This window comes from Pseudobacteriovorax antillogorgiicola, assembly GCF_900177345.1.
Classification (GTDB): domain Bacteria; phylum Bdellovibrionota_B; class Oligoflexia; order Oligoflexales; family Oligoflexaceae; genus Pseudobacteriovorax; species Pseudobacteriovorax antillogorgiicola.
In genome coordinates, this window is sequence record NZ_FWZT01000005.1 from 115343 (window position 1) to 173013 (window position 57671).

Genomic DNA, 57671 nt, shown 5'->3' on the forward strand with positions numbered 1-57671 from the left:
TTTCCCCCCCTCCCACAACATAGATCTCTTCGCCCCATTGATCGGCAAGATCCCCACATTGGGCGAAAGCTTCTTCGAGAGAGCATGCCCGCTGCACTCCTTCGGCGGCGAAATCATCCTGCCGTGTCACCACGATATTAAAACGCTGGGGCAACGGTTTACCAATGGATTCAAAGGTTTTTCGGCCCATGATGATAACGTGCCCAGTGGTCACAGCCTTGAAAAACTTCAAATCTTCCGGCAAGTGCCAAGGAAGGGAGCCATCGCGACCAATTGTTCCATTTTCTGCGCATGCAACGATATGGTTGATCTTCATATGGCTACCTCAGCTTTGATATGGGGGTGAGGATCGTATCCTTCGAGCTTAAAGTCTTCAAACTTAAAGTCGAACACCGATCGAACTTCGGGATTCAGTAACATTTTGGGCAATGGCCTTGGCTCTCGTGACATCTGTTCCCGAGCCTGCTCTAGATGATTGTGGTAGAGATGCGCATCGCCAAGAGTATGAACGAAGTCGCCAGGCCTCAGATCCAGCTCCTGGGCCATGATCATGGTCAGAAGAGAATAACTGGCGATGTTGAAAGGCACACCCAAAAAGATGTCAGCACTACGCTGGTAAAGCTGACACGACAGAGCGCCATCAGCAACGTAAAATTGAAAAAATGCGTGACAAGGGGGTAGAGCCATTTTATCCAGTTCTCCTGGGTTATAAGCTACAACCAAATGGCGTCGCGAGTAAGGATTACGGCGAATATCGCTCAGTACCTGCTGAATTTGATCGATTGTCTGGCCGTCTGGAGTTTGCCAGGATCGCCACTGTGCGCCGTAGACTCTGCCAAGGTCTCCTTTATCATCGGCCCATTCATTCCAGATTCTGACTTTGTTTTCGGTAAGATATTTTATATTGGTATCACCGGAAAGAAACCAAAGTAATTCGTAGATTACAGACTTTATATGGATTTTTTTTGTGGTAACCAGGGGGAAACCATCAGCCAGATTAAAGCGCATCTGGTGACCAAAAATACTCTTGGTTCCAGTGCCAGTGCGATCCTCGCGATCGACTCCTTCATGAAGGACTTTTGACATCAGATCTAAATAGGCTTGCATATACCTCTCAGCACGTAGGAATGAAAAACGCTCAGTTTAATGACATTATAGGAAACCCTGGAGAAAAGAAACCACAAGAACAGCGTTGGCAGTCGGTGGGCGAGACGGAAAGCCGGTTTAGGGCCTCAACCAAAAGTCAGCTTAAACTTACGGGAAAGGCATTTTTATAGCGCCATAAAAACACAGCCAATAGTAATAACCTAAACCTTCCTTTTCGTATAGATAAAATAAACTGATCTTATTGAACAGATCAGAGTTTTTTCAAAATCGATATATTTTTTCTAAACAGAACACCATGCAAAAGCCCGTGGCCCAAGCCATTCGCTTTTTCCTTTAATTCCCCTTACTGTCAATTCACATCCCTTTAACAGAAATTCCAATTGCTAGCTGTAAGAATGCTCGCAATTCAGAACTTATGACATTTTTATGGAAAGGGATCATTATGAAAGCCTTACTATTAGCTACGGGCGTGACTTCAGTTCTTCTAGCATCTTGCGGTAGCCCACAAGTATCAGAGCCCAAAATTAATATTGATGTTCCAAAGGATGCTATCAGCTACGATTACGCCTCATCACTGACTGATGCCCTTGATGGCCTTCTAGTGCAAGGCAAAACTCAGTTCACTCTTGATGATTTGATTGCAACCTTACCTCTACCTGACGGGGTTTCTCCAGAAGATATCGAACCATATCTAGAGAAAAGAAATCAAGAGCTAGAGATTGAGTGCCAAGGCCGTAAGTGCAAACTCAGCAATGACGGGGAAGCTTTTGAGGTGAAGGTTGACTCTGCTACCATCCTCATTGGCAAAACTATCGAAGCTTCCATCAAGCTCTCAGAGGATAACAAAGAGCTAGAAATCTGCCGTATATCGGGTGTTCGCGCTCGGGTCGGCGTCACACAAAACGTTGACGGTGGAATTCTAAAACTAGGCAATGGCTCCATCGATACATTCAAAATTGATGTCGGCATATTTGGTAGCTACCCAAGCCGATCCTGTGATTTTTAGTAAAAAAAACGACTAGCAAAATGCTAGTCGTGCTTATGTTCTTCATCGTCCTCAAAAAAACCACTATTCCTGAACTTCCTTACCAAGAACCAGGCTTGCATCATGATCATCGGTGCCAGCCTTCTTCTTACCAAATGTCCAATAGAGGTTGCAGAAGTAATTAAAGACACTGGCTGGGATAATACCAGATGCCTGGTAGAGATACTGGTTACCATCAGGGAACATGGCGTTGAGACTTAGGAAGGTACCGTAGCTAACTAGTAAGGACATCAGAGACACCACATTAAACTTGAGCCCCCGAACGATAAATCGAGAGTCCCCTTTTGATTCGCTGAAAGTCCAAAGATTATTCAGCAGAAAGTTCCAGATGATGGACACTTCAATTGCTAGTGGTGACGCCAGATAAGGCTCGGCACCCCAAGTTTGGAACAACCAGAAGAAGAAGAGGTTTACAACCACCCCAGAAAGCCCAACTGCACCAAACTTGATGAAACGTTCCATTCCGCGGAGCCGGATCGCGAAGGCGTTTTGAATAAACTCAATAATGTCCTTGAGGCCCAGCTTCGATTCCCCATAGGCTCGATCGGTGAATATCACCGGCACTTCACGAACCCGAGCACCCAGCACATAGCACGCGTGTAGAAGGCTCACCTGAAAGCCATAGCCTTGGGTTTTTATAGAGTCAAAATCGACCTGAGATAGCATTGATGTCCGAATCGCCCGAAAACCGGCGGTGCAGTCACGGACTGGGTAGATACCTGCGACCATTCTTGCAACGATATTGCCGAAGAATGAATTCGCCTTCCGCCAGAGCTTCCATTCATCAGGAATTCTGCCCCCTGAAACGTAGCGGCTTCCGATTACGAAGTCAGCGCCACGCTCGATTTCATGGAGAAGGCGTGGAATATCTTCTGGATCGTGAGAAAAGTCACAATCCATCTCAAAGATGACATCGGCATGCATCGCCATGGCCTCAGACATCCCACGGATGTAGGCAGCGCCAAGGCCTTGTTTTTGCCCTGTCATCAAATGAATCCATGGCGAAGTTTCCATGGCAGCTTTCACAATACCTTGGGTCCCATCAGGGGAGTTGTCATCCACCACCAAAACCTGAAGCTCATGCTTGAGTTCGGCACGAACTTGCTCCAAGGCATGGAGCATCGGGCCAATATTTTCCCGCTCGTTATAGGTGGGAAGAACAATAATCACTTTCATTAGCTATAACACCGCCATTTCGAACTATTTCAAACCTAACCCGACTAGAGGCTAGCAGTCTCGCTGTACCGGGACAATGTGTGATATCAGCTGGACCAGTAAAAACAAGCCAATAATCACCTTCAGAAGATCTGTTGGCTTAGACTAGACCACCAGTAGCAATGCTTATTGCGCCGTTTAGACATAAAGATAAAGTTCTGAAATTAAGGAAATTTTTCGCCATCTATGAGGAAACTTCGCGAATTGACTATTTTTATCTATTGTTGAAATTCTGCGAAACCTTTAATCCCTTAGGCAAGACTACATCTAATTCTAAGAGGTTTTACTATGTTGCGTCGCCCGAGCAATTGCTTCGCATTGCTATGTTTTATGTCGTCCTTTTTGCCGCTGGTCAGCCAAGGAGCTGAGTCCCCTTTCCATCTAAGGGTCAATATGCTGCTTACCGAAGCCCCCAAAGGCAGCCTTGAAGCTCGATGGGGCACTGTAGATAACCGGGAAAAAGCCGAGACCGAGCAAATCCATTTGCTTGCGAAAGCCAAGTCGATGGCCGGCCGAAACAGCCACGTTCAGCTAGAAATCTATTTAGAAAACAAATCGGATGAGTATCTGGACCAGGTAAAGCTGCATATCCATAGGGCTAGCTCGGAAGATGATCTATTCGATATCACTGAAGATGCCTACACTGAAACTCCACTAACAGTTCCAGCTGTGATCGAAGTGAATCGGATGGCACCATTTGCTGTGCGCAAAGTCAGTCTTGCCGTAAGGAAGTCGTTGGCCCCGTTCATCCTAGGCAAGCTAACTTATCAGCCGTCACCTAGCCAACAGGCCCCCGTTTCTAGTAGCAACATCCTTGTCACAGATAAGGGGGACGAGCTATGGGCACTAGATTCCGAAAACCATCAGGTTGTTGTGTTCCGCCTCAGCGACTATCAAGAAGTAGCTCGCATTTCGGTTCCTGAAGGCCCATCAAGCATCGCTTACCATCGAGGTTTGAACCGTATGCTTGTAGCATCCAGATTGGCGAATCAAGTGTCGATCATCGAACCGATGAAGAAGACGATCCTCGCTACCATCGGCGCCCAGGATCAGCTGGGTCGCGAACTTCGCGAGATACTAGCCTCACCGGTGGATAACAAGGCCTATGTCAATAGCTACGTGGAAGGCACCATCACTGAAATTGAGCTTAACCCCGATGGCCAGCTACTCAGCTTTCAAAGCCTAGAAATCGGTCCACGACCAGCAAAAATGAGTATGACCCATGACGGCTCTGAAATCTATGTCGCCCACTTTCTGCCTCGTGGCCCCATTCGTAGCAATGAGTCCTGGCTCAGCAATATCGATCGCAAGTCATTCAAAAAACTCAAGGACAGTATCATTGAGGACCACTTCAACCCCGATCAAGAAAATCTCGCATGCCTCGCAGACTTTTACAGCAACTATCCCCCTGCCAAGCTTTTGTTCGATAAAGTCAAAGCACAGGATCTAAGCCTAGAAGGTGTTGCTAGCCAACTAGCTGGTGTATTCCTAAGCCCATCGGGGGAGCATGCTTGGATTCCAGGCACTCGAATCACGGGAGCCCTTGTGGTTTTGGAAAAAGGACCAGATGCCGACCCAAACCTACAACGATTCGGAGGGCTCCAATTGGCACAGTATGTTGCACCGATCATGTTCCCTATGCATGTTGGTAGCGACAAGCGGCTCCACGAAATTTACATCAACGACTTTGAGCTGGCGATTCCCACCCTCGGTAATATCATCCGATGTATGAATCACCCTTTAGAAATCGAGTTTATCGATCGTGAACTCAAGAAAAACGGTCGCGAACAGATCAACCCCTTTCTTGCCTACCCCGTTCCGCAGGGTGCTCTATCTGGATTCGGATTGGTCAAGCAGATCAGCTTCAGCGAAGGTGGTCGCTTGGCGTTCTTACTAAGCCACAGTTCTGATGAAATAGCAGTCTATGACAATGTTGAATTTCATCCTGCAAGCCAGGAACACTTTCAACTATCTGGCTCAAACCCCAAGGGCATGGCTATTTCCCCAGATTATAAGCAAGCCTTTGTCCTGTATGAAAACTCACCGCACATCTCAGTCTTAGATATCAGCGCCTACAGCCGCGCCGCTGGCGACCTTCGATTCCCAGAGCAGATTCCCTACTACTACGGGCCAAGCCTTCAAAACCCAATTCAGCTGGGAAGCTTACCGAGCTTTCCTTTAAATAGAAAGATCGACCAAGCTCCCTTAGAACCGAGGATCAAGGAACGAGCTCAACTTGCTCTTTGGAGCAAAGACCCTCTAAGCCCCGACTTGCGACGCGGTAAAATCCTGTTCTCGTCGGCCAATCCTGATAAGTACCCCGTATCTCAAAATCGATTGGGAGCTTGTGCTTCGTGCCACCCTGATGGTGGTAGCGATGGCTCCAGCTGGGTGACTATGGAAGGGTCGCGGCGAACCATGTCCTTACGTGGCGGCGTCAAAGATCGCGGCTGGCTTCACATCAGCGCGACACACAAGGATGCCCACGAGTTCGTCGAACTTGTTGTAAAAGAGCGCCTTGGAGGAAAGCTAAACAAGGACGATCTTAGAAACCTCAGCCTTTACCTTGACGAAGGCATCCCCAAGCTCCAAAACCCCAGAGTGAATCAAGAACTCGCGGCACAAGGCCAGTTGCTTTTCCAGCAAAAATGCCAATTCTGCCACCAAGGACCAGCCTATACCAGTGGCCACCTCACTATGGGCGAGGAGCCAGCCCTCTATAACCTAGGAACAGGCAACCTTGATCATGGCGTCGGCTCCGGGAAGTTTTTTAGTACACTGATCGGCATCAGCGACTCCGCATCTCAAGAAATCATGGAAGCATTGCTAGGCGATCGTCGCCTGGGACCTGGAGACCCTATCCAAGAGATCTTAGACTTCCGCCAACGTCCGGTTCGCGAAATCGGGCAGTTCAAGGCTCCCAGCCTCGTGAACACCTTTGACTATTCGATCTATCTGCATGATGGCTCAGCAGCTAGCTTGAAAGATGCTATCAAAGCCATTGCCGCAAAGCTAAATTACCAGCTCAAAGATGACGAAGTTGATGCTCTAGAGGCTTACCTAAAAACTCTTTAACCCTTCACCCCATGCCTAGGCATGGGGCTATCATTTACCCCACTGAATAATAGGCTTCTCAAGCTTTCGATCAAAGTGAGTGGTCCTGAAAAACTCTAGTATCTTTGACTCTATAATCTCTGGCATGGACGAACGAAAGTATTGCTTGGTTCGGTAATCCAAAGGCCAGATTGAGGCAAATTCGATAATCCGGGTCTTGGTTTTGCAGACGGTTCGTACATCAAGAGACATACGCGTTCGGTTCGTGTTTGTAGAGCACTCACCTTCAGGAAATCGCGACTTCATATCTTGAAGCTGTACCTGATGGATTCCTCGCAGGGATTTTTCACTAATTGAGGCCTTGGCGCCAAACTCTTCTTTCATACAACGCACCGTTGCAGGCGTCCCATTGGTCCAATTCATTTCACATAGAAACAAAAACTCATCACCGAAGGCGATGGAGCTAAACATCAAGAAGAGAAGGCCTGAGGCGATGCGATTCATAGCTTTCCTGCATAAAACAACCTATGAAACAATTATACCATCTAGTGAGCCCTTCTGCAGCCAGACTGCCGGATGCTACGGGGATGAGAGCTGCGAGTTTTTGCTACGATTCCACCCCAAAGTCGGGCTAAGCTTCAGCTCCCAACCTTCCCAGAACGACCAAGCTAGCTCCAAACCCTGGACGACCATGATATTGGTGGCGAGAAAGAATATAGCTTCCTCTAGTGGCAAGGTTCCAAACTTGATACCTGTGGTAAACGTGGGTGAAATGGTCCAAATTTCGAGACCAATGGCTAGGGCATCAGCCAGACAAAGGTAGAGTGTGCTGGTCGCAATCACAAAGCAAGACCGCTGTCTTGTTTGCCAAAGCCTGTGACCACCGAGAGAGAATTGCAAAAGCATCACCGGGCAAGCCCAACCCAAAATCAAGCCTAAGTAACGGAACGAATCCGTAAACAGCATGATCCAACCCAAAATGGACAGAAGCAGATAGACCATTGAGCCTGTAAGCCGTGGAACACTATAATCGGGCTGATGAGACTCAGGGCGGAACGGACGACGAACAATATACAGATAAAGTCCGGTGAGCACAGTTTGGAGTACAAAAAAAGCATATTCTTCGATCGGCACATAACCGATAACCCCCAATACCTTATCAGGGCCATACCACCAGATCTTATGCTTCACGAGGTAGTTATCCCAGGGCGTAGTATAAACTACTGCGACAAAACTAAGAAAACCAATGCCGGCAGCCATGACTCGACCTTGCCCTGGAAACTTTTTGCGAACATACCAAATTTCAAGAAGAATCAATGGCACCAAAAATATCAAAAGAAACTGCAGGTAAGTCATCACTTCTCCTTCTTTAGGCTGAAACCCCTGGCAAGCCTTGTAAATGGTGGTGGAGAGCTTTTTGGTGTCGGCCTTTCAACCAAAAGGTTGGGCGTAAGACTCCTAGTAGCGATCGAAACGTGACTAGTATTTTTTCCCAGCGATTGAGGTAGGTGCGTCCCTGCAAGACCTGAAAACCCTGCCGCCTGATTTTATGACCAATAGCCTGATAGACTTTACCTGCCACCATGATTGCCAATCGAGGCCTAAAGGGAATAAATCCGTAGCCCTGTTCGCCACTGGAATAATATTCATCAGCCAGATCAAGATAGTCTGAAACCAAGGCCTGTAACGCGTCGGGTGTCTGGCCTTGATGAGCCAATGCCTGTCGCTCGATCCCTCGAAGCCTTAACTCTTCCTGGGGCAGATAACATCGGCCGTTCTGTGCATCCTCAAGAATGTCTCGACAAATGTTGGTAAGCTGCATTCCGATGCCCAAGTCGAGGGCGAAAGAATTGGCTTTTTCCTGTTTGACTCCGATCACAGGACACATCATCAACCCAACAACCCCAGCAACCTTGTAGCAGTACACTAGGAGATCCTTTTGGCTTTCAATTTCCCCCTTATCTACATCAAACTGAGCACCACTGATCAATTCTTCCGCAAAGCGGTATTCAATTCCCAGCTGCCGAAAGCACTTATGTACTCTTTGCAGCAATTTATGATGAGGTGCGCGAAACTCACGCTTCAGAGCCTCTAAGGCTCCCTTCGCCTCGCTCGGATGGGTCTCATCAGCAGTGTCGTCCACATAGCGGCAGAAGGCATATAACAACGCCACATCCTGAAACCTCTCCTTAGAGAACAGGTGGCTAGCCCAATAGAACGACTTTCCGTGTTCCGCCATGATTTCCTTGGGCTCTTTATTCAGATAAGCATCTTCATCTAAACTCATGATAGGGCTCTCGATTCAGGAATAATCTTTTCCAAAACTTTCGCCGAGCATAGCACTCCCGGCACTCCCGCACCAGGATGTGTGTTAGCCCCTACAAAGTAAAGGTTCTCAAAGTCCTCAGACTGGTTATGGAACCGGAAGTAAGCTGATTGTCGAAAGCTTGGTTCGATGCCAAAAGCAGCTCCATGTTCGCTTTGCAAGTCTTGCTCGAAATAGTTCGGGTCTACATGAAAATCTACCGTTAGGTTCTCCGCTAGCCCAGGCAAAGCTCTCTCCTCTAAGAAGCGATAGATCTTTTCTTTGTAGCGTTCGCCTTCATACTGCCAATTGATGGAACTTTTGTTATTAGGAACTGGAGAAAGAACATAGAAAGCCTCGTGCCCCTCTGGAGCCATACCCGGATCCGTGCGGGTCGGTGCGTGAAGATAGAGGCTAAAATCGTCTGCCAAGACTTTACGGTCGAAGATATCACCTAGCAAGCCTTGGTAGCGAGGGCCTAGTAGGATGGTATGATGAGCCAGCTCTGGATATAGTTTCTTCGTCCCAAAGTAGGCCACAAACAAGCTCATAGAATGAGTTTTTCTGCTCAGGGCACCGTTGGAATGCTTGCGACGATGATGCTCTGGGAGCATATCGCGATAGACCCGCACAGGGTCGGCATTACTAACCACAACATCTGCCTCATAGCAGCGCCCCTCCCTGGTCCAGACTCGTTTCACCTTATCACCACGGGTTTCAATTCGTTCCACTGAAGCATTGGTCAGAACCTGGGCACCATGCCTTTTCAAAAGTTTATCGAATGCCTGCACCAAAGCGGTCGTTCCCCCCTTTACAAAGTGCACGCCCCACTTTCGTTCGAGCCAGTGAATCAAAAGATAGATTGATGTGATTTTAGTTGGGTTACCACCGACCAGAAGCGGCTCAAAGCTGAAAGCCTGTCGCAAGCGCGGGTCTTCGATATACTTTGAAACCAGTGAATAAACACTGCGATAGTTCTGGAGACGAATCATATCGGGAGCAGCCCGCAGCATCGAGACGAAGGTATCAAAAGGTTCGTCTGCCAGCTGGGTGTATCCCACATCGAAAATATCTCGTGCATGCTTGGCAAGCTTGCGATAACCATCCACATCTCTTGGTGATAAACGCTGGATATTATCAATCAAGCGCTCTTCATCACCAACGTAATCAAAGGTGCTGCCGTCGTAGAATTGAATTCGGTAAAACGGATCGATTGGCAGGAGAGTGAAAAACTCTTTCGGGTCTTCCCCTAGCATCTCGAATAACTCGTTTAATAAGTAAGGAGCAGTAATGACAGTCGGCCCAGCGTCAAATATGAAGCCTTGCTCCTTAAAAACCCCGGCACGCCCTCCGATTTGGTCCCTTGCTTCGAGCACCGTAACTTCGTAGCCCTTTCGAATCAAGCGCACAGCGCTCGCCAATCCACCAAAGCCTGAACCGATCACCACTGCCTTTTTCATTCATTACCCTCTCTTTCAAAAGACTCCAGGAAAGGAAGCCTACATGCACTCAACTGTGCGGGGAGTTTAATCGGATTTTTTTGCAAGGCCAAGGCCACCATCGTCGGCACCTTCACGAAAAACGAGCTTGCTGGTCTCGACGGTAGCCCCAGTAGGTAAGTACCCCAAACAATAGAGCATACCCTGCTAGCCAAATGACGTGGTTCAAGGCGAGATCCCGCTTTAAGACGCTAGCCCATACCAGTTCACCATAGTGTCTGGTGGGCAAATACTCCGATATGGTTTGTACAAACTCTGGTAGTATGGTCGGTGGTTTCCACAAACCGCCAGCAAACGTCAGGGGCAGGTAAATCAAATTACCAATGGGAAGGCAGGACTTCTCCCCTGCCCAGTAGCCTAACGCCAAACCCATGCAGCAAAACGATGCTCCTCCAATGAGAAGCACAGCCAAAAATTTAAGCCATTCTAAAAAACTGAGTTCAGCCGGTGTAAAAGCCAGACTTAATAGAATCACGGCCAAGGCGGCCAAGACAGAGAAAAAGAAGGCCGAAAGAAACCTTGCCCCTAAAAAAGCCATTCCGGGAAGAGGTAAGGTTCTCAGATAAAGATACCAGGAACGCGACCGTTCTTGAGCCACTCCAACACCAAGCTGCAAAAAAATTACGCCAAACACCGCGAAAGCTGAGAAGGAGCCGAGGAGCAGATTGGCCGCCAGTGTGTCCTTAGACTCCGGCACCGCAAAGATCATGTAGAAAAGTGATGGAAATGCTACAGTTGAAACCAGATAGGCTGGTTGACGAAGCAACTCCTTCACCATCCACTGAGTATGAATTAGAATCAGCTTCATGATGGGTTCCCTGTGAGGGTCATAAATATATCTTCCAACGATGGCTCTAAGACTCGAAGCCCCGATGCGTCGGGAACCTTCGCGATCACCTCGCGCAAAAGCCTGTCGCTATCAGTGCCATAAGCTCGCCATGAATGGTCTCGACACTTCAAATTACGAGCTTCAAAAAGCTGGATATCCTTCTGCCTGGATTCAAATAACACAGCACGCAAACCGTAGGTCTCCTTGATGTCCGCCACCGAGCCCTCAGTTACAATTTCGCCCTCGTGTATGACAATCACACGATCGGCAAGCTTATCCACCTCATCCATGTGATGAGTGGAAAACAAAACGGATCGTTCCTCTTTGCTGAAGTATTCTCGCAAGACGTCGAAAGTTTGATTCCGCATAGCGATATCCATACCACCTGTAGGCTCATCAAGAAGCGCCAATCGCGGCTCCCCAAGCAGAGAGCAGGCCAATGCCACCCGGCGATGCTGACCACCGCTCAAGCCGCCAATCTTCTTATCCATTAGGGAATGAATATCAAGCTGGTCTAGAACAGTTAAAAACGGTTTTGGAAAGTGAGAGGCAATGGTTTCTATTACCTCATGAACCTTCAAAAAAACAGGGTATTGCACTTCTTGGGCGAGGTACCCCAGTTGACGACGCTGTTTCCTTTGCTGAGGGGAGCCATCAAAGAGTTGAATTGTTCCCCTATCATGATGTCGCAATCCCGTGGCTAAGTTAACGAGTGTGCTTTTGCCTGCCCCATTAATGCCAAGCAGGGCTACGCGCTCCCCTGATTTGATCTTGAACGAGAAATTCCGCAGCGCTTGATGCCTGCCATAAGATTTAAAAACATTTGAAAAACAAAGATACGGCAGCCTGCCTGATTGATCCATATGTCCTACTTAGTACGAAGATGTCACTTGCTGCACTTGATCCTGACAGGGTGTTAATAAGTGCTCAATGGGCCTCACAATATCCGTTATAAGTCTCGTCACGAGTTTTCTCAAGCCCGGATAGCCCTCTAGAAGGGGATGAGCTGCTATGTGAACCATGCGCTCTTGGACATCTTCAATGGCAGCGTCAAGCGTACCATCCGATATAAACTGATCTCGCACCGCTAGAACCTGTTCTTCGCTGACCTGATCCCGATCAGTGTGAAGAAGCTGCTTCGTATCTTTTAGACGATCTGGAAACAACATCAATTGATAGACGATAAGAATCGATATCTTACCTTCACGAATATCACAGCCCACCTCCCGGCGCTGTTTATCCCCATAAAGATCGAGGATATCGTCTTGTAGTTGAAATAAAAGGCCAATGTCAAAAAACAATGTCTCTAGTTGGTTCAGAAAGTCAACATTTGCGGATGACAGAGTCGCTACACCACGGGCCAGCTTGGCGAAAAACGTCGCTGTTTTCCCACCAATACAGGAAAGATAGGATCGATAGAGGTCTTCGCAAGATCCCAGTTCGTTTAGAACAAACTCTTCACATTGACCACCAACCATCCGTGTGGACATCTTTATAAATTCTTTATGAAGCCTAGTTTTCACATCGCTTGGGAGAGGAGCCTCTAGTAAAGCCTGAGGGGCACATAGCAAAAGAAAATCTCCCAAGTTAATCGCCATATTTTCACCATAAACACTCCACATGGTAGGCTGACCACGGCGATAAAGATCTCCATCTTGCAAGTCATCGTGCACTAACGATGCGCAATGCAAAAGCTCGCAGGTAACGGCCCAAGCTCTGGCTTGCTTTAAATCGCAGGCTAGAACATTGGCTAAATGAAAAACAGCTTTTGGTCTGGTAAGCTTGCCTTGTACGGCAAAACAACGTTTGACCATAGGATGAAGTTTTCCAGAGGCGAGTTCATCGACAATCTGATCCATATCATCGAGGACCATGTTTAAAAACTGCTTCTCACTCATTCGATCTTTCAGGTCCGTCGTCATCTGTGAAACCCTGTCACGATTGGCATTTATCCGTAAACTATAGACTAACAAAAGATTAGCGTCTTGCTCTTTAGAAATTTTTTTCTGATAAAGACCTAAGAGCCTAAGCTTAAGTCCTTGTTGATTCCTATTGTTTTTTATTGATGATCTTATCGAAAAGCCACGGAATCAAGATGGATTATTGCAAAATCCTATTGATACAGCTATTTTTTTACCGCAACAATCTAAACCTAAGATGGGAAGGCCGTAAAAAGCCGCCACAAATAGAAACTTGCTCACCCTTGATAATAGCTTAGCTTAAAGATCGGCTCGCTGTTCCAGAGACCTTTGAAAGAAGTCCTTCATCATTGCAGCTGACTCTTTAGCCTGGTTTTGATCCGACGAGGACTGTAGCCAGTGGCTGCAAGTTTCCCAGATCCCCCAAGCCATTTGTAATATTAGATCAATGGGCAAGTCGCGCCTTACACCACCGACCAACTGTCCTGTGAGAATAAAGTCCTCAAGCCACTCGTCGATACTATCGATCCAGGGGCTGGCTGGTGAAGTGGCATGGCGGCTTTCAGACGTGAGTAAGTTCTGGATGAACCGGCCCAGGGTGGGCTTTTGAGAAAGGATGGCCATGAGTGTTTCAAGCTGGACTTCCACCTCGGTCCAAAATTCAGCACCACTGCTCATAGATGGCAGCTCTCGGTTGGCAAGAGCTTGGAAGTCTTTGCTAATCGCAATCAGCAGAGTCATAAAAAGATCCTGCTTGTTTTCGAAGTAGTAGTACATCGTGCCCTTACTCATCCCACAATTCTTGATAATGCGGTTGAATGAGGAGCGTTGATAGTCATGTTCAGCGAACTCTCGGAGAGCGATCGTCATAATCTGAGCAATACGCTCCGTGTCCAAGTTCTCAATCCTTGGGGTCGGCATAGTCTATCCTCAGCGTAAGATTTACCAGCTAATCTAGCATACCAGCCTGAACTCGCCAAAAACTAGAGTGATCCTCTACTTACCTAATATTATTAGGCTATCAATGCAAATTACAGAACGTAAGGGCAAACGCCGACGGGAAGTGAGGTAGGAGGCCACTATGGGTGAGCAAATTTACTTAGTTCTAATTCTTAGCGCGTGGGTTTTCCATGACTTCATGACTTGGGGCCCCTTGGCCAAGGTCAACCTTTCTTGGTTTCTAGGGGAACTGACAAAATCTCCGAACCAAGACCTAAACTTGCCGGCCTCGATTCACACCTCAAGCACCTGGGCCATTGACGAACGTGAAGGCGTCAACCAAATCAGCGGCCGAGAGCAGCACAGCCTGTCGCCATGGGACATGGCTGCTTAGCTTCCGGCCATCCCAGGCAACCTTCCCAATCTGACTCCCTATTTTTTCTGGCTAAACTCAAAACAGCTATTGACTTAGATTCTTCTTTCTTTTAACTTCCTTATCCACCAGGGCGCTACAGCACTGGCTTCCGGGTCTTACAGCCCACCATAAAGGTTTCTATATATTGCACCCTTAGCTCAGCTGGATAGAGCATCAGGCTTCGAACCTGAGGGTCGGGCGTTCGAATCGCTCAGGGTGCGCCACTACTTCCTTCTTACCTTTTTCAATTCCACTAAACTTCGATTCTAGACATGCCGAATCAACATTATGATTTTTTCAATCGAAAATATTCGTGATTATCTCAAAGATCGCCGCAAACGCTCTGTCATTCATAGCTTGGCTAAGGACTTGCCACGGGAGCTGGCCCTAGCCTACGGACAGCAGGAGTTTTACTCTGTTGATCAGCTCTACGAGACCATGGCAAAGAAGAACTATTCTCATCAGTTTGTGATCGAAGCTTTGTGCTTATTCTTGAAGCGAGACGATTTCGATGCTGAGGTCGCGAAGCTTGGAGAAGGCGTTGACTACACCACCAAATGCTATGAGCTAAAGAGATACGGTGTTGGTTTTGGAGTTCCTGAGCCTTCAACAAACATAATCAACGCTACTGGCTACAACCTTATCACTAAGACTTACAAAAGTTGGACTAGCCGTCATATCAATCTTAAATAATCTGGTTGGTCACGATCAATGCGCACTCTCATATGATGAATCAGACAAGGGTTATCCGAACAGTTTGAGGGCAACCTCAAACTTATGACGCTTTACGTTGTTCGTTCAATGGTTGAAGGAGTTTATCAATACTCAAAGGTTTTTCAATGATACCCTCTACACCAGCATTTTGAGCTTTAACTAAGTAGCTAGAGATGCTGGTGCCCGATAGAAAGTAGACCTTTGGAGGACAGAGGTTGAGACGACGGATTTCAGCTAGGACTTTGAGTCCATCCATAACGGGCATATGAATATCCAAATAGAGCAGGTCTACTGGCTGTTTAGTTAAAATTCCTAGGGCTTCGTCCAGAGTTCTCGCTACCTCTACATGACAAATATCTCCTATCATTTCCTGGGCTAAATCGAGGATATCGCTATCATCATCCATTATCATCAGCCTCTTAGATGGTTTTAACACTTGAGTGGCATCCCAGCGAGGGTCTTCAAGTGGAATGACAAGTCGAAAACAACTACCCTCCCCTAGAATGCTTGTTGCTGTTAAATTGCCTCCCATTTTTTGCGCTAGGCCCTTAGATAGCGATAGTCCAATTCCAGTTCCGGAATACTTATCTTGGCTCGCATCATGGACTTGGACAAACTTATCGAAGACTCGCCTCAAATCTTGTGGTGAAATTCCTTGACCTGAGTCACGAACAGAAAAAGAAACCGCTTCAGATCCAGACAATTTTATAGGCTCAATTTTAAGGATAATTAAGCCATTGTGTGTGTACTTAGCTGCATTGCTAAGCAAATTCAAGAGTATCTGTTTCAGGCGGGAGGCATCGGTGTAGAGAGGCTTGACCTGCTCGCTAACTTCGATAGAAAATTGGTTACTATTTGCTACCATCAATGGTGAAACTAGGATCTTTACTTGTTGAGCAAGGTCACTTGGCGATATGTGATTCGGTCTGAGAGTGAATTGCTCTGACTCAACCTTTGCCATATCAAGAATCTCATTTATCAAGCAAAGAAGGTGGCTGCCGGAGCTTTCGATACTCTTCAAATCTTTCTTAATGTCATCGCTTTCAACTTTTTCTGCACAATCAAGATCTTCGATGAGCATCTGGCTATAACCAATAATAGCATTGAGTGGTGTCCGTAGTTCATGGCTAATATTTGATAAGAAGTTTGATTTAGCACGTGATTCCTGGGAAAGACTCCTCACCTTATCAAGTAACTTGATAAAAGATCGCTCCAATTCCGAAATTTCGTCCTCACTATGAATCTGAGCTTGATAGTCGTGATGCTCTTGCTCGCTCAAAGAACCACAAAACTCGCTAATCTTCTTGAGAGGGTCTTTCACGAGCCGCCGAGCCCAGTAAACTATAATCAGCCCAAGAATAGCCGTTTTGACTAGCGAAAGCGCGATGATAAGAAAGGCACGATCAATCGCGTTGGCAAGTGCAAATTGACCATTATAATAAAAAGTCGCAGTTCCGACATCACTCTGTTCGACACCATCTCCTGAGTACATCACTGAAAATTTATAGGGTAGCAATTTATCTTGACTGACAGGACAATCTCTATCCACAACATCTGCTAATACGTCTCCGTTGAAGCTCTTCGGTGATCGAGCTACTGCCCGGCAAATAAGGGGCGCTTCAATCACTCCTTCCAAGCTCGAAGCAAGGGAGTCGCCATCAAAGTTCCAAAGCCCGGTTCCAAGAGCACTTATCGTCATGCCACGATAATCATCCAGTAGTTTGACAACCCGCTCCTCTTCATCGTAGAGCTGAACACCCAGGTGCACCATTGTAATTATAGCTGCAACTGCAAAGTAAGTTGTAAATACCTTGCGCACGAGAGTATTGGATATCTTTTTCACGCTTCCTCCCTCAGCAACTATCGGTGTAATAGTCTACAAATAGAGGCTTAACGTGAAATCTTGTAGTTCAAAAAGTGGTGATCCTGTGGCCAGACCTAGAGAATAACAAGCGAAAGTATCGAAATTTTTCATAAACACTTTCATTTTTAAGCCTATCAGGACTCACGACTTCCCCTACCGGCCATGCAGAATAGAGTTCTATTCCGATATATTCAAAGGCAAAGTTCGCAAGTAGGCAATCACAGCTAATTGCTGCTCAAGGCTTTCAAATTCCCAAGAATGGTCGACTGACAACTCATATCCTGTGCAAAACGAGTTGGGGTTCGTTTCATCAGGTGTGTATGCAGCAGCAGTTATTGCGCCAACGACCTCTATATCGGAACATGTTCCAATCAATAGAGGCCCATGGTCCACGCCTCCTACCTGCTGGTGGCAGCTAGCGCAAGAGGGTGATTCACCAAAGCCGTTATCATACCGCTCTTTACCAACGGCAATTTGCTCAGATGTATAGGTATAAATTTCTACATCAGAACTGATTGATCACCCAAGGAAATGCTAATCGTTGAGCTTCCGGATGCACTTGCATCGAATGTCATCACGTAAAAAAGTCCCGAGGCTGCATTATCCCAGAATTTATCTGTTATCACCAAGCCATCACCTGCTGATGCTGAAATGGAATCAAAATGAGCCTGAAGCCCTGTACTCTCGGTAAGACCCCGTAATAGCTCTACATATTTCACGCTATCTAAATCTATTAAGGTCTGTGCCAAGCTCTGTAAGATCATCTCATTGTCGAACTCACAAGACATAGACGCTAGAGCGTAGTTTGAAAAATTTGATGAAGCATCTTCAACAAACCCAAGAAAGTATTTAAAATCTCCCCCAAAAAGAGTGGTCGTCGCGATACAACTTTGGCCATAGGCTTCGTACTCCCTTTGAAACTGCACAGCTGCAGCATCGAATGCAGCACCCGCAGTCTCTGGGTTTTCACCGTCCCCTGGGATAGGTAAAGGCGCTGCATCCACTGATTCTGGTAGCTCCTCTTCCACCACCGAATCGGCCTCAACAACTTGTGTCTCTTCACTGTCAGAGCTAGAATCAGATGAACATGATACCAATTGCAATGCGGCAACTGCCGCAAGCATCTCCTTGCGAATGTGCATGGAAGTCCCCTTTGAAAATAGATGAGTAGCTCATCTATTCAAGAAGGACGCCAGGTATATGCTACTGTGATTATTAGTTATATACTATAATGACTTGTATAAGACCTTGGCAGTCTCAAGCTTCTAGGGCCTTATTAATCTTTTTTAACTATTACCCTAATAGGTCGGATAGGTTCAAACGACAGCTTTCCTCGGCTCTATTCTACCGAGAATTTTTGTCAGTTCGCTGCGCCTTAAGGGTTTAGCTAGAAAATCGTCCATCCCTGCTGCAAAACACGCTTCTCTTTCTGACTCCATGGCAGAGGCCGTTAAGGCGATAATTTTTGGTTGTACCACCAAATCTTTATTCGACCGTATTGCCCGGGTCGCTTCAATACCGTCCATTTCAGGCATATGGTAGTCCATGAAAATCACATCAAAGCAATTTTCTTTCATCAAGTCCAAGCACTCAATTCCTGTCGCCGCTACCATTGGATCGTATCCAATAGATCTGAGAATAAATGTCGCTATTTCTTGGTTGAGTAGGTTGTCTTCTACCAATAAGATGCGTAACCCCAAGTCGAGATCGTAGATCTCACGTTTGTTATTTGATAATTTCTTGCTAACCTTGCTAGTTTTTACAAGTGGAAATGATAGCTCGAAGTTCGTTCCTTTTCCTGGTGTACTTTCTACCTTGATCGTTCCCTTCATTGCCTCTATGAGTTCCTTTGAGATTGCTAAGCCAAGTCCCGTTCCTCCAAACCGCCTCGTTACTGAGTCATCAGCTTGGGAAAACGGCATAAATATCCTTGCTAGTTGATCATGATTCATTCCGATTCCGGAATCCGCTACTTTGATATGTAAAGCGCTAGTATCGCTATTCACGACTTCCTTAAAATCGAATTCAATGAAGCCACTCGATGTGAATTTTACCGCATTACCGATTAAATTGGTAAGAACTTGACCTAGTCGGAACTTATCACCCTCTACGATTTCGCTGTGACATTCGAAGTTCGAACTAACTTCAAGGCCCGACTTGTCTCCAGCAAGAGAATTAAGAAGTGTTAGTTGCTCCTCGTAAAGTTCAAAAAGTGAAAAGGGCTTCTTCTCTACCTCGATCGCAGTCGAATGCAGCTTCGAATATGATAGGATGTCATCGATAATTCTTAAAAGATTTTCACCGGAGCGAACCAAGACATCGAGCCACTTGGAAGCTAATTTCCGGTTGCCTAAGTTATCTCGGATAAGGTCTGCAACACCGATAATGCCATTCATTGGAGTTCGAATCTCGTGACTCATATTAGCTAAAAATAGCTTTGACGCTTTTTCAGCAGCTGTTGCTCGATCTCGTTCTGCTGCTAAAAGAATGTTTTTAGCTCCCAACTCTTGAGTTCGTTTCTCCACACTTTCTTCTAAGCGTTGGTTGGTCTTCTCAAGCAATACCTCTAAACTTTTCGCTTCGGTAATATTTCGTGATGTGATGACAACACAGTCGTCGAAATACTCCAAATCTAAATTGTAGTAGAGCGTTTCACCAGATTCTAAGGTAAATTCATTAACAAAGGAGCGCGGTTCCTTCGTTGCGAAACAGGCCTCTATTTCAGAGTAGACCTGTGCTTTCTCAATACCTGGAAATACATCACTCATCTTCTTACCAACCAGTTCTTCTTTCACCATCTTGATCTGGTTGAGAAGAACTTCGTTAAGGTATATATAGCGATATTCAGGCGATATGATCTGAAGGCCAAAAGAGCAGTTGCTAGTGACGAAATAAAAAACTCTCGATATCTCAGATCCTAGCTTTTGTTTCGCATCTTGACTCAATACAAATCCCTACTAAACTAATTCTTACCTTGTCTTCGGCATAAAAGCGTAAGGAATCTATACAAAATGAGGAGTAATTGACATTCAACTCACTCCCGCTACCTACTAATCATTAGAAATAGCGATATAGTTTAACTCGTACCTTCGCGGTGTGAGGACTACTTATCCAATTAGCCGAACCTGATGTCGAATACCTCTGTCCGGTGACGACTACTCGTATGGAATTTTCCGTTTTATCAACCCACTTAGCCCGATTAAATGATATAGAATTCAAGCCATAAGATCCTGTACTTGCATCAAAACCAAATTCTACATTGTGTGGGTTTCCACCGACCTCTTTCCATTCGATAAACACAGCGTAATCAAGGGTTCCCAAATTATGAGTAATCGTCTGATTATTATCCACCCAACCACTATCAAAGGTGGGAGTTGGGAATCCCGTTCGATCGGGGCAAAAGCTAATTCCTTCAGGAAATAACAGAGACCTGGGGTCTGAAAAGTCTACTTTAGTTTGCGTCAGTGGATCGACAACAATTGAGTCATCTGAAATCTTGTTGATGTCAGTGCCTTCTTCCACTCGGATAGCCCTTGCGATAAGCCCATCATTGCTAGGAGAACACTGAACCTTAACGGCCCACGATCCAAATACCCGCCCTTCGCTGGGAATGAACTCTTTGACGGAGCCTCCTAGAAATCGCTTTACTGCGACCCCACTGGCTGGGCAGGTCGTTGGTGTATAACTCTCTTTACACGAAACTGTTTTTAGTAGCATTCTTCGTATTGCTTCAAGGTCGCCTCTCATCTCAACTTTCTTCTGTGCTTTCAGCGACACATAAGTCATATCATTAAGGACTTTCGCTCCCATTCCCAGGATTCCCAGGGCAACAATAACATACATCATTGCACTGCCCTGCTCCGATCTCAAGTTCATCAATTGATTTTCCATAGCCGCACCTTGTAGTAAGCATTCTTTGTATTTGACTTGTATTCGGAAAAGCTTCCGCCGCTGAAGTACCGGCCTTCCGTTTCAATTGTTATCGAGTTTTCAGTTTTATCGAACCAAGTTGTTTGATTGAATCCTAAACCCAGTATGGCATTTGAATCGTAAGAGGTTGACGTTGAAAACTGGTAGAAATGAGATGGATCTGGGACTTTCTCTTTGTACTCGACATCAATCACGTAGTCCATAGTGCCGAGATGATGCGCAATTGTAGTACCCTTCTTAGTCCACGTAGACTCATAGTCAGGTTTCGGTAGAGAGGTGAATTTTTGATCGATAGAACAGACCTCGATACCTTCAGAAAAGAGAGCTTGCCACTGTTTGCCAGAATCAAGCTTGATTTCAACTTTCAGACCCCAGAGTGAGTCCGCACATAGTCCTCGAACTTGGTAATTTCCAACTTTCGACAAAGTCTCCCCAAACCGATCTCTAAAGGTGATCTGTTGCCCCTTAGATCCACACTGATTCACAGCGAGAGTCTGGTCACAGTCGACGGACTCTAACAAACGCATTTTAAGGTCACTTAAACCGCGACTGTCACTAATCTTGGCAAAACTCTTTTGAGTTTTAACGACGAGGCTTCCTACAGCAAGCGATGCTATGGATCCTAAAGCCAATGACATTGTTACAGTCACTAAATTAATACCATGTCTCCTGATTTTTAAAGGTGCTTTCTTCTATTTCGGAAAATCACCCAGAACTCGTGAGGACCATTCCAATACCCTATATTTTTCTATTAATAACTGCACCTTACACCATTTCTCCATACTAAATAAGATAGGTCTTGAAATATATGTGATCGACTGTTCTCGTAAACGAGAGGTAGGGCCAGTATAGACTTTCGAAGCTTTCGACTAAACACGAGCCATAGTGGAAATTGTTGAGTCTTACATGACAATCGTAATACCTAAAGTCATTTCAAAAATTTTCGATACAAAGCCAATGTAAGTATAGGGCTGGTGGCATTTGGAACAAACTTAGCTAGTCTGACTCGATGAAGACATGGCTCGAAGCGAGGAAGAGGCATATCGGGACTATGCTGACGACGGGCGACAACGTATCGCGTTTTTTAAGACATAGCAAAAACTTGTATTCCAAACGTCAACAGCCCCTATTCCCTTTGTGTTAAAGAGAATTGAAACATGACTTCAAAGGCTCTTTGGAGAATCTAATGAAAATTTTACACCTCATAGCTAGCGCCATATGCATGCTGAGTCTTGAGCTGAAAGCTGAAGAGCTTGAGGTCATCCACTGGTGGACATCGGGTGGTGAGGTAAAATCGGTCAATTCACTTAAAAAGATGTTTATATCTTCTGGCCACACCTGGAAAGATTCAAAAATCATAGGAGGAGGTGGGGAAAATGCCAACAAAGCGTTAATGCAACGCATTTCCAGTGGTGATTCTCCTGGGGTTGTCCAGCTGAAGTCGGCGTCGATCCCCCATTGGGGTTCCATGGGCGCATTACAAGAAGTGAATCGTACTGCTGTGAATCAGAAATGGGACAACATTCTCCCGACCGAGGTATCAAGAGGATTAAAGTATAAAGGATCATATGTTTCCGTCCCACTGAATGTCCATAGAATCAACTGGATTTGGATGAATGCTGCAGTGATGAACAAGATCAATGCAAAGGCGCCTTCTAGCTTCAAGGAGCTTTTTGAAACTCTAGAGGCAATCAAGTCTAAGACTAAAGTCCTGCCTATTGCCCATGGAGGTCAATCCTGGCAGGATGCGACGCTCTTTGAGCAGGTCCTTCTTGCTATCGCTGGCATCGATACTTATCGAGGGATGTTCATTGATCTAGATGCTACTGTGGCCAAATCTGCCAAGGTCCTCAAGGTATTTCGAGTCATTCGAAAACTAACGACTTTCATGGCTGATGATCGAAAAGGCTTAGACTGGGATAAAGCTACCAAACAAGTGATCGAAGGCCGCGCTGCGATGCAGTTCATGGGTGATTGGGCTAAGGGGGAATTTTTAAGTGCTGGTCTTCAACCAGGAAGAGACTTTATTTGCTGGGTGACTCCCGGCCTTGAAGGCTTTATCTACACTATCGATGCCTTTGCATTTTTCAAAACCAAAGAGAACAAATCCAAACAAGCTCAGAGCCAACTCGCACAATTGATAATGACAAAGGAATTTCAAAGAGAGTTTAATAAAAGAAAAGGCTCTATCCCCGCTAGAACAGATGTCTTACTCAACGGTTTTGATAATTGCGCCAAGCAGTCTGCCAAAGACTTTTCTAGAACTGCAAATAAGGGTTTGCTAGCTCCAAGCTTTGCTCATGGTAATGCTCAACCATCCGATATACAAGGAGCATTGATTGAAGTCATATCTTTATTCATGAGTAGTTCAATGCCACCTGAAATGGGTAGAGATCGACTCATTTCAGTTCTTGAAGAATTCGAATAGATTGGACAACCATGGGCGCCGAGGAAATGAATTTCCGAAGTATTTCGAAGAGTGTTTCTCTTTGGATCTTCACGAGCATCGTGGTTATCACAATTCTTTCTCTTCTAGTTGCTGGAGTCCTAATATCAGATCGATTTCATGAACGTTCTAGAAATTCATCTCTTCATGCTGCAAAAATCACCGAACTCTCTCTGAATCAATACCTTAGTAAGATCGTGAGCGGCATCGACGCGATCAACAACGATATAGAACTTTCAAGGGATACTCTACTTTCTTTAGCTAGTCCTAACCCGCGAAGGACCAACTTCTATCGATTTCTCTATCGAATTAACGAGTTTGGCAAGCAATATGGATTGCACCAGGTATCAGTTTACCTAAAGCCCGTGGAATCAGAGTATCAATTGTTCGGAGCAATGGATAACGATAGAGGCGCAGTTTTCTCCTACCCTAGCTCCGATGGGAAAGGATCAGTCAAGAAGCTCAAGAGAGATGAGTATGGCTATATTTCCGGCGACAACAACTTCTCGAAGGATTTTCGATTCAAATTTCCCATTGTACTTTCCAAATTTTCTCAAAACATTGAGGTGCAAGGTAGCAGAGGGCGTCTATATTTATCACTTGTATACCCATTGATCAATAAACACCATGGTGTTGAAGAAGATCGTGGACAATTTTTAGTTAAAGGCATGAAGTATGGATTTATAAAAGCGTTCATACCGATGCCGGAAACGTTTCTCTCGCAGCTCGAAGACCAGACTGGATTAAAAATCAGCTTTTTCGACTTCAACAACAAGCATCTAGCTGGAATCAATGAGACTTACTCTGAGAGCCCTCATTTTTCATCAACTGGAATAGATGGTATTGAATACTTACATTACTTCTCACCAATTCTCCTATTTGATAAAAAAATTGCGATCATATCAACATCACTCCCTAGAAGTACCCTCATTCAGGAAATCGTTGGTATGTTAGCTATTGTAGTCTTTAGCATTGCAGGAAATTCCATTGTTGTGCTTCACTTTCTAAGGCGTCAGCTGCGCAGAAGAATTGTTATGCCCATCAAAGATCTATCAAATACTGCAAATATGATAACCGATGGCCATCTCAGCGAGTGGCAAAACATCAATATAGATACAACATGCGGCTATTCAAATGAAATTGATCTGCTAAAAACCTCATTTCGGTCCATGACTCGTCGCCTAGAGACCTTAATCAATGAGAAGATAAAGAATATAGAATCAATTCTACAAAATATTGAGCAAGGAATATTCTCGATTAAGGAAGATGGCACCATTCACCACGAATACTCATGCTATCTTGAGACTATCTTTCCAGACTGCAAAATATCTGGACAACGATATGACGAGTTGCTTTTCGCGACCGCCACCATCACTCAAGAGAAGATCGCTGCTACCAAGAGCGCTGTAACAGCTTCTTTAGGAAACGATAGCCTTGCTTTTGAGATCAATCGTGAGCACTTAATTCACGAACTCAATATAAGTCGTGATGGTAAGAGACAGCTTTTGGAGCTAGAGTGGTCCCCCATCATCGAAGAAGACATCATTCAAAAAATCATGGTCACTGTGAGAGATGTCACAGAACTCATTGAGCTTCGCGAGGAAAGTAAGAGTCGCGCTGGAGAACTATCGAAGATCGAGCAATTGATTGTACTTGATCATCCCACCTACACTCAGGTGCATCTGCAATCCGCTCATCTTCTAGAAGAATGCACTGACATTCTCGCATCCACAAAGGTCGATCCTGAAGACCTTGATCAAGTATTTATGAATTTACATACCGCAAAGGGCCTCTTAAGGCTTTATGGACTACGAGACGCAAGTTCTGTCATTCACACCATAGAAGATCGTTTCAAATCTCATAGTGAGGATCAAAGTATTCTACCTACTTTGAAAGTAGAAAGACTTTCGAATAGCATTCAAGAAGTTATCGAAATCCTTAATCAGTATAAATATATCAATGATGTTCGGCTTAATCGAAGTAGCCAAGACTTCAACTTACCCAACAACAAGATTGAAGAAATCAGAAAATCAGTGAACCAGTATATCTCTGATACCAACAAGGTTGATACCCTAATAGAGCAGATCACGGAGTCCTTGATGGGTACGCAGATATCCCTCGAATCCCAGCTTATCGGGCTTATGGGCCAAATGGAGGCTATTGCGAGGGAGCTGGGTAAGGAAACTCCCGTACTCAAATACTCGGGGCTACATCTTTTCATAAAGAAAGAGCGAAAGGATCAACTAGACAATATATTTACTCATCTTCTTCGAAATACGATTGACCATGGTATCGAGGGAACCGAGGAACGCAAACAGGCTCGAAAGAGTGTCCAAGGTACGATTTTCGTCCGAGTCAGAGTCAAAGATGACTATATTAACTTAGAGTACTGTGACGATGGTCGCGGCATTTCGATTGAAGACGTTCGATTAAAAAAAGAGTCGAACAATAAACTTTCCAATCTAGATGTTGCAAACTCAATCTTCGAGAAGGACCTTAGCACGGCAAAAACTGTTACCGACATTTCTGGTCGTGGAGTTGGTCTAAGTGCTGTCAAAGCAGATATAGAATCCTTTGGAGGTAGAATATCTGTAGTGCTTGCGGGTACTGCTGCCTCTGGCTTTACCCCGTTTAAATTTGTTATTGAACTGCCAATTAAATGGCTTAGCCCAAAGTTAGAAACCAAAAACGAGCAGGTGGGGTAGAATGAAGTATTTTATGCTGATCTTGTTTCTCACTGTTCTGGATACCATCGCTGTATCTCAGATAAAGGTCGCCTTTGTTAGGCCTGGAAGGCAATCTAATATTTTCTGGGGAAAAGTTTCGAAAGTGTTTGAAAAGGCCGCTCAAGATCTAAGTGTAAGCTATAGAATTCATATTGCGGGGGACTATATTCCCGAGAAAATGGAAAATCTAATTGGCTACATGAAAGCCTTAGATGACGCCATTAACAGCCAACCGGATTACCTCATAACTTATGTTGTTCGGCAAGAAACCATTAGATTACTCGAAAGAACAAAGAGTACAAAAACTAAGGTTTTTTTGATCAATGCTGCAATACCCGAAGAAGAGTTGGTTCACGTTGGCCGACCCAGGGACAGATTTCCAAACTGGTTAGGCCATATGCATCCAGATGATGAAAAGGCGGGATATGACTTGGCAAAGAATCTTATCACAATTGCGCAGCAGGATTTCACTGGTTCCTTGGAAATGATCGCTCTTTCGGGTAGCAAAGAGTCGAGTCCGGGCTATCTAAGAGCAGAGGGCCTAAAACAAGCTGTCAAAGACCACCCCAATGTCAAACTTAAGGAACATAGATATATCTACGACTGGTCTCCAAAACGAGCTAAAAGAACAGCGGAGAAGTTATTGGATAACACTAGCGCACCTAAAATCGTCTGGACTGCAAGCGATGCAATGGCACTTGAAGTCGCTGAAATTGCCATAAAAAAGAGTTTAGAACCAAACAAAAACATATTTATCGGTGGTGTTGACTGGCTTGATGGTGCTTTGACTGGGATTGAGAATGGAAAGATTGCTGTGTCCATGGGAGGTCATTTGATGGAAGCTGCGTGGGCCCTTATCTTACTACACGACTACCACCACGGTATTGACTTTGCTGATTCTCTAGGAACTCAAATTCAGTCTAAGATGAGTCCCATTCACAAAGACAACATTTCACACCTTGCCAAATCATTTCGGTTTGAACAACTTAAAACGATCGACTTCAGGAATCTTTCCAAAGTATATAACAAAGGCCTGAAGGTTCATATCACAAATCTGGAAGATACGATTAAGCAGTCTGAGTAATCATTTTTCTGGTCAAGTCTATTTGCCAATTCTAACAATACCACCTAGAGTACCTTGAAAAAAGGTTCCATTGTCAACGAAATCACCTGCCATCTGCAGAGTATTGCCAAAGATTCCAGACTTAACTCTCTTCCTTTTCATTAACGCCCCTGTTTCGAAGTCAATCGCTGCAAAGTCGTATCGGTTGAAAATCTTAAATGGTGAAATAGATGATTGATGGAGTACTGTTGTATATATTAGCCCATCAGCAAGAGACAGTTTTGGAACTGCTGCAGACGCGATTTCATTATTCCAAACCAAGTGACAACCTCTGTTGTCCTCAGCAATATCAACTCTAGCCATGCCTCCTAGAAAATATGCTCCTTGATTTTTATGAAGCTGCTTCTGATTAGAGTCTACTGGATATTGATAACCATAAGTGGAAGAAACAACAATGTTTCTATCAAAGCCAATCGCCGAATTTTCTGTTCCCGAGTTCCCTTCATGAAACAGTCTTAACTTACAGACAAGGGGGTGCCGTTTACCGTGTGGTTCAGCTCTAAACACCAAAAGTGACATTCGTGGACTGTCATTATCAGTAATCATGACGAATTCTTCGTTTTCTGGTCCGAAAAAGGTCGGTGTCGCCCCGCTACCATAGCTAAGCTGGCCCGGCTTGATACCATCCCCTCTCTGGTATGTCTCGCTCCAATCGATCTGTACGCTGCTATTTTCTCGTCGAGACAAAACGTACAAGGCCTTGTTCGTTACAACTGCGACTTTTCCATTTCTCGACGACGATATTGAGTTTGCTATAGTTTCATCATCAGCTATCTGCAACATAGAAACTTCCTGTGATACAGGATCAAGGTACCCCACTAGAGAGCGCTCAGAAGCAAACCATATCTTTCCATCGCTGCTAGGATTCACACTCGCAATTGCACCGCACTCGATATCTTGGCAAAAATTATTAATGTCCGGCGCTAGATCGAATTGTGTCGTGATAAGGAGTTGCCAGTTGCCATTCGTATTTCTTGCTTCAATATAGAGAATCTTGTAGTCACCATCCATCACCACAAGATGATTTTCGTCATTCAGGAAACCATAGATATTACCCAAAAGACTTCCTCCCGAAAATTCAAGGTCCGCCAAGGGCTTCAGAGAGTTCTGATCAAAAAGGTATATTACAGGCTGTCTTCTAAAGAGCTTAGTACAGATGGCAAAGACCATTTGATTCGCAGTTGCTAACACAGTCGGACAGGCAGCACTTAGGTGTTTGTAGTCAGCCTTTGCCGTAGCAAAGGTTGGGCCCGATTTCAGACTGGTGTCACTAGCAAAGAGATCCCCGTGCATTGTCTTGTATTTATAAAAACTAGAACCTGAACTCGGTAAGGCAGTTATAATTCCTAGAGATATAATCATGAATCGAACTCTATGTGACAGCCAGCTCTTCATACTTAACCCCGCTCATATGTAAAATACGGATTTTATCTCTAAAAAAGCGCTGATCAATTCAGATATGATAAATTGTGAAGCAGGGACTGTTAACGTTTCAAAGACACGCAGCTAGTCTGACTTCATATCGGATGCTTGTGAACATCCACAGCACCTAGTAGGTATGTTACTTCATTGGATCGCTTGCAACTTATAAAGTTCGCGTTTAGCAGTGAATTTAAACCGTCCTTACAGAGCGCTCCAATTGCTTAGTCAAGTTGAATTCTCGGCTAGGCGGCAAGGAGCGATCGAGGAGACAGGGCGTGCTGGGTACGGTGACGAGCGAGTGACGAAGTCAGCAACGCCGAAGCTTCAAATCGACTAGGCACTAGCAATGAAAATATCCTATTATTTGCTAGCTAAGAAGCTCAGCTTTTTCGACTTTTGAAGGACTCTGTCAAGATCTTCTAGCCCTAGGTATAAGCATGGAACGATCACCAGTATAATTGCCGTTGCAAACAAGATCCCGAACCCAAGGGAGATTGCCATAGGAATGAGGTGTCTGGCTTGACTCGACGTTTCAAGAATTATCGGAGTTAAACCTGCAAACGTTGTGATAGTAGTAAGAAAGATAGGGCGAAAACGTCGCAATCCAGACTCACTGATGGCTCGATCGGCAGGTAGTGAGTCTCGCTTTTGATTGGCATAGGAAATCATAATCAAGGCATCGTTAACCACAACCCCAGACAATGCAATTAGCCCCATCAGACTAACCAAAGACAAATCATATCCCACCCTGCTATTGCACGGGCGGCTTTCAGGCATTCTTGAGCTGCCTTAAGACCTAAGTTTCCAGCCATCCCTTGTGCCATCAAACCCTTAAGTTGGTCGTCTTCAAATACACCCCACCAAGGTCCCTGTGTTGTAACAGAACCGCTTTGTGAAAACTGCATGGGAATGGCAACGGGAGTCTTTAGCTGCTCCTTCCACTGACTGCTACAAGCCTGGGCTAGGAGGGTCACAGCAGCCAAGTTAGTTCGCAAGCTATGGAAGCTACGCAGTTGCAACAAAGGCTGGCTCCGAAACGTCTTAGAGAATATGTTTGGCCAGATCGTAGCGTATATTCCATAATGTCCCTAGGGTACTGCTGTAATAATATGATGCACCTTTGCCCAGCTAGAAGCACTTACATAAACTCTGTCATAGGCAGATAATTTAGTCCCGCAAACTTATCTAGTCCTTATTAACTTCCGATCGAAGATCCAGACACTGGTTTTACGTGAGGAAGTATGGAAGCATCAAAAATTATCCAAAAGACAGCGTCCGAGAATGATTTGCTTGAGGATCGGGAAAGACACGATAATCATCTCATTCGCCTATTTACTGAAGAGAATGAAAATTTAAGAGCAGGCCTTTCAACCATACAGAAGAACATCGCTGAAGCAGTCAGCTCCAACAACGAGACCATTGAATCCAACCAAGACACACGAGAAAAGTTTGATAGTATCTTATCAGAGGTCAATGCGCTCGCTCGCGAGTCTGTGCGACTTTCTGAACTTTTGGTGAATGTCGAACAAAAAGTTGCAAAGCTGAGTGAATCCATATCAGATATTCAAGGTTTCTCGAAGTCAATACAAGGAATTGCTGACCAAACAAACCTTCTTGCTCTAAATGCGACCATTGAATCGGCACGGGCAGGAGAAAGTGGAAGGGGCTTCGCAGTTGTTGCCAATGAAGTAAAGGAGTTGTCCAACCAAACATCTGCCCTTACAGATAACATTAATCATTCGGTAAGCTCAATTGTCGAGGAAAGCAAAGACATAAGTATCGCTGTTGCGGATGCTAGCGCAAGCAGTACCTCAAGCACGGAAAAAATGTCTACTTTTCTAGATGATATTAGCGATGTCATACAGAAGAACAACAATTCCAGTCGGCGGGTTTCCAAAGTTAATGATCACATATTCATCACTCTCGCCAAGCTTGATCACGTCATCTGGAAGGTCAATACATATCTTTCAGTCGCTAGGCAGAAGGAAGAATTTCAATTTGTTGACTACCATAATTGCAGACTTGGCAAATGGTATTACGAAGGTGATGGAAAGAAAAGCTTCTCCCACCTCCCAAGCTACTCCCAGCTTGAGCTACCACACTCAAAGGTACATCTTGGCACTAAAGCAGTCTTTGAACTTCTGCATGATATCGATTCTAACTTTGAGAAGCTGAAAAAGTCCCTCCAAGACATGGAGGAGGGCAGTCAAGGGGTTTTCGAGATACTAGACCTCATTCTTCACGAAAAACAGACTTAGAGTTTTCATTACCCTAGTTCAGGATTCTATCTGCCTCTCATATATTCCACAAGCTGATCGAAGCAAGTCCCCCAGCCATCAAGGAATCCCATTTCATAGTGTTTCTTCCAAGCATCTTCTGAGGCATGCCTAGCTATGGCAGTATACTTGGCACCTTTTTCGGTTGGCTCGATTGTTATTATTCCAGTCCAAGGAAAATCACCCTCGCCAAATGCAGGAACGGGCCGAAAGCCAGGCTCCATACAGTTGGTCCAACTCAAGCGCAGGCCTTCAACAATCTCTAAGTAGCAACCAACTCCCGGAAACTCCTCGCCCTCGGGCGAACACATCACGGTTCTAAAAATGCCTCCAGGACGAAGGTCGATTTCGCAGTCGCTAAGCTGCCACGGTTTCGGAACAAACCAATGTTTGAGATGTTCAGGTTTGGTCCAAGCCTCCCAGATGAGTTTCGAAGGGATATCCACGTCACGCTCGATCACGAGATCAAGTTTTGGATCGATAACAACCATGCCTACTACTCCTATTCCTTAGATTGAAGATCATTGAGATACTCTTCGAGCCGATCAAGTCTGGCTTCCCACATTCTTCGAACACCATCCAAGTAATCAGTCATTTCATTAAGCCCCTTAGGGTTTATCGAGTAAAGCCTTCGTTGGGCGTCTTTTTTGACTTCAACAAGGCTATGTTCTCTTAATACCTTAAGATGCTGCGAGATTGCAGGAGCCGATACCTTAAATCGCTTGACGATGTCTGATGCTGTCATCTCGCCCTGCTCCGCAAGCAGGCTTACAATCTCTTGTCTTCGAGGTTCTGCTAAAGCAGCAAATGCGTTCATTCTTGACCTCCTCACATTATTAAGTATCGGCTTATTTAAGTAAATAGTTAATTTAAAATTTCATCTAAGTCAAAGTGAAATCGTTTCTCATTCATGCCAGACTTACGGATCAATACTTCTAGAGAGCTACCATTCTCGCTTACTCTGGCTGCACTTATATAAACAACCAATATAACAGAAAAACTCTTCATAGATCCCGAAACATCCTAAAGCTTTCTCAGGGATGTCCGATAGTGATAATTATTATCAACTTCATTTTTCTTCATTTTTAAATTGCATTGTGATAGTAAGAATCGATTTTATTTTGAACGCCTTTAAAGAGCCTGGGGGAAACATACATGGCCCTGAATCTTCATTCAAAAAAACTCATTTTTATTCTCGGTGGTTTACTTCTCTCCTGTTCGTCAGACGACTCTGATGATTCTGGCAGTTCCAACACTATTGCCAACTATGAAAGCGCTTCAGATGTGATCACTAGCCTCACAGGTGATGTGAAGTCATCCTATGATGCCGCACCGGAGACCTATACGTTCACGAGGGACAACGCCTCTACCGTCAGTTATACTGGTCAAACATTCCGACAGGTTTTAATTGAGGATTTGAAGACCTATATTGAGACTCTTGAGCAAGGGACCTACCAAGGCTCCAGCGATGATGCTCTAGCATCTCTCAATTCTTACGTTTCCTATTCATACGACAACTCTTCGGTTGCCAGCGGTGCGATCAACGGCTCTTCAAGTTTTAGCGTCACCGCTAAAGATACCAGCGAAACAAGCATCGCCATTGCCGAGGGAACAACATACGCTGTAATTCAAGATCCTGGCTCCAACCTTCTTGGCAAGTTTGCTGGCAACGATAACGAAGAGCTGCCCCGCGATAGTTTTTTAGGTTGGACAACCCTTGAGTTTAACGGCCAGGATCTCAGCAGCCTCGATATCGATAGCTCTGGCGATGGCAAGGTTGAGCCGGAAGATCTTCTCGGAGCGTGGCTACGCATCATCGCAGACCAAGCAGTTGATGGCCAAGCCTTTACCGTAGCTAATGGCGACCAGCCTGCGCAGAGTGTGACTGCTGCCTACCTAACTGAGTCGGGACTCGACCTTAGACAGTTGGTTCAAAAATTTATTCATGGGGCCGTGAGCTTTTCCCAGGCTACCGATGACTACCTTAGTGTGACCCGTGGTGACGAAAAGGGAATTTTAGCCGACAACTCAGGGCCCGCAAAGGCTGATGTGGTCTATACTGCCCGCGAGCATCATTGGGACGAAGCCTTTGGCTATTTCGGAGCTGCGCGCGATTTCTTATCTTACACAGACGATCAGACTAAGAACAAACTTTCAATCGATACCGATAACAGTGGTTCCATTGCGCTGCTATCTGAGAAAAACTTTGGAATCTCAGTCAATGCAGCTAAGCGAGACTCTGGCAGCACCACTGGCTTAGATCTATCGTCAACAATTATGAATTCATTCGTTAAAGGTCGTCACCTGATCGCTGAAAAGCCAGAGGGTTACGAAACTGCTGTGACCGCTCTAGCAACAATGATTCGTATCGACTGGGAAAAAGTCTTAGCTGCCACCGTCATTCACTACATCAACGACACCATCTCTGAGATGGACCAATACGGAAGTTCGGAATACCTTTTCACTGACCACGCAAAGTTTTGGTCAGAGATGAAAGGCTTCGCCCTTGGTCTGCAATTCAGCCCTGAGAAGATTCTTAGCGATGAGCAGTTCACACAGCTTCATACCTTGTTTGGAGATGCTCCCGTGTTAGGTAGCGCTGGCAGCGACGCCCTAGCAACTTACAAAACATCACTACTTGAAGCACGTGCCCTTCTACAAAGCGCTTATGCTTTTGATGCCTCTGACGTTGAAAACTGGTAATTCTGAGTAAGGGGGTCAAGCCCCCTGGAGTGATTATAAAATGATCCGTCTACCTTGTGCCTTTACGGCGATTCTACTACTTGGCAGCTGCTCAGATAGCAGCTCAAACTCCGAAACCGTCTCTCTTTATACTTTCGATCGCCTTGAACTCTTGCAAAGCATTGCTAGCTATACCAGCAGCAGCTTTGAAACATTCGCTGGGCAATCTTCTGACTTTGCAGAAAATGTTACTGGGCTTTGCGAGCAAAGCTCTGATGGCAATGCCTACGGAGCCGAGCTAGAGCAATTGCAAAACTCTTGGAAGTCCATGATGGCCCGATGGCAAGAGATTGAAGCCTATCAATTTGGGCCTCTAAACGATAACGCAGGAACGTTACGATATGATATTTATAGTTGGCCACTGGTGAACTACTGCACAATCGATCGCGAAGTTAGCAATTTGCGAGCAGCTGGAGATACCTATCAACTAAGCGATAAGGATTTAGCAAAAGGCTTAGTGGCTCTTGAATATCTTCTATTCGATTCCGACCTCAACCATGACTGCACCGACTCCGTTAGCGAAACTGTTGGTTGGAACGATCTATCTGAAGCAGATCGAAGAACAAACCGGTGCCTTTATATGGAACTTGTAGCTAATGACCTTAGTCAACAAGCTGCAACGCTTCAGACTCAATGGCAGTCGACCTATGCTACAAACCTAGTCGCTACAGGCACAGATTCTGAACTTCAAGATCGCATCAATCGCATTTCCGATAGTCTCTTTTTCATCGATGGATCGGTTAAAGATCGCAAGCTCGGAGTGCCACTGGCAATTAACGACCTCTGTCCAGAATTTCCTTGCACGGATGAGGTAGAAAATCCTTGGTCGGGCCAATCTTTGGCAAGCGTCCATTATAATCTTCGAGGATTTCAAGCGGTTTTCCAGGGTTCAGATGATTCTGCCTTGGGCTTTGATAGCTTCCTATCTGAGGTGGGTCGCAGTGATTTGGCAGATGCTATTAACGAATCCATTGACTCCGCTATCGAAACTTCGGAAGCTCTTGCCACAGAAGATTTGGCCTCACTTCTAACTGAACGTTGCCCAGATCTCGATGTCGATGAGCAAACTGGGGTATGTAAACTCTATTTCCAGGTGAAGGTTATCACGGATGAACTCAAAGGTGAGTTCACAGAGATACTTCAGCTTGAACTACCTCAGCAAACTGCAGGTGACAACGACTAAGTAGGAATCGCAGCATTGCCTGAATTTGTTTTGGACTTTTTTCAATCTCTTCTCGATCCAGGTCGCATGGTCCTAGACCCTAGCAAGCGGGTCTACTGGCTCTGCCTTTTGGGTTCTCTGGGAATGATACTAGTCCTCTCAAAGAAAGGCGAAATCAAGAAGCATCTAGCATTAGCATTCTCTTCTAAAATATGGTTTCATCGGTCTTCAAGGACCGATGTCTTCTTAGTCGCTATCAATGGCATTCTCAGGCCTTTAATCCTACCTGCTCAATTAAGCTCGGTCGCAGCTATTGCTGCACTAGTCTCCTGGTCACTGACAAAGATTTTTGGTGTTCCAGGATTGGAAAGCACCCCTTGGCTGGTTGCCATGGGATTCACTTTGGTCACTTTTATTGCTGACGATTTTTCTCGCTTCTTTCTCCACTATTGCCAGCATCGATTTTCGTTCCTTTGGGCGTTTCATAAAGTACACCACAGTGCTGAAGTCTTAACCCCTCTGACTTTGTATCGGTCCCATCCGGTGGATATTCTATCTTCCCGTTTGCGTCATATTGTGTGTCATGGCTTGGTTACGGGACTGTTCTTTTTCCTGTTTCAGCAGCAGCTCAACGGTTGGGATATTCTGGGAGCTAATGCCTTTGCATTTATTTTCAATGCTCTAGGGGCAAATCTTCGTCACAGCCATATCCCGATCCATTTCGGATTGTTGGAACGAATTTTCATAAGTCCACTAGCTCATCAAGTTCATCATAGCCTGGAGCAGGCGCACTACGATAAGAATTTTGGCTCCTGCCTTGCCCTTTGGGACAGGCTATTCGAAAGCCATATCGATGGCCGCGATGTTGAAGGGCGAGACCTTTCCTTCGGCATTGAAGAGTCATACCCCAAAAAGTACTCGTTGGTTTCGATTTACTTAAGCCCCTTTCAAGAAGCTTTCAAGGCCAAAGAGCCAAAGCTATGCCCCGAAGCAGGGCTTGACCCTACAGACCCAAAACCTATAGAGTCGCCCATGGCGCTGCAAGGCTGATAGGGAAAGCGTTTGCAGAAAAATAGATCCAGAATAGAAAGGCAAATCCATGTCACTTAAATACGTAGGATTGGGACTGTTGCTGCTACCAAGCGTCATGGCTCATGGGGAGCAAGATGTCGAGCGCATGTCGATTATCGGAAGTCGCGACGATCTGAAGCAACAGGCGGGCTCCGCTCACCGGCTCGATGACAAGGATCTTGAGACCTTTTCCCATACAGATATCCACAGGATTCTAAAGCAAGTACCCGGTGTCAACATTCAGGAAGAAGATGGCTTGGGGCTACGCCCGAACATTGGGTTGCGTGGTGCTCACCCCCACCGGAGCCGTAAGGTCACCCTTATGGAAGACGGAATCTTGATCGGCCCTGCTCCCTACTCTGCACCAGCAGCCTATTACTTTCCGATGATGACGAGGGCCTATGGCGTAGAGGTTTTTAAAGGACCCAGCGCTGTCCGTTTCGGACCGAACTCCATCGGCGGTGCTATCAATATCATGACAAGACCTCTGCCCAACGACTTGGAGTATGGGATCCAGAGCGAGATCGGCTCTTATGGTTTTCAGAAGGTTCATGGTTACCTAGGGCAAGCCCACGGCCCCATGTCCTATAGTGTAAGTGGCAGCTTCGTGGCTGGTGATGGCTTCAAGGAGCTACCCTACGACAGCGATGAAGGCTTTAAGAAAGATGACATCATGCTGAAACTGGGCTATCAAATCACGAACAAACACGCTATCCGATTTAAGGGTATCCGTGCTCATGAAACCTCGTTCGAAACCTATCTTGGTCTCACCGAAGCAGACTTTAAAAGTAACCCGTATCAACGCTATGCTGCCAGTGCCGAAGACAAGATGGTCTGGCATCGGGATCAGGCGATGCTTACTTACCAGTTCAGCGGTGATAGCCTCGACGCCCAAGTGAACGTGTACAAGCATTGGTTTCAGCGAAATTGGGCCAAGTTCAATGGGTTTACAGACAGCTCTGTGGACCCTAGGACAGTTCTAAACGAACCCATCGGCTCAAATTTGCGATTCTATCAAGTTATTAACGGTGAAGAGGATAGCATCGCTCTTGACGACGGAATTGTTATCGGCTCTAACCGTCGCACCTATTTGGTTGAAGGGGTACAAGGAAATCTAGAGTGGGAACTTCCTAGCCTCGGTGATCGAGCTGTTGTGAAACTAGGACTCCGTCACCACCAGGACTTGATCGAGCGTGATCACACTGAAGAGGATTACTTGATGACTGGCGGGCGCTTGGTTCGCCAGGAGAGCAGCCCCCAGCGGGAAACAAACCAGCTGCACGATAAATCTATTGCCAATAGCTTTTACGGGCAGTGGGATCAATATTGGTCTCAATGGAAGTGGAGCTTAGGGATGCGCCACGAGCAAGTCCGAACAACTCGCAATGATCGCCTCTCACCCAGTACCTCAGAAATTAGCAACGAGGACTCAATCACCACTTTTGGCCTCGGTACCTTCTATCAATTTAACGAAAATCTAGGATTTCTAGTGGGCGTCAATCAAGGGGTTACCCTAGTTGGCCCTGGGCAAGCTGATAGTATCAAACCAGAGGAAGCGCTGAACTACGAAGCTGGGTTTCGCGCCCAGTGGGATAAGCAAGAGGTCAATCTCGTCGCCTTTTACTCAGATTACAGCAACATCAAGGGCACATGTAGCTTTTCTTCAGGCTGCCAAGATTCTCAGATTGACACGGAATTTAACGGCGGCGAAGCCGTCATACAAGGTCTGGAACTTGATGCAGGATCCCGCTGGCAGCTTGGTTCCTATCTAGTGCGTAGTAAGCTAGCATACACCTACACGGACGGCTATTTTACAGAAGCAAGTGAATCGGATAATCCAGAGTGGGGCGTGGGTTTGATTCAGCCTAATGATCCACTTCCCTATATGGCTAAACATATGGCCCACCTTTCCATGGGACTAAGCTGGAATCGCTGGGAGTGGGACCTATCTTATCACTATAAGAGTTCCATGTATGACCAAACCGTTGCTGACTCACGATATGAGATCCCAGCCTACAGCGTGCTTGATTTTGCAACGCGATGGCACCTTACTGAGCAGCAGTCTGTAGCCTTCAAAATCGATAATCTGCTTGATGAAACCTATTTGGTATCCTTAAGGCCGTATGGACAAAGACCTGGGAAGCCTCAGACATTTATGATTGGCTATCAGTGGGACAATATGTAATCGTTTTCCGGGAGCTGGATGCAGCTCCTTTTGTATCCTGCCGAAACTTTAGATTCATGAAGGCTTCGTTGTTCTTCAGAAACCCTCACTATTAAGGGTATGCGCCTCTTTCTAAAATTACTTCGTAATTCTAATTCTAGTCACTCAAACGTTTAAATTCGTCAATCTTCCATACAAAACTCAACTCTGCCCCAAAGTAAGGCTTATAGGCTACTTAAATCACGCTTCAAATCCAGCTTCTGTAGCAAAGGGGCCTGGCCTCGATTCTGCATCCCCTCCCCAAAAACATCCACACTACCCCCGAGGGAGTTAAACATTGTCTACAAAAACTGAATCGGTAAAAGCTGCACCGCAACCTAGAACTCAACCTAAAAATGAAAGAAGTGAGTCTTCCAAAAGCTCACTGGATCTCTGGTTGGAAAAGGGATTAGTTTTGAATTCAAGCTTAGATCATATTCGAGACACACACCTCTGCGCTGAGAAAACCCGTGGCAACATAGAAAACTTTCTAGGAGCTGTGCAAATCCCAGTTGGCCTTGCAGGACCACTTTTGTTTCAAGGCGAGTGGGCTCAAGGCTCTATATTTGCCCCATTTGCAACAACAGAAGGTGCCTTGGTAGCATCTGCGAGTCGTGGAGCAAAGGCACTTAGCGAAAGTGGTGGCGTCCACACTCGCGTCCTATCTCAGAATATGTATCGCGCTCCATCATTTGTTTGCAAAAGCTTTCTAGAGGCAAAAAAGCTCGGCGATTTCCTGGTCGATCATATAGAAGCTCTTCAGGATCAAGTCTCCAAAGTTACTCGATATGGAAAAATATTGAACATTGAACCTCATTATAATGGTCGAACTCTTCATGCTCTCATTCGATACTCCACCGGAAATGCCGCTGGACAGAACATGGTTACTATCGCTAGCGCTCAGCTTGGCAAGTGGGTGATGGAGGAAGCGCCTCGCCAGTTGGGAATCGAAATCGCTGAGTTTCATATTGAGGGTGGACTCAATGGTGATAAGAAGGTCAACTTTCTAAACTTCATTTCTGGTCGTGGTTGCCGCGTTGTTGCCGAAGTTGAATTGCCTAACATAGTGGTTGAGCAAGTCCTTAAAACAAATGCTGACGATCTCGCTCATCATTATCAGCGCGGGGCTGCCACTTGCTTGATGAATGGGGGCGTTGGTGTGAACGTTAATATCGCAAATGCCATTGCAGCAATCTTTATAGCTACAGGACAAGACGCGGCCTCTGTTCACGAAAGTAGCTTAGGTCATCTCAATTTTGAACGAACAAAAGACGGACTCTACGCTAGCCTTATGCTACCATCGCTGGCCATTGGCACCGTTGGCGGTGGAACCAGGCTACCCGGTCAAAGCGAAGCTCTCAGCATTATGGGATGTCAGGGCCAAGATGTTCGACGTCTGGCAGAAATTATTGCTGGCTACTGTCTAGGACTCGACCTTTCAACTTGGTCAGCCATTGCCAGCCACTCCTTTGTACAAGCCCATCAGACCTTGGGTCGCCGTTAGTTTTGTCAGCAGGCCAGGCACAGGCCTGCTACTTATTAGATTCCTTGCTCTTTTTGATTTGCAAGCCAATCATCCTTCGTCAGCTCCCATATTTCGATTTCGGAGTAGGAGGGATCTACTAGCTGGGCCTTTTCAGTTCTTATCTTGCGGCATCCTTGCCTGACCTTTATACGGGCGGATCTATCATTTCCAACAGCATTGTCAAAGATCATTCGCTCAAATCCAAGGGATTCGAAGCCAAACTGAGTTACAAGATTCACAGCTTCGGTCATATATCCCCGCCCCCAGTACGATCTCCCAAGCCAAAAGCCACGATTCGTAGGGCTTGCCACTCGCTTTAGTTCTATACCGCCAATCATGATATCGGGTGCGATTTTTTCACAGATAGCCCAAGACCAAACTCCTTGGCCTTGCTTTGGAATAATTTCATTCTTTAACCACTCCGTAGCTCCACCTTCTGGATAAGGCCAAGGTACCCTAGCATACAAGTGTCGAATGACCTCGTAGTCAGCGAAGTGTCGTTGGTAAGAAGGTCCATCAGCCATGACTGGTGGCCTAAGGACTAGACGTTCGGATTCTAAGTTTGGTGTATGGTCCATGCTTGTCCCAAATACGTGAGTTTCAAATGCTAGACGAACTGTACATGGTTGCGTCACCATCAGCCAGATATAGATTAAGGTTCAGGAGGCATATTGCAGTTATTAAAGCGATTACGTTGTAGGTAAGCCATAAATTCTCGATTCTTACTAAAACATTACTTACCAATCAAATAGCTGATCTTATAGCCTTTTTAAAGTCGACTAAGAGGTAGCGGACACTTTACCGATACAGTCACAATAACGAGCCACACAACTCAACCATCGAGGAACAAATGACCAGAGGCTTCAATCACGCTTTGGCATTAATAGCTGTACACAGCCATCTCATGACGGCTTGCAGCAGTGGTGGCCAATTCCTCGTTCACGATGAGCAGACCGCTGATCATAACCCTACCAGCGTCGAGAGCAGTCAAGATGCATCTTCTGGCCCTATTCGGTGATGTTAAAAGTGTTGGCGATGTTACTGAAAGCACCATCAATGAACCGATTCCCGTCGCAGGGGCATTTCTCACCTGCCAGTTTCAAGGGACGCAGACTCAAAATACAGACTCGATCGACTTAAGCTGTGAACTAAATGATCTAGATTACCAAGCCCAAGACGTGAAGGCCGACTTTTATAAGACCAGCGCTGACGGAACCATGCTTCCCCTCAACCTCGTCTCATTCGATCCGATCAACTGGCGTTGGCAACTTCGGGATAAACCCGAAAACCTTAACTTTACAACGATCATCGCCAGCATCGCCATTGATGGCCGCGGCCCCTTTATGTTTACAACCGAGCTAGACCAAAACATTCCGTTGACTGTTTTCGCAGGATACTGGCTTCCAAGCGAACCCAATAACAATGCTGGGATGGAATCTTGCACCGAGATGGTCACTGCCCAAGGGCAAGAGAACCATATCAACTTCACTGGATTGAATAGTGGACCAATAGAGAAGCTTAATGATGTCCCTTGTGGGATTCAACGCAATTTCCTCTGCCGAAGCTTATCCTTGGAACCAGGTGTTAGCAAGTGGCTCTTCACTGCTGAAGCAGGCACCTTCGATACTTACAAAACAGCTTGCCCAGAAGGCTATATCTTCTCCCAGCCAACAACTGCAGCTGAGATTGCCGAAGTCAGTGCTGTTATCGATGGTCGGAACCCTGACCTGCTTTCGGTTTGGGTATCGATTCAAAGAAATCCAGAAAACCCCGACGTTTTTGAATCGATTTTAGACTGAGGGTTGAAGAAGCAAGCCCCGCCAACCGTGACCTAAAATCGCCCACCAGCTGAATTCATCTCAAGAATATCGTCATAATTGCACAGCGATACTTTTTTATTGCAAATTTTTGCAATAATGATAGATCATAAATAGCCACCACATGAGGGTCGCTTATGTCCCTCAGCACATGGCCGAATCAATTCATAAGGAACATAGAATGCTACCAGTTACAGTACTGTCTGGCTTTTTAGGTGCAGGCAAGACAACTGTCCTTAACCACATACTTCATCATAACCATGGCTACAAAGTCGCTGTGATCGTCAATGATATGAGTGAAGTCAATATTGATGCGGCTTTAATTGCATCTGGTGAATCAAGCCTAAGCAGAACCGAAGAATCTCTCGTAGAAATGAGCAACGGCTGTATTTGCTGCACCTTACGAGAAGACCTCCTTAAGGAAGTGCGTACCCTAGCTGAGCAAAAACGTTTTGACTACCTTCTGATTGAATCCACTGGGATCTCAGAGCCGTTACCTGTAGCTGAAACCTTTATCTTTGAAGACGAGGATGGCACGACTTTGAATAAAGTCGCTCGTCTCGATACGATGGTCACCGTTGTGGATGCCTATAACTTCCTCATCGATTATCGCGATGCACAAGATCTCATAGAAAAAGGGATGGCCTTAGACGAAACAGACGATAGAAATGTTGTTGACTTACTTATTGATCAAGTTGAATTCGCTAACGTTATACTTGTCAATAAAACGGATTTGATCAAGGAAGCAGAGCTCACAGTTCTCCTCCAGATTCTAAAAAAGCTAAACCCAGGGGCTGCTATCCACTGCATTCATCAAGGTACAGTCGACCCCAAGTATATCCTAAATACGGGCCGGTTTGACTTTGAAGAAGCTGCACAAAATCCAGGGTGGATGCAAGAAATTCGCGGCGAACATCAAGCAGAAACTGAAACTTATGGAATTTCTAGCTTTGTCTTTAGGGCCCGAGAACCATTTGTTCCTGAGATGCTCTTACAATTTGTTGAGAATGCTTGGCAATATGGAGTCGTCAGAGCCAAGGGCTTTGTATGGCTAGCAACCAGGCCTGATGAAGCATGCCTATTCTCCATTGCCAGTCGATCCTGTCAACTCAACCCTAATGGCTATTGGCTTGCCGCAAAACCCGAAGAACGGCTGATGCTCAACGAAGCCGATGCTGCAGAAGTGGATTCTATATGGCATTCAGTATATGGAGACAGGATGCAAGAGCTTGTTATCATCGGCTTGAATATGAATCATTCCGAGGTCGCTCAGGCATTAGATGCTTGTCTTGAGAAAACTACTTTGGAAACTAGCTTCCCCAGTCGTTGGCAGAATCTACCTGACCCTTTTCCAGCTTGGCACTAACTATAGTCATCAGGTTTCTCATGTACAAAGATGGACTTTTAGACCCCTTCAATATTGAGCACCATGTTTTAGATCAATTGCCTGAAGATGTAATGATCTTAAACTCTCTTGATGACATTGATTCATTTCTCTCTTCCGAAAAGGATCTAGCTTTGGGAGAGTTCTCCCAAACTGATGACTATCAGCAGATCATTCGCTTACGGATAAACGAACAAGTGGATATCGATCGAGAGTTTCAAAGCCTTGATGACCTTTATGAACGAGCACCTGGAGCTGAAAGCCTCGTGTCAATGTATGCTCCTCTACTCTTGCGTTTAGACCAAGCTATGGAATGGAAAACCAAGCGAATCACCGTTAAAGTTATCCGTGATCAGATGTGTCCTCTTTTCCATGTGGACAATTTGAAGTTGAGATTTATCGTAACACTACAAGGCCCCGGAACGCAGTGGCTCATGGGCCGCGATGTTATTCGAAAAAATCTAGGCAAGGGTGGGCGCAAGCCAATTGCCAAAAAAAACTGCTACCTTCAACAAATTCAAACGGGGCAGGTCGCACTTCTTAAAGGTCTTAAATTTCCAGGTTCGAAAGGCCTTGTCCATCGATCTCCGAGCATTAGCCCAGTTTCAGATACCCCCCGTTTGTTTTTGCGAGTCGACTTTATCGACTAGCGATAGAATGGATTGGTCCTTCCGGAATTGTGATATGTGGCACCCACTCTAGACTGAAGTCGAAAGCCTCCTGCGTTAGGAGTCTTGGCTTAGGTACGATCAGCTGAGTCGCACTCGGTTGAATTTTCAGTTTTGATCGAGAATTCTGAGAAAATATCAGTTTTCCATCGATCAAAGGTTGGACTTTGAAAAGCTGGTGGTTTTCCATCCAAAATTTGCACTCAACTGAGGTTCTGAATGCACCTCACGACTTCCAATGACTTTAGGATGGCTGAATATTCCCTTGTTTTATAGGCTCACGTGAGTCCGTAGATCACCACAGCTTCTTTGCAAAGTCATAGCTGAGGCTCATCCTTGAATCCTCGAAATCTTGGGTAATTCTATAAAACTGGTGCTGTTCATGCTGGTGAGGGACATCGATTTTTGAAACCCTTCCTTCCTCATCAATCAATCATGCTCTTAATTGTAGTCAGTGTATTTGTTTAACCTGTTGGAGGTGCTCATGACTGGACTTGGAATTATTCTTTTGGTCTTCCTATTGTTTGTAAAGAAAGTGGAAAATGAATTAGCTCTTAAACAGCTCTACAGAGCATGGTATATCGGGCTCGCCTATTGGTTCAGCATAATAATAGCTGGGCTATATCTAGGGAGTGAAGGTATAATCGATCGTGGCAACCTTCTGATTGCCTTTGAACTTTTCTTCAAGATTCTATCTACCAACTTTGTAATCGAAGCCTTCCGAGCTATGAGCAAGAGAGAAAAACCTCGACTACTTGTTAGCGGAATTGTTGCCGTACAAGTTCTAGATATTGTCCTTATTTTCATTTCTATGTTTATGAAGTAGGAAAGTTGAATAAACTCCAGGAAGATATGGAGTTTATGGAGGAGCTGACCTATGAATAGAAATCAGTAAGTTCTTTTGGGCTGAGGTGATCACTAAGTCAAATTTCTTTACAAGTCTCAATGGACTCAATTTTTGATGTCAGATCATCAACAGTTGCTTGGTCTATCAAACCGCTGTTCAAATCACTTTGTAAAGCTGCAGCTAGAGCAACCATAGACTCACAGAATTCAAGTTTCGCTTCTAGTACGGCGTACTCTCCGAACTGGCCTATGAGTTTTTCTTCCAGCCGAGATACCCGCTCCATACTTTCTTCAGCCTTTTCTTTCGACTGAAGATCTTGGCCAGGGTTACTAGGTATAGAGTCAGCAATCTCGATAACTGCCTGCTTGTCTTGCTCGACAGCTATGATCTCGTCGCTAGCTGTGTTGCTAGCCTCACCAGAATTTGTCCCTGCTGAGCTGGAGGGTTGCTTGGCACCTGCATCAGCTTCCCCATCTTGTGCTTCTGCCGCTTCTGGGTTTGATTTGGAATCACTGTCGGAATCTTTGCTAAGATCTACTGTACATGCCGAAAATACTAAGAAGGGAACACAAAATCGAATCATTGTTAATTTTGCCACGACTGAAGCCTCTGTAGTTATATAGGACCGAGTTTGGATCGATATCGGCTTAGACTTTAGGAAACATTAGGGTTGACATCTCTAGATTATAAACCCCTGATTTCATGATAGAAAAAAGGGGCTCTGGGGCCCGGTTTTCAAGAAGGCGTGCATGTTAGCTGCCAAGAGGATTACAATTGCCTATAAGTTTAAAGCTCCGGGTCTGCTCCAGCATTTAAAAGCAGTTTAACCATATCCTCATACCCGTAACTTTTTGCAACGGCATATGGAGTGTTTCTCCAGCTAGCATTAACAATATTAACTTGAGCCCCCAGATCTATAAATAGTTTAGCAAGCTCTAGCTCATTAGACCTAGCTGCTTCAAAAAGTGCTGTATTTCCATAGGCTGAAACCGCTCTCGCATCAGCCCCAAGAGCTACAAGATCTTCGATTATATCTAATTTTTCTTGGTAGTCAGGACGCCATCGCGATAAATTATTCATAATACAAGTTAAGAAGTCGCGACCAATGTAATCGACTGCTTTGATATCGAACTGCCCTTGATTCATCATAAATCGAATCAGTTCAACACTTTTATAATTCATGGCCTCATGGAGTGGTGAGAAACCACTATTTACTACAAACTGGGCTCCCTTTCCTAAGAGATATCCAGCAACAGCTAGGTCATTAGTATAGTATAGAGGGTTCCCTTGGTATTCTGAGTAAACCCATTCACCTTGATTGTTCTGAATGGCTGGACCTTTACCTCTTTTTGATTCAATATCAGCACCAGCCTCGACTAGAATTTTAACCTGTTCAAGGTTATTGTTACGAGCTGCAATATGAAGAGCAGTAGCACCGTTAAATGCGTATCTATCTTCCACTTCTTTCCTAGCTTCTATATCTAATCCGATTCCGAGAAAACTAAGTAGCTGCGCCGGACTTAACAATTCAATGATGTAGGGCAGGCTATCTCTTGAAACCAAACTCTTTTTGATGAGGGTTTGTTCAAAGCCATTCTTGATCGCTAACGTCAAGGCTGACTCCCCTAACAAAGATCTGGCACCTCCTGTTGCACCGGCTTCAGACAGCATCCCAATAAGCTTATGGTGCTTCAAGTGGACGGCATAGTTTAAGACATCGTTGCCAAAGCGATTGCGAAGATTTACATCAGCTCCTGCATTTAATAGCAGTTGTGCTGATTTCGTATATCTATTCATAACAGCGAACATAAGAGCTGAGAAACCATCAGTTGTTTGTGAATTAACATCAAAATCACCTTGACTAAGGAGAGATCTTATACGATTCGTATCTCCGAATAGTGCGGCTTGCATAAGTGAATTAAGCCCTGCATTGCCTTGCTGATCTTCAATGTAAGTACAACTTAGATCTAAGGCAGTAGACTCTTCTTCATCAAAATACTCAGGAATGTAGTTATATAGGTCTGCAAGAAGATACCCTTGGTATTGTCTGCCACTCACCCTTTGTAAATCTATGAAAGCTCCCAAAGCATCCCAATCGTTTTGGACATCCTGCTGATAGGTACTAGCAAATGGCTCCCATTGGAAGTCGTCTGTATAGCCAGTGAAAATGAACATTTTGCCTTCACTATCGTAGGACACTAGAGTGTGATTTTTATGATCCATTTTGATAATGCTCATTCTAGGACTTAGAAAGTTGGAGCCATCACCTTCTAGCAACTTATCAACACCTAGTTGACAGTCAAAAACTATCGGATGGGCTTCAATATCTGCAACATCGTGGACCCTATCGGGAAACACATCAATGTCTAGTGTTTTATTAACACCTCCATGCCCATTATTGGCAACAAAGACAAAGGGGAGTAGAGCCCATACAGGCTTTAAACTAAATTTCATCATTTCTCCTTTTATTTTTACAAAAACTCCCGCCATAGTCTTCTTGGGGGGAGAGCTTTCAAAAGCAGGTTGGAGACCTTAACTCATTTTGATCGAAAGTTTTGCAAGGAATCTATTTTTTCACCGAATTTTGTACACCAGAGCAGAACATCCCATTTAGATTTAGCATCAAAGTTAGCCTACTTCATTACTGACATAATTGTCCTACCCTCTTTGGAGAATTTTAGCTAATTTTGCCAACGGATGAGCCACTTTTCTTAGAAAAATTTAGTTTTCAAACCTCCTATTTCTTTTACAAGACAGAGGTTTTTATTAGATACTTAACGGACGTCCCTATAGTTCTAACAAAGGAGTGCCATCATGCTAAAGTTAATAGTCTATCCTAAAGGCCCCGACCCGAAACTCATAAATCCAAGCCCTTTTTGTGCTAAAAGCGAAGTATTTCTCCGAATGGCTCACGTGGAGCACAAGATTGAGGAATTCGCAGGCAATCCTGCAAAGTTTGCCAAGAAGAAGCTTCCGGTCTTAGAAATCAAGCCTGGTGAGTATATCTGCGACTCATACTTCATCCAGAAGTATCTGGAAAACCAATTTTCGGCCAAGCTCGATCAACACCTATCCCCTGACATGCACGCTGAGGGATTCGCCTTTACTAAGATGCTAGAGGAGTTTTTCTACTGGGCTCTCCTTCACGAACGGTGGTTTATCGACGAAAATTGGGTGAAGCTCCGAGACTCATACTTTGGCCATATTCCGGCAATCCTTCGAAAATTTCTCGCTGGCATGATCCGCAAATCCAGTTTCAAATCTGCTTGGGGCCATGGAATGAGTCGCCATAGCGATCAGGATATATTAAGTCTTGGGTCCGAATGTCTCAAGCACTTGGCACATTACCTGGGCCAAAAGCCTTACATTCTGGGAGATCAAGTAAGTAGCTACGATGCAACAAGCTATGCATTTATCGCTAGTGTGCTTCACTCTCATCTGGGCCCTGAGCTACGCAAGTCTGCTGAGTCTTACCATTATCTTCGAGATTACGATCAGCGGATGTATCAGCGCGTATTTGAAGGTCAGTCAGCCACTCAAGAGGAGCCATCGCGGCGTCAAGCCAAGTCTTGAAAGGTGACTTATTGCACCAATCCAATAAGACCTCTTCTAAGAGAGAATTAGAGAGTCACGAACTCTTGCTAGTCTGGGTTTTCCTAGAACTTTCCAAGGTAGACCTACCAATTGGAAAGGCTAAGCTTCCAAGCCTAATCCTGGGCATCTCTCTTGCATAACTATTGATGCAAGGAAAGGAGGTGATCATATGAAGCAACTATGGAATCAGAAATTGCTCATCATGTTGACTGTCACGGTGATGATCAATCCACTTCTCCTCAGTAAATCAATAGCAGGACCTGGTCGCAGTGGATTGCGCATGTACGAGCCAGCGTCAGAGATCAAGGTGCATGGTGTTATACAAGACATTGTGTATAGACCGTCCAAGTATCGCCCAGGTACCGGAATGCACCTCAGGCTGCTAGTGAATGGCAAGGAGTGGTTTGTCCACCTTGGCCCCAAAGCATTTTTCGAAGAGAGTGAAATGCAGCTAGCAGTGGGGGACAAAGCCTTAGTAACCGGCGCTGTCAGTCAGCAAAACGGGAAGCAATTCCTTATCGCCCGCGAGATTCAGAAGCAAGGGCAAGCTCTAATCATCAGGGATGAGATGGGCCGATCGCACTTCCGCAGGCGCTAGAAACTTTTTCTATCGGTAAGAATTCGAATGGCTTACATGGAGTTCCCTGTAAGCCACTTTCGATCCTACTAGCCAAATCCTACTAGGAGAAAGAAATATCAATTGATCTACAAGATAACTCTCACAGATAATTTTTATCATTAAATGCCATAGATTATAGAAAGATCACGGGATGCAGCCTAAAGATCTCTGGTTAGGCCCTTCAGATAGCACAGAATATTGACTTGTCTTCCCAGGGTTATCATTAGCAAGAAGAGAAACCCTCAGCGAAACCTCAATTCGAAGATATCTTAGCCGATCTCAGCCTAGTCTTTGATGCTTGATGAACCAATGAGGATATCATGAAAAAAGGAATTATAATACCAGCCCTGGTCTCAATGATGGGCCTTGTGTCTTGTGGAGACTCCTCCGACGATAGCAGTGGCGATAGCGCCTCCACCCGAACCACCACCGGTACTGTAGAAGCATCCACTGTTTCTGACCTTGGTTTGACTGGTGCCTTAAGTCTGGACCTACCGGACGCCCTCGAAGATACGTCCTCTTCACTCCGGCTACAAGGCAGCAAATCCATGGAAGCCTGTTTAATGCGGGCTAGTGCTAAGCAATTGATTACCCAGATTCAAATGGCTGCGAGTACCTTATGTCACGTGGAAGCCGAGGGCTCGACAATTCCTTGGAATACAGCTGTAATCCTAGACTTCAGTTCCCTGGAAGCTGCGGCCCTAACGAAGCGAGCAGCTCTTCAAGGAGACACTCCTCCTGATCTAGGCGATCTTCCTGAAGGCGGTGAAATCGGAGAAGAAGGCGCTCCCACGGGTGCTGGTGGAGACGATTTCTCAATGCCTATGCTAGGTATCTATACGGACGATACTGATGGTGACAACGTCTCCATCTACATCTGTGAAGGAGAGGATGAAAGCAGCATGACGCTAGTTCAGTCTTTCACCATCACGGGATCAAAGACGGTTACTAATGCAGCTGGCGAATCAGTAAAAGCCAGCAAGGGTACCATGCACATGGGTATGTCGGATGACACATTTGGTACCTTCAAGGGTGCGATTGCTTACGACAACAATTTCACAGTGACAGACACCAATAGCATGAGCATGGAAGTTAAGTTTGAATTCGATGGTTTCTCATTCGCGCAGAAGTTTGGCTTCGACGAAAATAGCAGCATTTCGACAGTGTCCATCTCTGAAACTGGCACCATGGATTTTGGTGATGGCGATCCGTTCACCTTTAAGAATGCTGGAATCGGTGCATTTGATGCCGACAATGGTCACGTGTTCTACTCCTACGAAGGCTTCGGGGATACTTTCGCAACCCGAGCTTGTGTTGACAGCGAGAGCTACCTTGTCGATTGTACTGATACCAAGCTCCAATCTGGCGGCGCACTATATCTAACAACCGACGACGTCCCCACAGTTTTAACAAGCTCCTTTACTCCAGCGGAGCCTTCTGGCTTTGACTGTAGCGCACAAACCTGGACAACTGTGACACCTGCTACTGACGACGCAACAATCGCTGCACACGAAGCCTGTGATGAAGACCTCATTTCAAGTATCAGCGAAGACGATAGTATGTCTGCCTGCTTTACAGGATATGCCCAAAGCGATGAACCAGCGACAATCGTTTTTGAAGAAGAAGAATCTTCAGGCCCTGCTGTGGAAGTGGAAGCACCAACTGCAGAATAATGATAGACAATCACTGAGCGCTTAGTTAGCTAAGGCTAGGCGAATCCAAGGCCTGCTCACCTGAGTAGGCCTTTTATATTTTTGTCGTAACAATTTATTTTAGGCCTTTCCTTTAGAGCCTAATTGCTACTCATCGATAGATATCGATCCATACTTCCTTCTTCCTATCAGACGTAATAGAATTGTCCGAGCTATCGCTAAACCATGCTCGTGAGGTCTGCAAAGATGCTAGCTAGGCTCGTGGTCCTGATGGCTATCGCCTCCAGGCCTGCCTTAGGCGGGGAAATAGACGTAGATGACCTGCTAGCTTTGCCCCTAGAGGAAGTACTGAATCTACGCATCACGCCCCGGAAGGTAGAAGAAAGCGTCCAAAATAGCAGTCTTTCAGTCACTGCTATTGGTCCTCATCAACTCGATCTATTCCAGCTAGATGATATTCAAGACTTGGGCCCTCATATCCCTGGGCTTGTGCTGGGACTTTCGGGCTACGACCAAAGACCTTCCATGCGAGGCGCACGCTCCCGGCAGATCAATCACAATGATGTGTCAACGCCCATATATATTGACGGTATCTACCGTCCTCGCCACGCACAAGCATCACTGCCCTTCTTTGACCTAGCTCAGATCGAAGTGCTCCGAGGCCCCCAAGGAACTCTCTATGGCAGAAACTCCTTTGGTGGCGCGATTAATGTATTTTCTCACCCAGCTGAAAAAATTTCAGAAGTAAAGACATCAATCCGAATGGGGAGCTACCAAAGGCAACGCTACACTCTCATTGTTAATCAAGCTCTTAGTGAGACCGTTCAAGTTAGAGCATCACTACTATCGGATCAACACACCCCATACGTAGAAAATAACTACAATTCCTCTGCTGGATACAAGGACAAGGATTCGCTGTACGGCCGAGCAAAGTTAGCTTGGCAATTGAACTCTAAGCTAGATTTCGAACTGCAAGTCAGTCAATGGAACGAGGCCAGCAATGGCAACGGCGCTTATGGCTATCGACTCATCGGCACTCCATTGAACCCTAGCACTGGTCTTAGCAACGGTTCCTTTCCTGTCGCTCCAAGGATTGGCACAGATACAAGCTGTAGTGGAACTTGTGGAAGGTTCGGTGCAGGAGCCGATGATGCTGCAACCCCGGTACCTGAGGACGTCTTTACTGTCAGCAACAACTTAGTGCCAAGACAAGAAATCACGGAACAAGCTTTCCTGCTCAAGTCTCAATACCAAACGGGTGATCTTCAAGTTCGTCTTCTCCTTGGCCAGGTAGAATTTGACGATCGTCGAAGAGCTGACTCCGACTTCTCACCCTATGAATCATTTGAAGAGGGCTATCGGTTAATATCTAGCTCTCAGTCCGCAGAACTTCAGATAATTCTCAAAAGCTGGAATGGCCTTTCTCTCGTGATCGGCAGTTACCTTTTCCAAGAGGATCTAGACTATACCTTTATCTTTAAAAATCTATATCCGCAGGTCGACAATCGGGCCGACACCAACCAAACACCCTTGAATGAATACCCCAGCTGGCTCGATACAAACAGAGTGGAAACTAGCTCTCAAGCCTACTTCACTCATATTAAGCAGGCGCTAACAGAAAAGCTACATTTGATCCTAGGAGCTCGTCACACCGAAGATTCTCGCCGCTGGAGTGCTCGGGGCATCAACCCTAATGACCTTACTAAGCTCGACTTTGATATTCCTCTCTTTGATGGACGCTCAAAGACGTTTTCGAACTTCAGCTATAAAGGTGGACTCGATATTACCATATCCCCAAATCTGCTATTTTATGGGTTTTACTCCACGGGATTTCTAGCAGGTAATACCAATCTGAGATTCTCTGCTCCTACATCATACGATTCTCAGAAGGCTAAGAGCATTGAGTTGGGCTCCAAGTTTCTAAGTTCCCGTAGGAATCTACGCTTAAACTTGTCGCTATACGAAAATCAGTTTGAGGATCTTTTAGCTACCGGAATTGATGATCTAGATGGAGTCGCATTTACTGTTGAAAAGAATGCAGGAAGCATCAAAGCCCAAGGTTTGGAGGTTGAACTGGATTATCACCTGACCCCAAGGCTCAGCTTAGGTTTTCGTGGCGAATGGGCTCGCACTACATACCAAGACTTTATAGTGGGAAACGGCTTCGAAGAAGGTGGGGAAACTATAAATGGCCAGGATAATCTGTTGCGCCTAGACGGGTTGCAAGTGGCTTTTTCCCCAAGCAGAACCGCAACCATCCTTGCCACTGGCCATTTTGATGCTCCCTGGGGTGGTAAGCTGAGCCCTGCAGTCCTTCTCTATCTATCCAGTGAGTATCGAGTCACTGATGAAGACTACCTTTTCGCCAAACAAGCTGCCTACCATACGACTGAAGTCAATGGTCGCTGGACCAGCCTCAACCATCGTTTTTCCATTTCAGTGTTCGTCAAGAACCTAGGCAACGCTGAGGTTCTAAACTATGGCAATCGATTCGGTGGAAATGTAGCGGGTACTGGCTACCAAGATCCTCAAACATGGGGAGTTGAGCTAAGCGCTAAATACTGATAGGAAGTTTTAAGATCTTAGTTCCGACATGTTCAACGCCAAGTGACTTTCGGGTAGTCGAATATGAAATCCGAATCGGTTATTAGCCTCAAACTCTGGCGGCTCCAGAAATTCGATCTCGCAATGCCCCCCCTTATCTTCCACCATATGTTTGATAGCTGACATACCAACACCACGACCAGATATTTCCGTGATGTTGTGACGACTTGACGAGAAACCATCGATGAATATTAGGTTCGCAACCTTTACTGGGTCGTCTAAATCAGGGGTTGCATAGCCTTGATCGATTGCTGTTTCTAAGACATCGTTCAAGTTGAGCCCTTTGCCATCATCTTGATACCTAATCTCTAAGCCATCACCATCTCTTCGGACACTGAGGCTTAAGCTCCCTTGAGGCAACTTATCTTTAGCCACGCGAGCATCTGGATCTTCAATCCCATGATCCATGGAGTTACGAACGATATGGCTAAACACCGATTGAATCAACATGCTTGTTTCTTCGTCTACCCAAATAGCTTCAAATTCGGTCTCAATATCAGGCATTGGTTTATTGAGACTAGCGGCAAGCTTTTTCACTTGGGTCCAAATCGGCTGAAATACTGCCTCTATCTCATCGAAATAGGCCCGTCGAAACTCATAGAAAAGCGAGCGATACCGATCTCTCACCACATCAGGTATTGATTGAAACATCTCTAGAGCAGTTTCGATCGATTTTTTAGAAAATATTGCGGAACGCTCTTTCCTACGACCTAGGACTTCATAATTGATAGCTGCATATTCGTTATATGCCGACTCGACCAAGGCAAAATCCTTTCGAAGTTTCTCCCCATCCCAGAGGCTGGGATCTTGTCGCAATTTAGCGCAGTAGCTCTCTGCTTCGTGAAGACTCTCCAATAGTTTTGTCAAGTCAAACTCCCTAGCCGAAGCCTTCATCGTATGATAATTCATAAAAATCGTTCTAAGAGACTCCTCTCTAAATTCTTCCACTGTTTCTATAAGCAACTTATTTTCCTGCAAGAAACTGGCACTCTTGGTAAAAAAGGAGTGACACCGATCTGTAGAGACTTGGAGAAGCTTTCCGATCACTTTCAACTCATGCTTTTGCTCCTCACTTTGTTCTTGAAGAGCTTTTAAGCTTGTCACATCTCTTGCTACGACCATGACTCTTTCAACAAGACCGTGACTTTCAACAATCGCTTGCCAATTCAATTCAATAATTTTGCCATTGAGCGTCATCTCCCGAGGAAGGTGATCCTCATTGACCTCAAAATTAAATGCCAGTTCGCCCAATGAGTTTATGAGAACACCTTCTAGAACCTGCACTTGGTCGGCATTCAAGTTACTCGGCCTAAAAATTGTCTCAATTACGTTTCGTTGTTCGAGAGTCTCTAAGCCAACAATATCTATTAGAAACCGAGAGTAGTACTTTTCTATTGTAAGATCAGGAAGAATCGTAAAAATCCCTTGTTCGATATGCCTCATAACCGAAGCAATATGTCTGGTTTTCATCTCCACTTGATTTTCTACTTCATGAAACGCCTTTTGTAGATTGACGTTGAGCTGCTGAATCTTGTTGCGATCTTGCTTTTCTCTCTGATTGATCTTATCCCCCAGAGCCAAAGACAGTAGGATCACTTCAGCTGCGGAACCAATCGTTACAGCATTGTCAACAATAAACCCCTCTGGTAGAAAACCAAGATTCTTCATCCCTCGCAGAAAGACTCCAAGTAAGAACGATGTAAAGGCGATTCCAAAAAATAGTGACGATCGGCTTCTATGATAAATCCCGACAGAAAACACATAGATGATGAGAAAGGCATCGAACATCACTAGAATATTGCCAAACATCACTGTCGGACCGTACGGTAATATCAATGATCCCAATGACAGACCTACCGAGAGACTAGTCATGCCATGAATTACTCGATGCGTCCGCGGCATGTTCTTCTTTGTTTCTAAGTAGCTCTGGACAAATAGATTAAGAAAGGTATTCACATTGCCAAGAAAGAAGCAGATACTAACATTACCCCACCACGGGTTATCAGGCCAAAGATGCTGTAGAGCAAAGCCCGTCATTGCCATCTGAAGGAGGGCGTAGTTGCTAATATAGGCCACATAAAGAATATAGGAACGATTTTTAAAACTAATAAATAGAAAGAAGTTATAGAGAACCATAACGGTAACGATGCCATAGTAGATTCCCCAGCCCAGGATTTCTTTTTCAAGACGCTCGATATACCCATTATGTCTGGCGAGTTCTATGGGAATTTGAACCGTATCACCTTGCATTCGAAGATAGATCGTCCTTACTTCATCCTGCTCCAACTCAAAGGGGATCACAAAGTTCCTGCTTTCAATGGGACGATCAGCAAATGGTAGATGGTCTCCCATGTGAAGCTCTCGCTTTAATTCGTCACTTCGAAAATCAAATAATGTGATTTGGTTCTGAAGGGGGTAGAGGATCGATAGCAATACTTTGTCTTTTTCTGAGCTAAAGTTTTTCAATCGGAACCTCACCCAGTAGGCCACTTGAGTGAAGCCAAAGTTTGGCGACCCTTCCTGGTGCACCGTCCAAGCATCAGGGGCTAACGCTAGCACGTCTTTCAGTTCCAATTGCCCCTTCGGATCAGCATAAATATCGAGTCCGCGATCAACCCGCACCAGGTCCACATGACTTTGCAAGCCAAAGGTCTCCAGGCAATAGACATGACCTGAAGCAATGACACTAAAAGAGACTACTATTAATCGAAACAGAATCGTGTAGGCCATAGAGCAACCAAGCCAGGTCAAGGGTAAGTGCAGGATAAAGAGTAAGACGAACTAAGGTTTCAAAAATCGTTTTAACGATGCAATAAAGCCACTTTCAGATTTGGTTTTGAAAAGCAGCTCCAGCTCACCTTCATCCAAGAAGATTCCACCACAAGTTTGACAGCGATCGATAAGCACATGATAGAGAGATTCCACCGCCATAACTTTAGAGCAGTTCGGACACTTGCGGACTTTCTCGTGACGCAAGATCCCTCGGGACTTTTCAATATCAAGCTTTTTCTGCTCAACGTACTTATGTATATCAGACCAAAAAATATCCTTATCTAAGTCTGAAGATCCAGGTTGCTTTGCCATAAGTGTCTCTCTCTAGCCAGGTTAGATGTGAAGCCTTCGAAATTATAGCACTTGAAATCCTATCTTACGATAGGGCTGGCAAGCTGTAACAATAAAGCCTAAGTATGACCTAGTAAGATTAAGTATTTTAGCCCCTTACCTGTAATTTCCTTGATCTAGAATCACCACAGTGATAACGCTTATCAATATCAAAAACTTAGAGAGGACAACGTTATGTGGAACGTCCGCACGGGAACCCTTGCGTCTTTAGGCCTATTATTAACTGCTCAAGGCTCAGCCTCGACCAGCCTAAGCCCAGTCGATTTTGCTCAGGCTCGGCAAGAAATTATGAACTTCGCCGGATGTTATCAGGTAGAGTATACCTATAAAGAGTACGAGGCACTTGTTGATGATTACAAACTGAAACCAAGTAAAACCACATATGCCTACGAGTGGATTGTGGCAGATGATCGTGGTGAAGTGATTGACCTGCAACATATCCTGACCATGAAGGACTTTGCCCTGAAACACTGGCGCCAGCGCTGGCAGTATGAATCCCCTTCGGTATTAACCTATCAAGGTGAGCAAACCTGGACAAAATCAGCGAATAAAAAGATTGGCACTTGGACGCAGAAAGTTTTCCAAGTAGACGACAGCCCTCGCTATGAGTGCAGTAGCGCCTGGTATTGGGATGATGACGGCCCCTTTTGGCAGTGTGAAGCCGCGGCTCCACTTCCTAGGCGAGATGCGACGACAAGAGACGACTATCAAATCATGATCCGTAACAACCTTCACCGCAATACGAACGAAGGCTGGATTCACGGTCAAGATAATACCAAACTGGTGGTAGATGAAAAGGATAGTTATCCCCTTGTGAAAGAAAGAGGACTAAATAGCTACAAAAAAGTTGATCCGAGTTTTTGTCAATCTGCGCAAGACTACTGGTCCGAGTTCAGCCTATACTGGAACATTGTTGTAGACGTTTGGGACGATGTTTACTCTGAGGCAGAAACAATTCAGATTCAAGGTCCAACACCATTATGGCAAGAGATCTTCCAAATGGTGGAACGAGCTAAGAACCAAAAACAAAGTCTCGATGCCTTCGAGAATGACTTCAACGAGCTGATTCGCTCGCGAATTTAAGTGTACTTGTCGCTAGCTTCCTTGTCGGAGGCGGCGACAGATATCAAGCATGGACTTTCGTCACAGCGATCATAGGTAAGTTGAGAAGGTGTCGATCAAGCCATTTTTCAGTGACACAGCTATGACCACCTTGCCCCCAGCCCAGGCCCCAGCTATTGGCAACCACATAGCAATAACGACCTTCATGAGCGAGGTGTTCTGGCAGCTCCAGGTAGCCGACAATGTTGATCGCATGGCCTTTGCCGTGCTGATCGAGACCGCCTCCTTCATTGAGCCGGGCAAGATCGATCACGGGTCTTTGACCATAGAAGTTGGGGCTCAAACGCACGGCGGCGATCACGGGTTGATCCTTGTCTAGGACTTCAGGCAAGTCTCCCACACTATAGAAGGAGTCGTAATCAGCTACCCTAGCAACACCTTTTTGAAAGCAGCCGGACGGCAAGGGCACTTGGGTTTCGTTCCCCCTTTGAGCTTCGATCTTATAGGGACACTGAGCCTCGCTTGGAAGATCCAAACGACTTTGCTGTTGGGAATGATCTAACGCTGGAACCGCCCAGCTACCACGCTTGCTGCAAGGCTTATCCTGACAGTCAGGCTTGGCAGCCCAATACACATACTGCTCTGAAATGTCATACTCTTGACCTTGCTGCCTTAAGAGAATCTCCACAGCCCGTGCTGTCGCAAAAGCTGAACAGGTAGGGCGAGCACCCTGATGACGAATGGGTAGATCACGGGCACCGCGAATCATC

Annotated in this window: 49 protein-coding genes, 1 tRNA gene and 1 pseudogene (2 of these 51 running past the window's edge); 23 read left to right on the forward strand and 28 right to left on the reverse strand. The window is 45.4% G+C overall.

What is annotated here, in order from left to right:
- Both B9N89_RS08320 and B9N89_RS08325 read right to left on the reverse strand, forming a co-directional pair.
- Positions 1-316: the 5' portion of a dihydrofolate reductase gene (locus tag B9N89_RS08320; RefSeq protein WP_132317471.1), read on the reverse strand. The gene continues 179 nt to the left of window position 1, outside the view; 316 of the gene's 495 nt are visible here — the first part of the coding sequence; it begins with the start codon at positions 314-316; its stop codon lies off the left edge, out of view.
- A complete protein-coding gene (locus B9N89_RS08325; protein ID WP_132317469.1) occupies positions 313-1107 on the reverse strand; it encodes a thymidylate synthase in 795 nt (264 codons plus the stop codon). The genes B9N89_RS08320 and B9N89_RS08325 overlap by 4 nt, the downstream gene beginning before the upstream one ends.
- A gap of 442 nt (positions 1108-1549) precedes the next feature.
- Here B9N89_RS08325 and B9N89_RS08330 point away from each other — a divergent pair, with 442 nt between their 5' ends.
- Entirely contained in the window at positions 1550-2113 is a 564-nt protein-coding gene (locus B9N89_RS08330) for a hypothetical protein (RefSeq protein ID WP_132317467.1), read from the forward strand.
- 63 nt (positions 2114-2176) lie between these two features.
- Here B9N89_RS08330 and B9N89_RS08335 read toward each other — a convergent pair whose 3' ends face one another.
- The gene (locus B9N89_RS08335) at positions 2177-3328 is read right to left on the reverse strand and encodes a glycosyltransferase (RefSeq protein ID WP_132317465.1); all 1152 of its coding nucleotides are present in this window, start codon (positions 3326-3328) and stop codon (positions 2177-2179) included.
- A gap of 327 nt (positions 3329-3655) precedes the next feature.
- Here B9N89_RS08335 and B9N89_RS08340 point away from each other — a divergent pair, with 327 nt between their 5' ends.
- A complete protein-coding gene (locus B9N89_RS08340) occupies positions 3656-6442 on the forward strand; it encodes a YncE family protein (RefSeq protein WP_132317463.1) in 2787 nt (928 codons plus the stop codon).
- Between the two features lie 30 nt (positions 6443-6472).
- Here the strand turns inward: B9N89_RS08340 and B9N89_RS08345 are convergent, their stop codons facing one another.
- The 8 genes from B9N89_RS08345 to B9N89_RS08380 all read right to left on the reverse strand — a co-directional run bounded on the left by B9N89_RS08345 (position 6473) and on the right by B9N89_RS08380 (position 13894).
- On the reverse strand, positions 6473-6925 hold the full coding sequence (locus tag B9N89_RS08345) for a hypothetical protein (protein ID WP_132317461.1): 453 nt from the start codon (positions 6923-6925) through the stop codon (positions 6473-6475).
- Between the two features lie 75 nt (positions 6926-7000).
- Positions 7001-7777: a lycopene cyclase domain-containing protein gene (locus tag B9N89_RS08350; protein ID WP_132317459.1), complete on the reverse strand. Its 777-nt coding sequence runs from the start codon at positions 7775-7777 to the stop codon at positions 7001-7003.
- A 13-nt stretch (positions 7778-7790) separates the two neighbouring features.
- Positions 7791-8708 carry a phytoene/squalene synthase family protein gene (locus tag B9N89_RS08355; protein WP_132317457.1) on the reverse strand — a complete coding sequence of 306 codons (918 nt, stop codon included), beginning with the start codon at positions 8706-8708 and terminating at the stop codon, positions 7791-7793.
- A complete protein-coding gene (locus tag B9N89_RS08360) occupies positions 8705-10186 on the reverse strand; it encodes a phytoene desaturase (protein WP_132317455.1) in 1482 nt (493 codons plus the stop codon). Before B9N89_RS08360 ends, B9N89_RS08355 begins: the two co-directional genes overlap by 4 nt.
- A 112-nt stretch (positions 10187-10298) precedes the next feature.
- A complete protein-coding gene (locus tag B9N89_RS08365; protein WP_132317453.1) occupies positions 10299-11033 on the reverse strand; it encodes an ABC transporter permease in 735 nt (244 codons plus the stop codon).
- Positions 11030-11917, reverse strand: coding sequence for an ABC transporter ATP-binding protein (locus tag B9N89_RS08370; RefSeq protein WP_132317451.1), 888 nt, complete (start codon positions 11915-11917; stop codon positions 11030-11032). Before B9N89_RS08370 ends, B9N89_RS08365 begins: the two co-directional genes overlap by 4 nt.
- A 9-nt stretch (positions 11918-11926) precedes the next feature.
- The gene (locus tag B9N89_RS08375) at positions 11927-12976 is read right to left on the reverse strand and encodes a polyprenyl synthetase family protein (RefSeq protein WP_132317449.1); all 1050 of its coding nucleotides are present in this window, start codon (positions 12974-12976) and stop codon (positions 11927-11929) included.
- A gap of 297 nt (positions 12977-13273) precedes the next feature.
- Complete coding sequence (locus B9N89_RS08380; RefSeq protein WP_132317447.1) at positions 13274-13894, reverse strand: TetR/AcrR family transcriptional regulator; 621 nt, start codon at positions 13892-13894, stop codon at positions 13274-13276.
- Positions 13895-14054: 160 nt separating this feature from the next.
- Between B9N89_RS08380 and B9N89_RS08385 the strand changes: the two genes are divergently transcribed.
- The 3 genes from B9N89_RS08385 to B9N89_RS08395 all read left to right on the forward strand — a co-directional run bounded on the left by B9N89_RS08385 (position 14055) and on the right by B9N89_RS08395 (position 15020).
- On the forward strand, positions 14055-14306 hold the full coding sequence (locus tag B9N89_RS08385) for a hypothetical protein (protein WP_132317445.1): 252 nt from the start codon (positions 14055-14057) through the stop codon (positions 14304-14306).
- A 168-nt stretch (positions 14307-14474) separates the two neighbouring features.
- Positions 14475-14551, forward strand: a tRNA-Arg gene (locus B9N89_RS08390).
- 64 nt (positions 14552-14615) lie between these two features.
- A complete protein-coding gene (locus B9N89_RS08395; protein ID WP_132317443.1) occupies positions 14616-15020 on the forward strand; it encodes a DUF6559 family protein in 405 nt (134 codons plus the stop codon).
- Positions 15021-15102: 82 nt separating this feature from the next.
- Here B9N89_RS08395 and B9N89_RS08400 read toward each other — a convergent pair whose 3' ends face one another.
- The 6 genes from B9N89_RS08400 to B9N89_RS08425 form a co-directional block, all read right to left on the reverse strand.
- Positions 15103-16884 (reverse strand): ATP-binding response regulator, encoded by a 1782-nt coding sequence (locus tag B9N89_RS08400; RefSeq protein WP_132317441.1) that lies wholly within the window; start codon positions 16882-16884, stop codon positions 15103-15105.
- 198 nt (positions 16885-17082) lie between these two features.
- On the reverse strand, positions 17083-17298 hold the full coding sequence (locus B9N89_RS08405) for a hypothetical protein (protein WP_132317439.1): 216 nt from the start codon (positions 17296-17298) through the stop codon (positions 17083-17085).
- Positions 17299-17405: 107 nt separating this feature from the next.
- Positions 17406-18047: a hypothetical protein gene (locus tag B9N89_RS08410; protein ID WP_132317437.1), complete on the reverse strand. Its 642-nt coding sequence runs from the start codon at positions 18045-18047 to the stop codon at positions 17406-17408.
- Between the two features lie 174 nt (positions 18048-18221).
- Complete coding sequence (locus B9N89_RS08415; RefSeq protein WP_132317435.1) at positions 18222-19850, reverse strand: ATP-binding protein; 1629 nt, start codon at positions 19848-19850, stop codon at positions 18222-18224.
- 112 nt (positions 19851-19962) lie between these two features.
- Positions 19963-20796, reverse strand: coding sequence for a hypothetical protein (locus B9N89_RS08420; protein ID WP_132317433.1), 834 nt, complete (start codon positions 20794-20796; stop codon positions 19963-19965).
- Positions 20781-21485 (reverse strand): hypothetical protein, encoded by a 705-nt coding sequence (locus B9N89_RS08425; protein WP_132317431.1) that lies wholly within the window; start codon positions 21483-21485, stop codon positions 20781-20783. Before B9N89_RS08425 ends, B9N89_RS08420 begins: the two co-directional genes overlap by 16 nt.
- Positions 21486-22021: 536 nt before the next feature.
- On the opposite strand from B9N89_RS08425, the gene B9N89_RS08430 reads away from it, so the two are divergent.
- From B9N89_RS08430 to B9N89_RS08440, 3 genes are read left to right on the forward strand one after another with little or no spacing between them, the layout of a single operon-like run.
- A complete protein-coding gene (locus B9N89_RS08430) occupies positions 22022-23263 on the forward strand; it encodes an ABC transporter substrate-binding protein (protein WP_132317429.1) in 1242 nt (413 codons plus the stop codon).
- Positions 23264-23289: 26 nt separating this feature from the next.
- The gene (locus tag B9N89_RS08435) at positions 23290-25986 is read left to right on the forward strand and encodes an ATP-binding protein (RefSeq protein WP_159455238.1); all 2697 of its coding nucleotides are present in this window, start codon (positions 23290-23292) and stop codon (positions 25984-25986) included.
- Position 25987: 1 nt separating this feature from the next.
- Positions 25988-27091 carry an ABC transporter substrate-binding protein gene (locus B9N89_RS08440; RefSeq protein ID WP_132317425.1) on the forward strand — a complete coding sequence of 368 codons (1104 nt, stop codon included), beginning with the start codon at positions 25988-25990 and terminating at the stop codon, positions 27089-27091.
- A gap of 18 nt (positions 27092-27109) precedes the next feature.
- Here the strand turns inward: B9N89_RS08440 and B9N89_RS08445 are convergent, their stop codons facing one another.
- The 3 genes and pseudogenes from B9N89_RS08445 to B9N89_RS08455 form a co-directional block, all read right to left on the reverse strand.
- Entirely contained in the window at positions 27110-28492 is a 1383-nt protein-coding gene (locus B9N89_RS08445; RefSeq protein WP_132317423.1) for a hypothetical protein, read from the reverse strand.
- A 420-nt stretch (positions 28493-28912) separates the two neighbouring features.
- A pseudogene (locus B9N89_RS08450) lies at positions 28913-29299 on the reverse strand (efflux RND transporter permease subunit); the annotation flags it as partial.
- Positions 29269-29574: a hypothetical protein gene (locus B9N89_RS08455; RefSeq protein WP_132317419.1), complete on the reverse strand. Its 306-nt coding sequence runs from the start codon at positions 29572-29574 to the stop codon at positions 29269-29271. The gene B9N89_RS08455 and the pseudogene B9N89_RS08450, both read right to left, overlap by 31 nt.
- A gap of 219 nt (positions 29575-29793) precedes the next feature.
- Here B9N89_RS08455 and B9N89_RS08460 point away from each other — a divergent pair, with 219 nt between their 5' ends.
- Complete coding sequence (locus tag B9N89_RS08460) at positions 29794-30810, forward strand: methyl-accepting chemotaxis protein (RefSeq protein WP_132317417.1); 1017 nt, start codon at positions 29794-29796, stop codon at positions 30808-30810.
- A 26-nt stretch (positions 30811-30836) separates the two neighbouring features.
- Here B9N89_RS08460 and B9N89_RS08465 read toward each other — a convergent pair whose 3' ends face one another.
- Positions 30837-31319, reverse strand: a complete 483-nt coding sequence (locus tag B9N89_RS08465; RefSeq protein ID WP_132317415.1) for an SRPBCC family protein — start codon at positions 31317-31319, stop codon at positions 30837-30839.
- Between the two features lie 11 nt (positions 31320-31330).
- Complete coding sequence (locus B9N89_RS08470) at positions 31331-31645, reverse strand: ArsR/SmtB family transcription factor (RefSeq protein WP_132317413.1); 315 nt, start codon at positions 31643-31645, stop codon at positions 31331-31333.
- A gap of 338 nt (positions 31646-31983) precedes the next feature.
- Between B9N89_RS08470 and B9N89_RS08475 the strand changes: the two genes are divergently transcribed.
- The 5 genes from B9N89_RS08475 to B9N89_RS08495 all read left to right on the forward strand — a co-directional run bounded on the left by B9N89_RS08475 (position 31984) and on the right by B9N89_RS08495 (position 39510).
- Positions 31984-33531, forward strand: a complete 1548-nt coding sequence (locus B9N89_RS08475; protein ID WP_132317411.1) for a DUF4856 domain-containing protein — start codon at positions 31984-31986, stop codon at positions 33529-33531.
- A 40-nt stretch (positions 33532-33571) separates the two neighbouring features.
- Positions 33572-34753 (forward strand): imelysin family protein, encoded by a 1182-nt coding sequence (locus tag B9N89_RS08480; protein ID WP_132317409.1) that lies wholly within the window; start codon positions 33572-33574, stop codon positions 34751-34753.
- Positions 34754-34783: 30 nt separating this feature from the next.
- Positions 34784-35782 carry a sterol desaturase family protein gene (locus B9N89_RS08485; protein ID WP_234996080.1) on the forward strand — a complete coding sequence of 333 codons (999 nt, stop codon included), beginning with the start codon at positions 34784-34786 and terminating at the stop codon, positions 35780-35782.
- A gap of 49 nt (positions 35783-35831) precedes the next feature.
- On the forward strand, positions 35832-37988 hold the full coding sequence (locus tag B9N89_RS08490) for a TonB-dependent receptor family protein (RefSeq protein WP_132317405.1): 2157 nt from the start codon (positions 35832-35834) through the stop codon (positions 37986-37988).
- Between the two features lie 316 nt (positions 37989-38304).
- Positions 38305-39510 carry a hydroxymethylglutaryl-CoA reductase gene (locus tag B9N89_RS08495; protein WP_132317403.1) on the forward strand — a complete coding sequence of 402 codons (1206 nt, stop codon included), beginning with the start codon at positions 38305-38307 and terminating at the stop codon, positions 39508-39510.
- Between the two features lie 35 nt (positions 39511-39545).
- Here the strand turns inward: B9N89_RS08495 and B9N89_RS08500 are convergent, their stop codons facing one another.
- Positions 39546-40109 carry a GNAT family N-acetyltransferase gene (locus B9N89_RS08500; RefSeq protein WP_234996081.1) on the reverse strand — a complete coding sequence of 188 codons (564 nt, stop codon included), beginning with the start codon at positions 40107-40109 and terminating at the stop codon, positions 39546-39548.
- A 366-nt stretch (positions 40110-40475) separates the two neighbouring features.
- Between B9N89_RS08500 and B9N89_RS08505 the strand changes: the two genes are divergently transcribed.
- The 4 genes from B9N89_RS08505 to B9N89_RS08520 all read left to right on the forward strand — a co-directional run bounded on the left by B9N89_RS08505 (position 40476) and on the right by B9N89_RS08520 (position 44226).
- On the forward strand, positions 40476-41330 hold the full coding sequence (locus tag B9N89_RS08505) for a C-type lectin-like domain-containing protein (protein WP_159455240.1): 855 nt from the start codon (positions 40476-40478) through the stop codon (positions 41328-41330).
- 199 nt (positions 41331-41529) lie between these two features.
- On the forward strand, positions 41530-42714 hold the full coding sequence (locus tag B9N89_RS08510; RefSeq protein ID WP_165931696.1) for a GTP-binding protein: 1185 nt from the start codon (positions 41530-41532) through the stop codon (positions 42712-42714).
- A gap of 20 nt (positions 42715-42734) precedes the next feature.
- Entirely contained in the window at positions 42735-43382 is a 648-nt protein-coding gene (locus tag B9N89_RS08515; RefSeq protein WP_143478146.1) for a DUF1826 domain-containing protein, read from the forward strand.
- Positions 43383-43884: 502 nt separating this feature from the next.
- Complete coding sequence (locus tag B9N89_RS08520) at positions 43885-44226, forward strand: hypothetical protein (protein ID WP_132317395.1); 342 nt, start codon at positions 43885-43887, stop codon at positions 44224-44226.
- A gap of 97 nt (positions 44227-44323) precedes the next feature.
- Here B9N89_RS08520 and B9N89_RS08525 read toward each other — a convergent pair whose 3' ends face one another.
- Both B9N89_RS08525 and B9N89_RS08530 read right to left on the reverse strand, forming a co-directional pair.
- On the reverse strand, positions 44324-44845 hold the full coding sequence (locus B9N89_RS08525; RefSeq protein WP_132317393.1) for a hypothetical protein: 522 nt from the start codon (positions 44843-44845) through the stop codon (positions 44324-44326).
- Between the two features lie 188 nt (positions 44846-45033).
- Positions 45034-46701, reverse strand: coding sequence for an ankyrin repeat domain-containing protein (locus tag B9N89_RS08530; RefSeq protein WP_159455241.1), 1668 nt, complete (start codon positions 46699-46701; stop codon positions 45034-45036).
- A gap of 360 nt (positions 46702-47061) precedes the next feature.
- Between B9N89_RS08530 and B9N89_RS08535 the strand changes: the two genes are divergently transcribed.
- The 4 genes from B9N89_RS08535 to B9N89_RS08550 all read left to right on the forward strand — a co-directional run bounded on the left by B9N89_RS08535 (position 47062) and on the right by B9N89_RS08550 (position 52677).
- A complete protein-coding gene (locus tag B9N89_RS08535) occupies positions 47062-47820 on the forward strand; it encodes a glutathione S-transferase family protein (RefSeq protein WP_132317389.1) in 759 nt (252 codons plus the stop codon).
- A 190-nt stretch (positions 47821-48010) separates the two neighbouring features.
- Positions 48011-48439 (forward strand): MamS/MamX family magnetosome protein, encoded by a 429-nt coding sequence (locus B9N89_RS08540; protein ID WP_132317387.1) that lies wholly within the window; start codon positions 48011-48013, stop codon positions 48437-48439.
- A 341-nt stretch (positions 48440-48780) separates the two neighbouring features.
- Positions 48781-50133: a hypothetical protein gene (locus tag B9N89_RS08545; RefSeq protein WP_132317385.1), complete on the forward strand. Its 1353-nt coding sequence runs from the start codon at positions 48781-48783 to the stop codon at positions 50131-50133.
- Positions 50134-50343: 210 nt separating this feature from the next.
- The gene (locus B9N89_RS08550) at positions 50344-52677 is read left to right on the forward strand and encodes a TonB-dependent receptor (RefSeq protein WP_159455242.1); all 2334 of its coding nucleotides are present in this window, start codon (positions 50344-50346) and stop codon (positions 52675-52677) included.
- A gap of 9 nt (positions 52678-52686) precedes the next feature.
- On the opposite strand, the gene B9N89_RS08555 is transcribed toward B9N89_RS08550, so the two are convergent.
- Complete coding sequence (locus B9N89_RS08555) at positions 52687-55446, reverse strand: 7TM diverse intracellular signaling domain-containing protein (protein ID WP_132317381.1); 2760 nt, start codon at positions 55444-55446, stop codon at positions 52687-52689.
- 51 nt (positions 55447-55497) lie between these two features.
- Positions 55498-55800, reverse strand: coding sequence for a TFIIB-type zinc ribbon-containing protein (locus B9N89_RS08560; protein WP_132317379.1), 303 nt, complete (start codon positions 55798-55800; stop codon positions 55498-55500).
- Positions 55801-56013: 213 nt separating this feature from the next.
- Between B9N89_RS08560 and B9N89_RS08565 the strand changes: the two genes are divergently transcribed.
- Complete coding sequence (locus B9N89_RS08565) at positions 56014-56922, forward strand: DUF6607 family protein (protein ID WP_132317377.1); 909 nt, start codon at positions 56014-56016, stop codon at positions 56920-56922.
- A 43-nt stretch (positions 56923-56965) separates the two neighbouring features.
- Here B9N89_RS08565 and B9N89_RS08570 read toward each other — a convergent pair whose 3' ends face one another.
- Positions 56966-57671: the 3' portion of a C1 family peptidase gene (locus B9N89_RS08570; protein ID WP_132317375.1), read on the reverse strand. Its footprint extends 491 nt past the window's final position; only the last 706 of its 1197 coding nucleotides appear in the window; its start codon lies off the right edge, out of view; the stop codon is at positions 56966-56968.

What these genes read in the sequence shown, in the direction of transcription:
- B9N89_RS08325 (WP_132317469.1), bottom strand. Translation starts at nt 1,107, where the DNA reads ATGCAAGCCTATTTAGATCTGATGTCAAAAGTCCTTCATGAAGGAGTC.
- B9N89_RS08330 (WP_132317467.1), top strand. Translation starts at nt 1,550, where the DNA reads ATGAAAGCCTTACTATTAGCTACGGGCGTGACTTCAGTTCTTCTAGCA.
- B9N89_RS08335 (WP_132317465.1), bottom strand. Translation starts at nt 3,328, where the DNA reads ATGAAAGTGATTATTGTTCTTCCCACCTATAACGAGCGGGAAAATATT.
- B9N89_RS08340 (WP_132317463.1), top strand. Translation starts at nt 3,656, where the DNA reads ATGTTGCGTCGCCCGAGCAATTGCTTCGCATTGCTATGTTTTATGTCG.
- B9N89_RS08345 (WP_132317461.1), bottom strand. Translation starts at nt 6,925, where the DNA reads ATGAATCGCATCGCCTCAGGCCTTCTCTTCTTGATGTTTAGCTCCATC.
- B9N89_RS08350 (WP_132317459.1), bottom strand. Translation starts at nt 7,777, where the DNA reads ATGACTTACCTGCAGTTTCTTTTGATATTTTTGGTGCCATTGATTCTT.
- B9N89_RS08355 (WP_132317457.1), bottom strand. Translation starts at nt 8,708, where the DNA reads ATGAGTTTAGATGAAGATGCTTATCTGAATAAAGAGCCCAAGGAAATC.
- B9N89_RS08360 (WP_132317455.1), bottom strand. Translation starts at nt 10,186, where the DNA reads ATGAAAAAGGCAGTGGTGATCGGTTCAGGCTTTGGTGGATTGGCGAGC.
- B9N89_RS08365 (WP_132317453.1), bottom strand. Translation starts at nt 11,033, where the DNA reads ATGAAGCTGATTCTAATTCATACTCAGTGGATGGTGAAGGAGTTGCTT.
- B9N89_RS08370 (WP_132317451.1), bottom strand. Translation starts at nt 11,917, where the DNA reads ATGGATCAATCAGGCAGGCTGCCGTATCTTTGTTTTTCAAATGTTTTT.
- B9N89_RS08375 (WP_132317449.1), bottom strand. Translation starts at nt 12,976, where the DNA reads ATGACGACGGACCTGAAAGATCGAATGAGTGAGAAGCAGTTTTTAAAC.
- B9N89_RS08380 (WP_132317447.1), bottom strand. Translation starts at nt 13,894, where the DNA reads ATGCCGACCCCAAGGATTGAGAACTTGGACACGGAGCGTATTGCTCAG.
- B9N89_RS08385 (WP_132317445.1), top strand. Translation starts at nt 14,055, where the DNA reads ATGGGTGAGCAAATTTACTTAGTTCTAATTCTTAGCGCGTGGGTTTTC.
- B9N89_RS08395 (WP_132317443.1), top strand. Translation starts at nt 14,616, where the DNA reads ATGATTTTTTCAATCGAAAATATTCGTGATTATCTCAAAGATCGCCGC.
- B9N89_RS08410 (WP_132317437.1), bottom strand. Translation starts at nt 18,047, where the DNA reads ATGCACATTCGCAAGGAGATGCTTGCGGCAGTTGCCGCATTGCAATTG.
- B9N89_RS08420 (WP_132317433.1), bottom strand. Translation starts at nt 20,796, where the DNA reads ATGGAAAATCAATTGATGAACTTGAGATCGGAGCAGGGCAGTGCAATG.
- B9N89_RS08430 (WP_132317429.1), top strand. Translation starts at nt 22,022, where the DNA reads ATGAAAATTTTACACCTCATAGCTAGCGCCATATGCATGCTGAGTCTT.
- B9N89_RS08435 (WP_159455238.1), top strand. Translation starts at nt 23,290, where the DNA reads ATGAATTTCCGAAGTATTTCGAAGAGTGTTTCTCTTTGGATCTTCACG.
- B9N89_RS08440 (WP_132317425.1), top strand. Translation starts at nt 25,988, where the DNA reads ATGAAGTATTTTATGCTGATCTTGTTTCTCACTGTTCTGGATACCATC.
- B9N89_RS08445 (WP_132317423.1), bottom strand. Translation starts at nt 28,492, where the DNA reads ATGATTATATCTCTAGGAATTATAACTGCCTTACCGAGTTCAGGTTCT.
- B9N89_RS08460 (WP_132317417.1), top strand. Translation starts at nt 29,794, where the DNA reads ATGGAAGCATCAAAAATTATCCAAAAGACAGCGTCCGAGAATGATTTG.
- B9N89_RS08465 (WP_132317415.1), bottom strand. Translation starts at nt 31,319, where the DNA reads ATGGTTGTTATCGATCCAAAACTTGATCTCGTGATCGAGCGTGACGTG.
- B9N89_RS08470 (WP_132317413.1), bottom strand. Translation starts at nt 31,645, where the DNA reads ATGAACGCATTTGCTGCTTTAGCAGAACCTCGAAGACAAGAGATTGTA.
- B9N89_RS08475 (WP_132317411.1), top strand. Translation starts at nt 31,984, where the DNA reads ATGGCCCTGAATCTTCATTCAAAAAAACTCATTTTTATTCTCGGTGGT.
- B9N89_RS08480 (WP_132317409.1), top strand. Translation starts at nt 33,572, where the DNA reads ATGATCCGTCTACCTTGTGCCTTTACGGCGATTCTACTACTTGGCAGC.
- B9N89_RS08490 (WP_132317405.1), top strand. Translation starts at nt 35,832, where the DNA reads ATGTCACTTAAATACGTAGGATTGGGACTGTTGCTGCTACCAAGCGTC.
- B9N89_RS08500 (WP_234996081.1), bottom strand. Translation starts at nt 40,109, where the DNA reads ATGGACCATACACCAAACTTAGAATCCGAACGTCTAGTCCTTAGGCCA.
- B9N89_RS08505 (WP_159455240.1), top strand. Translation starts at nt 40,476, where the DNA reads ATGAGCAGACCGCTGATCATAACCCTACCAGCGTCGAGAGCAGTCAAG.
- B9N89_RS08510 (WP_165931696.1), top strand. Translation starts at nt 41,530, where the DNA reads ATGCTACCAGTTACAGTACTGTCTGGCTTTTTAGGTGCAGGCAAGACA.
- B9N89_RS08515 (WP_143478146.1), top strand. Translation starts at nt 42,735, where the DNA reads ATGTACAAAGATGGACTTTTAGACCCCTTCAATATTGAGCACCATGTT.
- B9N89_RS08520 (WP_132317395.1), top strand. Translation starts at nt 43,885, where the DNA reads ATGACTGGACTTGGAATTATTCTTTTGGTCTTCCTATTGTTTGTAAAG.
- B9N89_RS08530 (WP_159455241.1), bottom strand. Translation starts at nt 46,701, where the DNA reads ATGAAATTTAGTTTAAAGCCTGTATGGGCTCTACTCCCCTTTGTCTTT.
- B9N89_RS08535 (WP_132317389.1), top strand. Translation starts at nt 47,062, where the DNA reads ATGCTAAAGTTAATAGTCTATCCTAAAGGCCCCGACCCGAAACTCATA.
- B9N89_RS08540 (WP_132317387.1), top strand. Translation starts at nt 48,011, where the DNA reads ATGAAGCAACTATGGAATCAGAAATTGCTCATCATGTTGACTGTCACG.
- B9N89_RS08545 (WP_132317385.1), top strand. Translation starts at nt 48,781, where the DNA reads ATGAAAAAAGGAATTATAATACCAGCCCTGGTCTCAATGATGGGCCTT.
- B9N89_RS08555 (WP_132317381.1), bottom strand. Translation starts at nt 55,446, where the DNA reads ATGGCCTACACGATTCTGTTTCGATTAATAGTAGTCTCTTTTAGTGTC.
- B9N89_RS08560 (WP_132317379.1), bottom strand. Translation starts at nt 55,800, where the DNA reads ATGGCAAAGCAACCTGGATCTTCAGACTTAGATAAGGATATTTTTTGG.
- B9N89_RS08565 (WP_132317377.1), top strand. Translation starts at nt 56,014, where the DNA reads ATGTGGAACGTCCGCACGGGAACCCTTGCGTCTTTAGGCCTATTATTA.